We start from the raw sequence: 57218 nt of genomic DNA on the forward strand, positions 1-57218 counted from the left end.
GCGGTGTCCCCTCCCTTTCAAGAAAGGGAAGAGGCGGGGCATGCCCCGCCTCTTACACCACATCTCTGCGCGCTACCATTATCTCTTCGCTGAATCCAGTTTTTCGGCCCAAGTTTCTTTATTTTTGCTGTCACTAATCTAGTAACAGTACTCATATTTGCCGGTTTTTGCACATGGCATATAAACAGACCCCCTATAAAGCCATAGTTTTACGCCGGCTTGAGCCCAAAGCACGCTCGGAGCGTATTCAGCAGAGCATCTTGCCTCTTTCGACGAGCCTCTACACGATTCTGATATCGTTTACCCATACGCTGGTGGATGCGCCATGCGAGCGCTTCCATCGCTTCCATGTCGCAGAGCATCTCGTTGTTGACCGTCGCGACCTCGATTCCCATGGACGCCAAACCCGTATTGCGTTTTTCATCGTGAATGCGCCCGCCGCGAGACGAATGGCCCTGCTCACCGTTGTATTCCAGGTCAAACCGAGCTGCTTCCTGATAGGCATCGCAAACCGCATACGGCATCCCCGAGATCGCCTGCGCACGGTCGTTGAACTCGATCTTGTGGTCGGTCTTAAAGGGACCGCAGGCAAATCCGCCATAAGAAAACGGAAGCGAAAACATGGCAAGCATGATGCATTCCATGGGTGAGCGCAGGTTTTCCGACAGAAAGGGGCACAGCCGCCGCAGCTGCTTGGCCGCGCTCCCCTTGCATGCCGCAAGGTAATCTGCCAGGCGATCGGGCGTCAGCACTGGCTCGACCTCAAAGTAGCCCACATCTGACGGCTGGTCCTTATCCTTTGCAAGCCTGTTCACGGTAGGCGAGCTGTAAGGGGGCAGATACTGCCCGCGATCGCTCAGCGAAATCTTGGAGCACAGCTCCTGGGCCAGGGCAAATGCCTGGATACAGCCGACTTCGCGCGCAACGGCGGCACAGAGGGCCTCGGGAGACAAGCTGTACACCCCCGGCTCCACCTCCAAAATCGAGGCGTCCGGCAGGTCTGTAGAACAAACGGACCAGCTTGCACCAGGCATGCGGCGACGCTGCTTCGCCGACCCCACCAGCAGGCACAAGTCTTCTTGGACCTCGCCACTCACGGCCCCGATCCGCACCAAATCGGGAAGATAGATGTCCTCGGCCGAGGGAGACGATGTATGCAGCACACGGCGCTCTTCATCGGGATAGAGGTCTCTCCAGCTGATGTAACCCATTTGTCGGCGCTCGGCGCGCATCATGCGCAGCGCCGAGGCACCGGTCAGGACTACGGAGGCCGCCAGTTGCTCGCTTGTCGGCTCGATGCGCCGCGCTATCTTCACTGCCACAAAGCCACCCCCTACCAAACGCGTGCGATAGCGAGGCCATCGACTGCTGCGGCGCCGGCACGCTTGAGCTCCGCCGAGGCCGCCGCCATGGTCGCGCCCGTGGTAATGACATCATCGATGAGCAGCAGACGGCGGCCGCGCACATCCTCGACCGTCTCGTACATGCCCCAGGCATGCTCCCGGCGCTCATCGCGACCGAGCTCTCGCTGGTCACCATGACCGTATTTAACCAGGGCGTCCAGCAACGGGACACCCGAAAGATTGCAAAACGAGCGCGCGATTGCTTCCATATGGTCGAATCCACGCCGCCGAAACGCCGCCGCAGTCGCGGGCACAAATACCACCGCGTCGGCGCCGGACAGCGCACCGCCGTAGCGATCGGGGGCTGCCGCCTGGGCATGTAAGACGGTGTCGTAGAGTAGCTCTGCCAGATACGGTGCCAGACGGCGCTCGCCCGCATCCTTGTACGCCTTGATGATGCGCGGCAGCGGATGTGCGTAGACGGCACATGCCAGGCAGCGATCGAGCGCCTCGGCCATTGCCGAAGACGCGCCCTCGACCGAGCACTCGGTACACAGCAAATCCCCAAACGGGGCACCACATCGGATGCAGCTATGGCACGGGTCGATGAGCGCAAACGAGGCCAGACAATCCTGGCAGATCAGCGCACCGGAGCGCTCGCAGCCGGCGCATCGCGTGGGCGACACCGCCTCGAGCGCCTCGTATGCCACGTGCTCGGCAAGCGGTAGCAATTCGTCCGCAAACGGTAGGGCACCTGCACCCTGCAAGCGAGTCAATACATTCAAATGTCTCTTCATGACACAACCCTCCCTACGCGAAGGCGAAGGGAGGGTTGTCGGTGTAGAGCCATGATATCCAGAGGTGCTAGGGTCAGGCGGGTTAAATCCGTTTACGGGCGCTATTCGCCGGCGGGCGGTTGCGGCGCGGACGAGGTGTGGGTCGAGCCTTCACCACCGTCCTGGCGCGGCTTGCGGGGGCGACGGCGACGGCGACGCTTTTGACCCTGGTCGGTCGAGCCCTCGCCGCCGCGATCCTCGCGCGGCTCGCGCTCGTCGCGAGCGCCGCCGTGCGAAGCCTTGGCGGCAGCTCCTCCGCCGTCTCCAGGACGACGGCGCGTGACCTTGACTTCGCCATCCGAAACCTGATCGGCCACAGAAGGAACCGAGGGCTTCTGCTGCGTGCCCGAGGAATGGCGACGACGCGGACGTGACGCGCGCTCCTCCTCGCCACGCGGCTTGCCAGCCTTGTCGGCAGGCGCGTCGGAACCCGTGCCACCCTTGGGAGCGGCACCGGCCTCGCGAGCGGCTGCGGCGCGGAAGACATCCTCGCGCTCCTCGCTCGACAGGTGACGGCGGCGACGGCGCGTGGGATTCATGCCACCGCCGCGGTTTTGCTGCTGGGGCTGCTGAGCCTCGCGCTCGCGGGAAGCGTTCTTACCCGCGGCCTCGCCGGCATCGCCCGAACCCGCGCGCTTGCGACGACGACGGCCACCGGCTGCCTCCTCGGCCTCGGGTGCCTCGGCCTTGCCGCGGCCCTTTCCACGGCTACGGCCCTCGCCCTGGCCCTGAGCAGCGCGAGCATCGGATTCGGCATCGCGACGACGGCGCTTGGGCATCGATGTGCCGGCCAGACGATCGGCACTCGACAGGCCATCGCCCACGTCGACGCCGTTCTCGCGATCGAGTTCCATGAGCGCCAGGCGCATCTCGGGCGACTCGATGCGCTCGAGCACGTCACGCGTCACGCAGTCGGGGCGGCAGTTGCAGCCCTGCTCGGCGGCCTTCTTTTTGCAGCCCTCCGAGCACGTCATATCGGCCAAGTTGACCTTAAAGACTTTGCCGTTCTCCAGGCGCAGCACCAGCTGCTCGCGCGGCGTGTCATATTCCTGGATACGTGCCTTGCCGAGCGGCGTATCGATGAGCGTCTTCTTTTTGGGCGCACGGCTCTTAAAATCCTTGTACGCCTCGAACTCATAGCGCAGACAGCACATCAGGCGGCCGCACACGCCGCTGATCTTGGACGAATTGAGCGGCAGGTCCTGCTCTTTTGCCATGCGGATCGAGACGGGCTCAAACTGTCCGCCAAAGCGCGTGCAGCAGAGCTCCTGTCCGCATTGGGCATAGCCGCCCACCAGGCGGGTCTCATCGCGCACGCCGATCTGACGCATGTCGACGCGAATGTGCAGCGTCGAGGACAGGTCCTTGACGAGCTGACGAAAATCGACGCGCTCCTCGGCCGCAAAGTAGAACACGGCCTTCTCGCCGCCAAACAGGTATTCGACGCCGACCGGCTTCATCTCGAGGTCGAGCTCTTTGACCAGACGGCGGAAATCGACCATCGCCTCGTCGCCCTGGATGGCCAGGTCGTCGGCAAGCTGCAGGTCGATGTCGCTCGCCACGCGCAGCACGGGTTTGAGCGGCTGGCCGATCTCATCTTGCGGCACCTCGAAGGGATCGGCCGTGACCAGACCGATCTCGGTTCCGCGCTCGGTGGAGCAAATGGCATAATCGGCCTCGAGGATATCCAGATCCTGCGGGTCGAACCACAGGTCGCGCGAGGCGTAGGTAAACTTAACGGGTACGACTAACGGCATTTCAGTGCCTTCCTGATATCGAACAGCATAACCTCGATGGCCAGCTGGGGAGTAACGTTTCTGGCGATGTTGCGCTCGGCGGTCGCGACCGCCTCGAGCGCCCGGGTGGCACCCGCAACATTCGTCGCGGCGGCAAGCCGCCCGATCGTGTCGCGCACGTCTTCGTTCACGACGTCGGCCGCCTCGTCCTGAAGTGTCAGCAGCACGTCGCGCATGAGCGTCCGCGCGCTCGCCAGCGCTTCCATGATACCCGAACGCTCGCGCGCGTTGAGTTCGCGCTTGTTGCGGTCCTCAAGCTGCTTCAATGCTCCACGCGACAGGTAGTCGGCGTTTTGCTCGAGCACCTTTTCCTGTGTGGACTTGACCTCGGCGAGCGGTGCCTTAACGGCGACGATGAGAGACTTGGCGCGGCTGAGCACATCAGCCTCGTCGGCAGCGATGAGCGAATCGATGGCGCGGACCATCTGGCGGCGAGCATCCTGGCGCTCGGCACTCTTAAGGAACTCGATGCCGCGCGTGGGGCTCCCCGCCACGGCGACCGCCATGCGGCAACGCGCGAGGTCCTGACCCGTCGCGCGGCTCACGGCCTGCGCGGCCACGGTGGGCGACACCAGCCGAAACGGCACGCACTGACAGCGGCTCACGATGGTGGGCAGCATCACGTCTGCCGAGGTGCCCAGCAAAATGAACATAACGCCCTCGGGCGGCTCCTCGAGTGTCTTGAGCAGTGCGTTAGCGGTGTTGGCGCGCAGCTGCTCGGCACGGTCGATGATGTAGACCTTGGCCTTGGCGCGGATGGGCGCCAGCGGCACGTCGTCGAGCAGCTCGCGGGTCTGAGCAATGAGGTAGCCCGTGGCGCTCTCGGGCGTGTAATAGTGCACGTCGGGATGCGTGTGCCGAGCAACGCGTACGCAGCTGTCGCATGCGCCGCAACCGTCCTGCTCGCACAGGAAGGCCTGGGCGAGCGCCCATGCGGCATCGAGCTTGCCGGCGCCGGGAGCGCCCAAAAACAGGTAGGCGTGCGATGCGCGGCCGCTGGCGACGGCGTTGGTCAAAAAATCGCGCACGCGCTGTTGGGTGTCGAGCTTGGTCAGCAGGCTTGCCTGAGCGGGGGCCATGTTACTCGGCCTCCTTGGCAAGCGCGGCGGCGACAGCATCTTGCGAAATGTCGAGACCGTACGCGCGAATCTGCTCGACCGTCTTCTCGAAGACTTCCTCAACAGTCGCAGTGGCGTCGATGAGCTTTACGCGGTTTGGCTCCTCGGCAGCAATGGCGCAAAATCCCTGGTAAACACGCTCCTGGAATGTCATGCCTTTTGCCTCCATGCGATCTGCCGCGCCACGGGCTGCCATGCGTAGCGCCGCCTGCTCGGGCGTGATGTGGTAGACGAGCGTGAGCGCCGGGTGTGTTCCCGCGACGGCCAGGTTATTGGCATCGCACACTATCTGGCGATCGAGGCCGTCGGCAAATGCCTGGTAGCAGGTCGTGGAATCGTAGAAGCGGTCGCACAGGACCACCTTGCCGGCCGCGAGGGCGGGAGCTATGACCTCGTGCACCAACTGAGCGCGCGCCGCCTCGTAGAGCAGCAACTCGCAGGTGTCGCCCATCGCCGTATTGGCGGGGTCGAGCAGCAGAGCGCGGATCTTTTCGCTGATGGCGGTGCCGCCCGGCTCGCGCAGGCTCACAACCTGGTAGCCAGCGAGTTCGAGCGCGCGGGCAAGCAGACGCGCCTGCGTGGACTTGCCGGCACCATCGACGCCCTCGAGCGTGATAAAGCTATGTTGAGCGGGCTCAAAAGCCATGAGCGCAGCCCCTTCCTATAAGGCGCGTAAATGCAGATATATCAACCAAGCCATGATACCCCAGGGGCAGGCGCGCCCCAAATCGGGCCTAGTCATTGGAGACGTTCTAAAGTTGCGGTGAAATAGGGACTGATTGAAGCTCTGAGACCGCCAAACAGTCCCTATTTCACCGCAACTTATGATGGGGAATTTTGGACGCTGGGTATAATCGTCGTATTGATTTGAAATGTGGCGAAAGGAGTGGCAATGTCTCGGTATTGCGCCTCGTGCGGCAAACTTCTTGCAGATGATGCCAAGTTCTGCACCTCATGCGGTGCACCCGTTGAGCAGACAACCGCAAGCAATGGCCAACCCGCGTTTGAGCAGACCGGCTTCCTCGATACGCCGCAAGCTAAGCCGGACGACCCCCTCGCCTATCGCCCCGACCCCGCCGCCAGCCCCGCAGCGGTCGAAACGACGCAGCGCATACCCGTCGCGGACACCCCGCCCCAACAGCAACCGGCATCTACGTACGCACCTGATTCACCACAGGCCCCCGCCGCCAAAAAGAGCGCTACCAGGGCGCTTGTCGCCGTTATCGTTGTGCTGTTGGCAATCATCATCGCCTTGGTCATCTTTTTTGTGATCAAGCCGTTCGACAACTCCGCTACGCAGACGACTGCCGAGGTAGCTAAGCTGCACCATGACGTCGACGACGATGATCTAAAGCCTCTCGGCAATCCCAACAGCCTGTACGACGATGATGACGATGACGACGAGGATGGCGGCGAAGCAAGCCTCTCCGAACAGAACCTCTACCGTCGCCTGAGTGAATACTACGACCTGCTGGAAGATCTCGATAGCCAGGTCCGTGCCTGCGCAGAGACGTTTAATGGCAGCTATCTGGAAGAGGATCGTACCACCCGTCAAAATCTCGCTGACGTCGCCGAGCGCACGGAGGACACCATCGAGCAGTATTACGACATTGTCGAGGACCTGGACGTCCCCACAAGCTCTAAGAACTACAGCTCGTGGAAGGACATCATTGCTCTGTACGACGACCTGGATCACCGCATCGATGCGATCTGCGATGCCTGGGAGATCAGCTTAAAGTACGCAAAGCCCGCGGACCATAAGAACGAGATCGTGGCGCCGCTGTCGCGCGACAACGTGGCGGGCACCAATGACAATAAGTACCGCCTAGACTTTGAGGAGCGCTATCCCGGCGCCAAACCCGTCGAAGTGAACTAACGCCTTGTCGTTTCCGAGCCGGCAGTTAGGGACGTTCCTAAACTGCCGGCAGAAAAAGGAATGTCCCTAACTGCCGGCAGAAAAAGGAATGTCCCTAACTGCCGGTCAAAAAACGAGCGAGGATCATGGGACCCTCGCTCGTTTTTTGGGCAATGTTTCGACTGCGCCGTTACTTGTCGGCGGCTGCTTTCTTGGCAGTCGACTTCTTCGCGGTCGTCTTCTTGGCGGCAGTGGCTTTCTTAGCCGTCGTCTTCTTCGCAGCCGAGGTCTTCTTCGCCGTGCTCGCCTTGGTCGCAGTCTTGCGGCCGCGGGCGGGCTTCTTCTCCTTGGTCGGGCAGTCCATGTTGACGCAGATACGCCACGGGCCGCGCGCCGTGTTGACCACCACGATGGGGGCGCCGCACTCGGGACAGGTCTCGCCCGTCGCCTCGAGCTTGCCACGCGCCGGCAGCGGATAACTCACGCCGCAGTCGTCATAGTTGGTGCAGCGGATAAAGCGCTTGCCGCTCTTCTCGCTCTTGTGCGCGATCAGATCGCCATGGCGTCCGGCCTCGGCACACACCTTGCACTCGCCCACCTTAAGGTCGGGCTCGTAGTTGGTGGGGCATGTGGGGTTCACGCAAATCTCGAAGGCCTTCTGGCGGAACGGCTGGCACTTAATGCGCGGCGCACCGCACTCGGGGCACACGGCGGCATCGCCCTCGAGAGGGCTTACCTTGACGCCACTCGGCACCGGATAGGTCACGTCGCAGTCGGGCCATCCCATGCAGCCGATAAAGCTGCCGCGGGTCTTGGCGCTCGTCTTCATAACCAGGTCCTTGCCGCACTTGGGACAGGCGCCCACGCGCGCATCGGCCGTGACGGCGTCGCTGATGGCGTCACCCAGCTCCTGCGTATGCTTGAGCAGCTCGTCGAGCACGCCGGCCAGCAGCGCACGCGAGTGCGTCACGACATGCTCTTCGGTGTCCTCGCCGCGCTCCACGCGGGTCATGTCGCCGTCGAGCTCACTGGTCATATCGGGGCTCGTGATGCGCGGGGCAAACTGCGACAGCGCATCGATAATGGCGATACCCAGCTGACTCGGCTCCACGGGATCGTTTTTGAGGTAACGCACGGCGTACAGGCGCTCGATGATGCTCGCGCGCGTGGACTTGGTACCCAGGCCGCGCTTTTCCATCTCCTGCACGAGCTTGCCCTGGCTGTAGCGCGCGGGCGGCTCGGTCTGCTTGGCCTCGAGCTTAATGTCGAACACGTCGACCGTGTCGCCCTGCTCCAGCGGTGGCATCTGCTCGTCGCGCTTGAGTCCATACGGGTATGCCTCGCGGAAACCCGGGGTCACGAGCACGTCGCCCGAAGCCACGAACGGCTCGCCATTCACATCGAGCTCGAGCTTGGTGTTCTCGATGGTCGCAGGACCCATAAGCGTCGCCAGGAAGCGGCGGGCGATGAGGTCGTAGAGCTTGCGCTGGCCGCCATCGAGCGTGGACGGATCGCCCTCGCCCGTGGGATAGATAGGCGGGTGGTCGGTGGTCTCGACTTTGCCCCGCGTGGGCTTCATGGGGCCGGCGAGCACCTTTTTGCATACAGGTGCCAGCGCCGGATTGATCTTTGCCAGGTCGCTCACCACGGCGCCCAGGTCGAGCGTCGCGGGGTACACGGTGTTGTCGACACGCGGGTAGCTGATGAGGCCCGCCATGTAGAGGGACTCGGCGATGCGCATGGTACGCGCAGGCGAGATGCCCTCGGCTGCGGCGGCAGCCTGCAGCGAAGTGGTCGCAAACGGCGTGGGCGGCTGCTGCTTGCGCGAACGCTTGGTCACCGCGGCGACGGTTGCCGTCGCAACGCCGTCAACATGGCCGTACGCCGTCTCGGCAGCATCCTTGTCGGTAAAGCGTGCCGTCTTGTGCGCAATCTTAAAGCGGTCGCCCTCGGCAGCACCCTGCGCGGCGCCCATGCCACGGATCTGCCAATAGTCCTCGGGCACAAACGCCATGCGCTCGCGCTCGCGCTCGACCACCAGGGCAAGCGTCGGCGTCTGCACACGGCCGGCAGAGCGCACGTTACCAAAGCCGCCAAACTTGGCGAGCGTCAGGTAGCGCGTGAGCACCGCACCCCAAATGAGGTCGATGTGCTGGCGGCTCTCGCCGGCGTCGGCCAGATTCTGGTCGAGCGAGACGAGATTATCGAAGGCCTGCGTGATCTCGGCCTTGGTAAACGAAGAGTACTGGGCGCGGGCAACCGGCAAGTCCGGCGCCACCTCGCGCACCTTGTTGAGGGCGTCCGAACCGATTAGCTCGCCCTCGCGATCGAAGTCCGTGGCGATAATGACGCTGTCAGACTTTTTAGCGAGGTTCTTGAGCGAACGAATGAGTTCCTTCTCGGCCGGTAGCTTAATGACGGGCGCCCAGGTGAGGTAAGGCAGGCTCTCGAGTTTCCAGCCCTTGATTGAGATGCCATCGGCAAGAAACGGCTTGCGCTTGGTGTCGTAGGGCGGACGCGCCAGGCCATCGGGTATGTCGGCCGGCAGCATCTCGCCGTCCTCGGTGACCGAATACCAGCCCAGCTTTTTATCGAACAGCACGCTGTCGCAAAAATCGGGCGCTAGGATGTGACCGGCAAGGCCGATGGTCACGCACTCCTCGCCCTTCCACTCAAAACGGTAGATGGCGATGTTGTACACCTTGTCCTTTTTGGGCTTGCCCGTGGACAGACGCTCGGCGATCTGACGCGCGGCGTCGTTTTTCTCGGCGATGATGAGCTTCAAAAGAGGCTCCTATCTCGTATCTCTGCGGCTACGCCCGCCCGTATGGCGGCCGACTTACGCCCTTGCTTGCTCAATCTGCCCGATGAGCCAATCGCACCAGGCATCCATGCCCTCGCCCTTGCGCGCGCTCACGGCAAACCGCGGCGCCTGTGGATTGAGGTCATCGAGTGTCTTAGTATACCTATCCATGTCAAAATCGAAAGCCGGAGCCACGTCAACCTTGTTGAGCAGCTGCGCGCCGGCGTGTTGGAAGATGCCCGGGTACTTGATGGGCTTGTCGTCGCCCTCGGGCACCGAGAGGATCATGATGGACAGGTTCTCGCCCAGGTCAAAGTCGACTGGGCAGACCAGGTTACCCACGTTTTCGATAAAGATGACGTCGATGTTTTCCAGACCCACAGCCTGGTCGAAGGCGTCAACGGCCTCCATGATCATGTTGCCCTCGAGGTGGCACAGGCCGCCCGTGTTGATTTGGATGGCGGGCATGCCGGCTTCCTTCATGGTGATGGCGTCGACGTCCGAGGCGATATCGCCCTCGATGACGGCGCAGCGCAAGCCGGCCTTGTCGCGCAGGCGCTCGTTGGTGCCCAGAATCGTAGTGGTCTTGCCCGAGCCAGGGCTCGACAGCACATTGATCACATAGGTGCCTGTCTCTTTAAATCGCTGCCGCAGCTGATCTGCCAGGCGCTCATTGCGCGACAGAATTGGCGATGCGATATCAATCGTTTTCTCAGCCATACTTAGCGCTCCTTAATTTGGCCCCTTTATACCCCATCACCAGATGGCTAGCGGGCTAATCGTCGGGGGTTTCGATTTCGATACTTGCGATGTCGAGCTCGCGGCCGTGCAGTAGGCGCACATTGGCGCCACCGCACTGGGGACAACGGCAATGGAAGCGGTCGTGCTCAAAGACCTCGCCGCAGTCCAGACACTCGCTTTGTGGATGGACTTCCTCTACGGCAAGCTCGCAGCCGCGCGTGAGCGGGTCCTCGTCGCGAAATGTCTCCCATGCAAAGTCGAGTGCCTCGCGCACGACCTCGGTCATATCCCCGATACGCAGCGTTACCAAAACGGCGCGCGAGGCCCCCGCCCCACGCGCCGCGCTAATCACTGTATCGAGTATGCCGTTGACAATGCCAACCTCGTGCATACCGATTTACTCCTCGTCGTCCTCGTCGTCCGAGAACAGGTCCAGACGACTCACGAACAAGCCCTCCTTGCCCTCGCGCGCGGTAATGACCACACGGGCGATGGCAAGCGAAATCTCGTAGAGCGAGAGCAGGGCACCATACATGAGGCCCAGCGTAACGGGCGAGCCGTCGGGCGTAATCACAGCCGATCCCACAAGCAGGCCAACGTATACATAACGCCAGGCACCGCGGAAAGCAGCGTAGGACACGATGTGGAAGACGGACAGGTAGAAGATGATGAGCGGCAGCTCAAACGCCACGCCAAAGCCGATCATAAAGAGCAGCTCCATGTTGACGTAGTTCTCCAGATCGGGCAGCGCCGTAGCGACGGCCGAGGTCTCGCCGATGAGCCACTCAAAGCCCGCGGGAATGATGATGAAGTAGCAGAAAATGGCGCCCAGGAAGAACAGCACCGTCGAGGCGAGCACCGTGGGCACGACCCACTTGCGCTCGTTGGGGCGAAGCGCCGGCAGGAAAAACGCTAGAATCTGCCAGATGATCATGGGCGTGCACATGACCATGGCCATCTTGATGGCCAGCGAGAAGCGCAAGCCAAAGCCGCCGAGCGTGGTAGTGATGTAGAACTTACCGTCCGGCACAAAAGAGCGGATGGGGTCTTCCAGGATATCGAGCACCACGGGCGTGGCAAAATACAGCACGATAGCGGCGGCAAACACCGACACGACCACGATGGTCAGACGGCGACGGAGCTCTCCCAGGTGATCGAAGAGCGGCATACGCGCAGGTCCGATAGGCATTACTCATCGCCTCCCTTCGGGGCGTCGGCGGCAGCGGCGTCGTCCTCGGCCTCGAGCTCGCGAGCGAGCTGGTCGACGACAGCCTTGCGCTTACGGGGACGACGGGCGTAGAGGTCAGCCGTCGTGGGCTCTGCCGGCTCGGGCTCGGGCTCCGGCTCTGCAGCAGGCTCGGGCTCGGCGACGGCAGCGGCAGGCTCGGCCTTGGCGGACTCGGCGCTCTCGGCCTCATCAGCAGCGCCTTCGCCCTCGGTGGCACCCTCGCTCGCAGCCTTCTCGGCGGCAAGGCGGGCACGACGCTCGGCAAAGGTCTCCTTCTTGGCGGGCGCTGCCGTCTCGGCGGCATCCTCATCCGCATCGGAATCGTCGTCGGTTGCAGCAGCCTTCTTGGGCTTGACCGGGGCCGACGCGGCCTCGCTTACCGGATCGATAATCTCGGACTGAACAACGGCCGTCATCTTTTCCTGCGTCTCGCGGAACTGACGGATGGCACGGCCGATTGTGCGGCCCATCTGCGGGAGCTTATCCGGGCCAAACAGCAAAAAGCCGAAGACCACGATGATCGCGAGCTCACCCTCTCCAATACCAAACACACATACCTCCAAGGCTCGATGTGAGTCGAGCCCGCACCGCGCCATTCGGCCGGAACTCGTCTATTCATTCGGTCAAGTATAGCGCCCGGACGCCAAAACGTCCGAGCGCATCACAAACATATGCCAAACGGCACGCCCCTTTTGGGGCAGGGCTTATGCCGCCGTGATCGAGATCTCCTGGTCGACGCCCAGCAGCTGAACCACGCGCATCACCGGGGGCTGCACATTGGTGCAGCTAAAGCGCTTGCCGTGGTCGACCGCGTGGTGCGCGGCGCCCACGAGCACGCCAATGCCCGTCGAATCAATGTAGCTCACCTGGGCAAAGTCGAGCTCAACGGCCTCGGTGGGCTGCTCGAGCGCCAAGTCGATGGCGTTGCGCAGACTATCGGCATTGGAGATATCAATCTCGCCGGTTACCTTAATGGTATAGAGCTCTGGCGTGGGGTTGGTGGAAATACCCAAATCCATGTATACGCTCCTTTACGTATCGAAAGTGCGGATAGTACGGGAAGCCGCGCGTTAGGCGCGCTCGGCACGCGCAAGCTCGGCAGCGACCAGCTTCACAGCCAGCACCAGCACATCGAGCGCGGCCTCCAGGTCCTCGACTGTGGGATAGCTCGGCGCGATGCGGATGTTGGTGTCGCGCGGGTCCTTGCCATAGGGCCAGGTAGCACCGGCCGGCGTGAGCTTGACGCCCAGGTCGGCGCAAAGCGCGGCGACCTTCTGGGCCGAGCCCTCGGGACCATCGAAGCTTACAAAGTAGCCGCCGCGGGGGTGCGTCCAGGTGGCACAGTCTGTGTCGCCCAAGCCCTCGGTGAGCTTGCGCTCGACGGCCTCAAAGCGCGGACGCAGGAACTCGGCATGCTTTTTCATGTGCTCCTTGACCGCCTCGATGGTGGGAAGGAAGCGTACGTGGCGCAGCTGGTTGAGCTTGTCGGCGCTGATAAGGCCGGCCTTCAGGCGCTTGGAGAACTCCGCGATAACCGCGGGGCTCGCACCGATAAAGCCGATGCCGGCGCCCGGGAAGGTGATCTTGGACGTCGATGCAAAGGCCACCACGCGGTCCTCGGTGCCCGCCGCGCGAGCGAGGTCAAAGATGTTGGCGAGCTCGTCGGTCTCGTCGTACAGGTCGTGCACGCAGTAGGCGTTGTCCCAGAAGATGCGGAAATCGGGCGCGGCCGCGGGCATCTCGACCAGGCGACGCACGGTGTCCTCGCTAAAGGTGATGCCCGTGGGGTTGGAATACTTGGGCACGCACCAGATGCCCTTGATGGAGTCGTCGGCGGCAACCAAGCGCTCGATCTCGTCCATGTCGGGGCCGTTGTCGGTCATCGCGACGGGGACATTCTCGATACCCAAGTCGGCAGTGATGCCAAAGTGGCGGTCGTAGCCGGGAACAGGGCACAAGAACTTGACCTTCTTGCCGTCATGCGCGGCCTCGTAAGCCTCCCAGGGCTCGCTGCCGCACGAGCCGCAGCGCCAGAACATGCCAGCGATATCGTGCTCGATCAGCAGGCTCGACGAACCCAGTACGAGCGTCTGCTCGGCGGGGCAACCCAGGAACTCCCCCGCCAGCTTGCGTGCCGAGGGAATACCCTCAAAGCAACCGTAGTTGGAACAATCGACGTTGCCGTCGTGCAGATCGGCATCGGCATTGAGGATATCGAGCATGGGGCGCGAGATGTCCACCTGGGAGGGCGACGGCTTGCCGCGGGCCATGTCGAGCGCCAGGCCCTTGGCCTTGACCTCGGCGACCTCGGTTTTGAGTGCCTCGATGGCGGCATCGAGTTCGGTGGTTTCCATCTTCTGGTAGATCGTCTGCATGGGTGCGACCTTTCGCGAAGCGGGACGTTGCAGTTCGTCTAAGTATAGACCGCCACCGCCGCAACGGTATGAAGCCGTGATAGATTAAGTCCATCGCAATAAATTACGAATCGCCGCGCATGCCGGCGTGAGGCGCCCAAGGAGGCACTATGGAGTACGGATCGTTCCAGGCCGAGGAATTCGGCGACCTGCAGCGCCTGGTCGACGGACTGTTTTATGACCGCCGCGCCATCGACCGCCTGGATCTCATCGTGCAGGCCGAGATCTTGGACCTCGCGCCCGACCTCATGGAAATCGTCAACCTTTTGCCGCCCGGCTACTACGACCGCCAATCGCTTTGCGACCAGCTCAACTCCGCCTTGGCCGCCCACGGCTGGGGCGCCGTCTACGGCACCGTGGAATAAACCTAGTCATTTAAGAACGTCCCCATTGACTAAAACGCCGCTTGTGATGGTGTCCACAGGCGGCGTTTTCAAACTTGTATATGCTTTTACTTGTCTTTGGGCGCGGGGTGTTTGCAGACCACACTCATGTAGATCATACCGAGCACGGCAGCGGTGACCGAACCGGCAAGGATGGCGGCCTTGGCGGCCAGGACCTCAAACTGGGCCGTCGGGAAGGCAAGGCCGCTGATGAGGATCGACATGGTGAAGCCGATGCCGCCCAGAATGCCCACACCGGCAATCATGTGCCAGTTAACGTTATGCGGCAGCTCGCAGACCCTAAACTTAACCAGGGCAAACGTCATGCCAAAGATACCAATCGGCTTGCCCAGCAGCATGCCAAAGTACACGCCGAGCGTCACCGGATCGGTGAGCAGCGTGCTCATGTCCACGCCCACTAGGCGAACCTGTGCGTTCACGAACGCAAAGATCGGCAGAATCACAAAGTTGACCGGCGTGGAGATCAGACGCTCCATGCGGATGAGCGGCGGGGTCACGCGGTGCATGACGCGCTCGACCCTGGTGGTCGAGACGGTAAAGTCATGCTGGCCCAGGATGTGTGCCTCGTCGTCGTAGCGGTCATCAAGCAGCGGCAGGCACTCGCCCAACCAATCGGTGAGGCTATCGAGCTTGACGCCGCACTTGGCCGGGATGGTAAAGGCCAAGATGACGCCGGCGAGCGTGGCATGTACGCCGCTCTTGAACATGCAGAACCACAGCAGCAGACCCAGTACCGAATACGGGGCAAGGCGGTAATGCTGCGTCTTGTTGAGCCACACGAGCGCGCAGGTCACAAGCGCAGCGGCGCCCAACCAAAACGGATTGGGGCTCTGACCGTAGAAGATGGCGATGGCGGCGATGGAGATAAGGTCGTCGGCGATGGCGAGCGTCGAGAAGAACACGCGCACGCCGTTGGGCACGCGGTTGCCCAAAAGCGACAGCACGCCCAGCGCAAAGGCAATATCGGTTGCCATGGGGATGGCCCAACCGTTGCGGGCGCCGGCATGGTTAAAGATCAGGTAGATGCAGGCGGGAACGACGACGCCGCCCACGGCCGCCAGCATGGGAAGCATGGCCTGACGCGGATTCTTGAGCTCGCCGACCGTCATCTCGTACTTAAGCTCAATGCCCACCAACAAAAAGAAAATCGCCATGAGGAAGTCGTTGACGAAAAGTTCAACGGTAAGACCGGCCGTAAGGTTGCCCAGACCCACATACAGCGGGGTCTCCAAAAAGTGATGGATGGCCTCGTAGGCATCGGTATTGGCGCAAATGACGGCGGCGATGGCGGCGATGACCATAACCGCGGCGGAAATCGTGCCGTTCTCGGCGATGCGCTCCCAAATGTCGTGGCGTTCAAAGCGCTTGCGCTCACGGACGTTGAACAGCTGCTCGGTTGCTGCCATGGGCGGCTCCTTTCACGGGAAGGCTCCCGTCTTAAAAAAGCACGGCCCGCCCAAGTGGCGGCGCCGCGCTCTAACGTATTACGCTTGCATCTAGCCTACCCTGCACGACAAGCACGCAGGCGTGGCCGAAAAGCGGAACCACAGGTTGAACATTATTTGCTCAACGGCACGGGCACGCCTGTCCAAGAGACGACGCGGCGCATGCACAAAAAACGACCGGAGCGCGGGGCGTCCGCGATCCGGTCGTGGCGTTTGGTCAACTAAACCTAGCAGGCGGCCATGATGGGGGCAGCGACCTGCTTCTTACGGGAGAGGACGCCCGGCATCCAGACGCCGTCGTGCTCGTCGGCAATGCCCAGGCCCTTCTGAGCAGCCTCGGTCTCGCCCTCGAGCAGGACCTGCGAGCCCTCCTCCATGATGTCGGTGATGCACAGGACAATGCCGTCGGCACCCTTCTCGGCGGCGTAGGCGCGCATGGCCTCGCGGATCTCGTCGATCATGCCAAGCGCACGGCTCTTGTCGACGGTCTCGTACTGGCCGATGAGCAGCTTCTTGCCGGCGGGCTCGAACATCTTGATGTCGTTGCCGACCATCTCGGCAGCGGTGAAGGAGCCGGACGGGCGGGTAAGGAAGACCTCCATGCCAAACTTGACCGGGTCGACGCCCACCTGCTCGCCGAGCTTGGCGGCGACGGCGCGGTCGACATCGGTGGTGGTGGGGCTCTTGAGCATGAGCGTGTCGGTCATCATGGCCGAAAGCAGCAGCTTGGCCTGGACGTCGGAAAGCTCAACGCCGAGCACGCCGGCGAGCTTGGTGACGATGGTGCAGCTGGAGCCCCAGGGCAGGCAGATGTAGTGCAGCGGGCCGGCGGTCTCGAAGTCGCCGATGCGGTGATGGTCGACAACGCCAAAGACCGTGGCGTCCTTAAGGCCGGCGACGGACTGGGCGGACTCGTTGTGGTCGGTGAGGACGACGAGCTGACCGGCCTCGACGGACTCGATCACGCGAGGCTCGGCAATGCCGGCGTCGGCGAGCAGCTTGGCGGACTCTGCCGGAAGCTGACCAAGGGCGCAGGCCTCGTAGGTGTTGCCGGCATACTCAACCTGGTTGAGCAGCTGGGACAGGACGACGGCGCTCATGATGGCGTCGTTATCGGGGTTCTGGTGACCAAAGACAAGAACGTTTGCCATGGATATCCTCCACTTGATATGTGTACTTGGACGTAGCTATGGTAGCACGCCGATGCCGAGCCTTCGCAGACGGAAGGGCCACGGCATGTTTTGGGGCAGGCACGGGGGCCAAGGCTGTCCCTTTTGCACCATGTTGGTGCAAAGCCTGTCCCCCTTGCACCGACTATTTACCGGCGGCGCGCAGGGCTACGTAGGCGGCACCGATGATGCCGGCGTCGTTTCCGAGCGAAGCGACCTTAATGGGCGTCTCGCGCGAGGCGGAGAGCGCGTAGCGCTGGAAGTGCTCGCGAACTGCATCGAGGTAGACATCGGCCGAAGCGGACGCGCCGCCACCGATCAGGAACATCTCGGGGTCGACCACGTTGGCGATAAGCGCCAGGGCGCGGCCGAGGTAGTCGGCCATGGTGTCGGCCGCGGCAAGCGCGAGCTTGTCGCCCTCGCGGCAGGCCTGGAACACGTCCTTGGAATCGGAGGGGCCGGTGAGCTCGATGGGCTCGACGCCCGCCTTCTTGCACTCGGCAAGGTAGTTGCTCACCACGCCGGTGGCGCTGGAATACTGCTCCAGATGGCCATGGCCGCCACAGCCGCAGGTGCGCTCCTCGGCCGGGTTCAGGCACATGTGGCCAATCTCGCCGCCGGCGCCCACAACGCCCGATACCACGTCGCCGTTAACGATAACGCCGCCGCCCACGCCGGTACCGATGGTGACCATCACCACGTTCTGCACACCCTTGGCAGAGCCGAGCCAGGCCTCGCCCATGGCAGCGGCGTTGGCATCGTTTTCATACTTAACGACCGCATCGGGGCAGTGCTTCTGAATGGCGACCCTCAGCTCGGGCAGGTTAATGGCAATGTTGGCCTTGACCTTGGCATCGCCCGACGCCGGGATGGGGCACGGAACGGCCAGGCCAATGCCCGCCACAAAGGCACGCGGAATCTGTGCCTTGGCGACCACCTGGTCGATAGCCTCGGTCACCGCGGCAAAGCCTGCGGCGTCAACGATAGGAGGCGTGGGCACGCTGGCCTTGGCAAGCAGGTTGCCGTCCTCGTCGAACAGGCCCTCCTTAACCGAAGTGCCGCCGACGTCGATGCCGATGTAGTACTGCTTAGGTTCCATGGGAGCCCACCTTTCTCGTTTAAACATTGCCTGTATGGTACCGCTCTCAAGGCAAAAACCTACCAAAAAGGGACAGGTTTGTTTTGGCAGGTTTTATCTGGGGTAACGCAATTGGCTGCCCAACAGGCCGCGCAAGACCATCCCCAAAAATAAAGGCGCCGGGAGGCGGAGGCTCCCGGCGCCCGTCAAAGGGACTATGTTGTCTGTTGGACCGCACGGTCCGTCGCGGCGATAACGCCGACTAGGCCTGAAGTGCCTGCAGCTGCTTGTGAACCTCGATGAGCTCCGTCGCCATGACGCGCATGGTCTCGGTGCCGGCCATCTGGTCCTCGGCATGCAGCAAAATCAACGGGGCCTCGCCGTTACGTTCGCCGTTGGCCTCCTTCTTCAGAAGCCCCATGTGAACATCGTGGCCACCGTTATAGGCCTCGTCGCCCTGCTTGATAAGCTCCTCGGCGGCGTCAAAATCGCCCTCCTTGGCCTTTTGCACGGCATTGATGTACATGCTCTTGGCGGTACCGACGTAGCTGATGATCTCAAAGCAGGTCATCTGCAGTTCGTTCATATCCTCCATGCAGAGCACCTAGCCCATCACGCTGACGCAGTGGTCGATGATGCCGGCAGCGTTCATGCGGCCGTAGTCGACCATGTTGATGACCTCGACCGGAAAACGACCGGCGGCCTCCTTCTCAAAATCGCCCTTGGTGTAGCCGATCTGCGGACCAAGCAGCAACATGTCGCACTCGTCCAGGTGATCGTGGGCCTCGTTCATGGGACGAGCCTCGACCTCAATATCCAGACCACGGTTTGCAACCTCGGCCTGCATCTTCTGGACCAGCAGGCTCGTGGACATACCGGCATTGCAGCAGAGCATGATCTTCTTCATGGTTTCCTCCTTATAACTGCGCGGCGCGCAGACGACAACTGGTTTTATTCCTTGCGGCTATTGTGCCCACCCCCCTGCATCTTTACACAAGGGAGAGAGCTGCGGGCACCGGCGCCGCGTACCGGCGCCCGCAAAGGTGAAAGGGACGAACGTTAGGCGTTCTACTCGGCGAGAGCCTCCTGCTTGGCGATTGCCTTCTCGGAAATCTTCATAAAGGGCAGGTAGACGGCCATGCCAATGACAATCTCGATAGCCTGCCACACGCCAGCGCGCCAGTCAAAGCCCGTAGCGAGCAGGGCATTGATGACGGGAGGCATGGTCCAGGGCACCTGGGCGATGCAGGGGCTGATGATGCCTGCGCAGGTAAGGCCATAGGTGATGCCGATGAACAGGTCGGGAAGGAGGACAAACGGAATCATGAGCGGCAGGTTGTACACGATGGGGTAACCGTAGATAACCGGCTCGTTGATGTTGAACAGACCAGGCAGGATAGCCATCTTGGAAACGGTCTCGGAAGCCTTGTTTTTGGAGAACAGGAGCGTGTCGAGCAGGAGCATGAGGGTGCAGCCCGAGCCGCCGATGAGGGCGAAGCTGTTAACGATCTGCATGTTCATGTAGTGATCGGGCTGGATGGTGCCACCGGCGGCAAAGGTAGCCATGTTGTCGACGATGAGCATGGTCAGGATCGGCTCGACGGTAGCGCCAGAGATGGTGGACTGGTGAATACCGACGCAGAACAGCAGGTTAGCAAGGGTGTAGATGAGGATAACAGCCCACGGACCAGCGTTCATGATGCTCTTGAGCGGGTTGGAGATGCACGTGGAGATGATGGTGCACAGATCGGTGCCGGCGCACACGGCGAGCAGGGCTGCGGCAAGAGCGAAGACCGCGAGGTTAAGCAGCATCGGAATCATGACGTTGAAGGAGTTGGAGACCGCGGGAGGCACGCCCTCGCCCAGCTTAACCTTGAGCTTCTCGACGCCAGAAATCTTGATGAAGAGCGAGACGGAAAGCAGGGCGATGATAATAGCCGAGAACAGACCGTTGGTGCCGGTGTTGGCAGTCGAAAGGGCGCCCGTGACCTCGGCGGAGGTGATCTTGTCGGTGAGCAGTGGGCTCGTGGCGGCAAGCGTGGCGGTGATCTGCTGCGGCATCATGATGACGAAGGCAGAGATAGCGACGACCATGCAAGCAAGCGGATTATCGAAGCGCTTGTTCTTAGCGAGGCTGTAGCCAATCAATCCGGCCAAGATAATGGCAGAGACGTTGAGGGTGCCCAGCGTAATCGCCGAACCCCACGTCTGAAGGTTGGCAAGGCCCGCCGCATCGAGCGGGAACAGAGGGAACACGACGTTGTTAATAAGAACCGCGATACCCGCAAGGATATAGAGCGGCGTGATGGTCGCGAAGGCGTCACGCAGGGAACGCAGGTGAACCTGGTTTCCCACCTTCGCAGAGACCTCGGCAAACTTGTCGAGGAAGCTCTTTCCGTTGTCACTGGCCATGATTGCTCCTAACTTTCAAATCCGGCCTTTCCTATGCGCACGGTGGTCTGTCGCCCTCTGCCACCAGATGTGCCATGTGTTGCGCGCGGCGGCGCGCGGTCTGGACGTTCGTCCGGTCGCTAATCAACCACGTGGGTCGTGGCGACCTGTTTGAGCCAGGCCGCCGACTTCTTAAGACGGCGCTTATAGCCATCCATCAGATCGACCTCGACAAAGCCATAGCGATTCTTAAAGGCATTGGCCCAAGACCAGTTATCGATGACGGCCCAATAATGGTATCCGCGGCACTTGGCGCCCTCGTCGATGGCCTTGGCCACCCACTCCAGGTGCTGACGTACAAAGTCGACGCGGTAGTCATCCTGGATGGTTCCTTCGGCGTCACGGTTCTTGTATTCGTCCATGATGCCGATGCCGTTCTCGGAAACGAACCACTCAAGATCGGGGTAGTTCTTAGCGCAGTCCATGCCAAAGTCGTAGAGGCCCTGCGGGTAGATCTCCCAGCCGCGGCTCTCGTTCATAACGGCGTCGGGCCATACGTACTCGTCGGCAAAGTGCGGCAGGCCGTACTGGTCGACCTTGCTCGCCGGCGCCTGAACACGCGTGGGGTGGTAGTAGTTGCAGCCTAGCCAGTCGACAACACCCTGCTTGAGGATCTCTTGGTCGCCGGCGCGGAACGGGAGCTTAACGCCGCCCTCGGCCAGGCTGTCGAGCACGTCGGCAGGAAGCTCGCCCTTGGTGATGAGGTCGAGCCACCAGCGGTTGTTGATGCCGCTGGTCATGCGCACGGCCTCGAGGTCCGCCTCGCTGGGGTTCTCCTTGGTGTAGACCGGGGTAAAGCAGTTGATCATGCCGATCTTGGCATCGGCGCGAATAGCGCCCTCGTCATAGGCGCGACGATAGTTGGCCACGGCCAGCGCGTGCGCCAGCGAGATGTGATACTGCACGGTGCGGGCGCGGTTGAAGTCGTGGAGCTGCGGGAACCACACGCCCTCCTGATAGCGCTGCTCGGGCTCGACGATGGGCTCGTTAAAGGTGAACCAGTACTTAATCTCCTGGCCAAACTCGTGGAAGGCGACGTCGGCGTAATGTGCGTAAGCCTCGACAACCTCACGGCTCTCCCAGCCGCCACGGTTAAAGAGGTAGGTGGGCATGTCAAAGTGGTACAAGTTGACAAACGGCTCCAAGCCGGCTTCGCGAGAGGCGCGGAACAACTCGTGATACCACGCGGCACCTTCCTCGTTGAGGTTGCCGTCGGCATCGAGCAGACGGCTCCACTGGATGGAAGTGCGATAGGTATCCAGACCCAAGTCCTTCAAAATGCGAAGGTCTTCCTGGTACTTGGCCATAAAGTCATTGCCGGCGTAAGAGCCAACGCGGTTGTAGAACGAACCCAGATCCTGGATGGACCAGGTGTCCCACAGGTTCTCGAGCTTGCCGCCCTGGTTCCACTGACCCTCAGTCTGCGGGCCGGACATAGCAGCGCCAAAGAAGAAGTCGTTGGGCAGCTGATACTGTGCCATCAAAGTCCTCGCTTTCGTGTTCTAGAGCTTCCGGTTGGAGACGGGTTTGCTTTGGCAGGTTATCCGGCGCGGGCGCGCACCGGCCATACCGATATCCAACCCGCCAAAACAAAACCGTCCCCAAACGGTCGATCCTGTTGTGCGGAAGGATTCCGTTCGTTGCTTAAACTATAGCGCTCTAATTTTAAAAGTAAAGCGTCTTTTTCTTTTTTCTTTCTCGAACTTCTTAGATAAAAGTAATATGGATGCCCTGTTGAGGGTTATACTTACTTTTTGTATTCATATATGTCGGAAAGGAGGTTCCATGATTCCCAAATACGAGGCGATAGCTGCAGATATTCGTCGAAGTATCGAGGATGGCGCTCTTAAACCGGGCGACAAGCTTCCCACCGTCGTTGAGTTCTGTGAGCTCTATAGCGTTTCCAAAATCACCGTCAAACGAGCTATCGAGCAAATCACCGAGGAAGGTCTTATTACCAGCCGGCGCGGATCGGGCACCTACGTTAAGGACACGGCGGGACTTCCCGGCCAGGCGTTTTTCCAGGGCAAAAACGACCGTGCCCAGGGCTTTTCGTATGAGCACCGCGGGGAAAAGGTGACCTCGGTGGTCTACGATTTCTCGATTGTTAATCCACCAGCGGACATCGCAGCCCAGCTGGGAATTGCCGAGGATGACTTTGCCTATCACGTCGTGCGCGTGCGTCAGGCCGATGGGAAGCCCATCGTTATCGAGTACACCTACATGCCCCTCGAGCTGATTCCGGGGCTGAAAAAGAAGGACCTGTACGGATCGGTCTACCATTTCATCCGCGAGCAATGCGGGCTGAAAATTTCGAGCTTCCACCGTACCATTCGCGCCGTGGCAGCAACCGAGGAAGAAGCCGAGCGCCTGGACACCAAGCCTGGCTCTCCCCTGCTCGAGCTCACCCAGATTGGCTTTTTGGACAGCGGCGCCGCCTTTGAGTATTCGGTCTCGCGCAACGTTGGCGACCGCTTTGAGTTGCACAACGTAACGTTGGCATAGGTTTTTGCAGTCATGCGGGCGCTCGTTTTGAACAGTTTTACGCAGCGCCCGCGCAACACAATGAGGTATGAATATGTCCGATTTGATTAAACTGACGCCGATCTTCCACGAGAAGATCTGGGGCGGTCGCCAGCTCGAAACCGTATTTGGCTACGACATTCCCGATGGCCCCATCGGTGAGTGCTGGGCCATCTCGGCCCACCCCAACGGCGACTGCCAGATTGCGGAGGGCCCGTATGCCGGCCACACGCTGTCGTGGCTGTGGGCCGAGCATCGCGAGCTCTTTGGCAACTGCGAGGGCAAGGAGTTCCCGCTGCTCATTAAGATTCTGGACGCCAAGGACGACCTTTCGATCCAGATTCATCCCAACGACGAGTACGCTGCCGAGCACGAGAACGGTAGCCTGGGCAAAACCGAGTGTTGGTATGTGCTGGACTGCGAGCCCGACGCCACGATCATCGTCGGCCAGCGTGCCAAGGACCGCGCCGAGGCCGCACAAATGATCGAGGAAGGACGTTGGGACGACATGCTCAACGTGTTGCCGATTCACAAGGGCGACTTTTTCCAGATTGATTCCGGTACCGTGCACGCCATCAAGACCGGCACGCTCATTTTGGAGACGCAGCAGTCGAGCGACGTGACGTATCGTCTGTACGACTACGACCGTCCCGGCACTGACGGCAACCTGCGCCCGCTGCACATTGAGCAGAGCCTCGACTGCATCGACTTTGATGCTCAGGCTCCGACCGACGGCACGGTGACCGCGCCCGAGGTGGACGGCGTGACCGAGCTCGAGTCCAACCCCTGCTACACCGTCGATCGCGTGCGCGTCAACGGCAGCAAGACCCTCGACCAGCGCTGGCCCTTCATGTGCCTGTCGGTCATCGACGGCGAAGGCACCGTCTGCGGCGACCCCGTCCACAAGGGAAGCCACCTGTTGGCCCCGAGCACCGTCAGCTCCATCGACCTCGAAGGCAAGATGGAACTGATCATCAGCCACCTGTAGGTCACCGGTCCCCAAGCGCTCGCCGGGACGGGGCGCGGGGTTTGGTCGCCTGCTCGGACAGTCCTGCTCGCACGGAGAGCACATTAAGTGCTCTCCGGCTCGTGCGGAACTCGCGATCGACCAAACCCCGCATCCCATCCCGGCGAGCCTCTGGCTAGTAACGACAATCAAAACGCAACAAGGGGCTCCCCCGCTCATCAAACGGGAGAGCCCCTCACCATACATAACGAATCAAGGTGCCTATAGGTAGACCTTTTCGAGAAACGATAATGTGTCCTGAAGACGCGCTCTCTCTTTACGATCGGTCTGCCGATTTACATAAGAAGAAAAGTCCGCAAAGAAGTCTCCGGCATCAGCCCTCATTTGCTCTATTAGCTCCAAGCGAGCCGAAGGCGGCAACAAACCCGCAAGTCGAACAATATCCGAGCGATGCTTTCGTCGATCTTTATCGTTGCAATGGCGCCCTTCTTCATAGCTCCTATTGATATCAATGTGTGCACGCATCTTGAGGGGAATGATATGGAGCGCATCGAGCAACGTAATGCCCTCTACGTTCGTTGCGTTGTCGCGAATAAATTCGTAGTAGCCATCGTCGAGAATAATTGCCGAAAGACTTGATACGGCCTCGTCAAAGGAAAGAGGTGCCACTTCGCTCGTTTCATCTTCGAGCACAAAATCAGGATGTCGGGCAAATAGCTCAATTTGGCCGGGATAGTCTAGGACTTGCCTTGATCCTTCGGGCAAACAGAACCGATAGTAAGTGCACCTTCCATCGCCGACCTTTCCAGTCTCATATCCGGCAGCTTTGATAAATGCCCACAATGCAGTGGCGAATTCAACGCCTTTCCCATCAACAATTACGACGACATCCAAGTCTTCAGTAGCTCTAAACGAATCGCCCTCATTGTCAAATAGAACGCTGCAGGCCCCTCCACCAATAAGGACGTAACCGCCTTTACAGCCGCTCATGGCATCGGCAAATCGCTCTATTCCCCTCACTTTTGACATATCGTCCTCCTGAGCTGTTCGACCGCGTCGAGCAGACGATCTTCTTTGTAATCTGCTTTTGCGCAAGCAACGTATAAGGAAAACGGGTCGACACACTGCAAACCCGTCGCGTCAAAACTAATATCGGACGGCGCGTCCACGGGATACGACCAGACCTCAATCACAACTGCCGCCGGTTCGTACCACTGAGCCTCCAGCCATCTGTCGCCCATATGCTCTTTCAAGGCCTCTAGCTGATATTTTTCGAGAGCAATGGTTGGAGCAGAGTCTTCATGGGCAAGGTCGGACATATAGCTAAGGGCAGACACACCGGAAAGCAGCGCATCAACGGCACGTAGCTCTGTTCTCTCGATAACCTTCTTGAGCCGGATTCGCTCTAAAACTGGCGTGCGAAGATAGTCCTCAAACCCATCTAGCAACGTCTCGGTCGACAGCCCGGCGTCACACAATATACGCTTTTTGCCGTCCCGCATAATCAACCCAGGAGCTATAGCGGCGATTTCCGAAAGATAGCCGCTGACGCTAGCCGCGCTTTTGCCACACAGACGCGCTAGGTCGCCGGCGGAGCAGTCAACCCATCGTCCCGCAATGAGATTTAGGACGATTCGTTGAGATTGGGACGAAAGCGGAGCAGCGGGAGAAGCACCCAGCACTTCATCGGAAATAACGGCTCCGATAAACGGCAGGAACGCATTTCGCTCATCTCGGATATATGCGATTCCCTCCGAAGAAAGCGCGCGCATAAAACCTAAATCCATAGCATCCCAGCAAATTGCCACCGGACGAGCATCTAACGTACGCACTGCATTGACGAGATTTCGCGCCGAAATGACACTGGGCGGTTCTTTAGGTTCCGCAACAATAAAACGGCCCTGCTCAGACATGCCGAGCCGTGCCAAGCGAAGCGAATACCGCTCAAGATACATGCGAGGAATCTGCATCTCAACTGGCTCCGGGTCGATAGCGAGCTCTAAAGAGAAGAGTCTTTTTGGGAGGCAGTTTATCAGCATGTACAATCACCGTTTTCATTTCGGTTATATTTTAGCGTCTATCTGAAATTATACTGAATCGTATAAAATCATCAATCATCAAAGCCAAGCGCAACATTCAAAACGCAACAAGGGGCTCCCCCGTTCTTTAACGGGGGAGCCCCTTGCCATGTCTAAGTATTCAGCCCACCCGGTTCTCCAGATCAAAAAGCGAGAGGCAAAGCGACGTTCGTCTAGCAACGTTACCCAAGGACCTGGGCGGGCGTATGGGGCAACATCGATCGCGAGTTCCGCACGCAAAGGAGGCCACTTAATGTGGCCTCCGTCTTGCGCAGGACTGCCCGAGCAGGCGATGTTGCCCCATACGCCCGCCCAGGTCCGCCGGGATTACGACAGCTTGACGATCGGTGCAAAGCCCTTCATTAGCTTTTTGGTCTGGCCGGTCTTTTCGAATTGGACCTCGATCATGTCTCCAGCGACCGAGATCACGGTACCCGTGCCAAAGGTCTTGTGGCTCACGGTATCGCCCGCGGCAAAGTCCTGCGATGCGCTGGCGCGATCGACCTTGCGCTCCACCGTCGGCGACACCTTGGACGACGGTTTTTTGGCTCGCGACGCACCCGAGCCAAAGGTCGAGGCAACACGGCCGGCGTCGGGCGAAACCCCACGATGGCGCTCGGTTCCGTAGCTACTGCCGCCAAAGAAGTCGTCAAAGCTCGATCCGCCGCGCGAACCGGAACCGCCGGTCGAGCGCGTATGCGAACCGAACACCTTGCCGCCATACATATCCGAGCCCATGCCCGAGCCAAAAGTGCCGTGACGGTCGCCGCGCTTCTCCCAGCCCGTGCCCTCAAAACCGGCAGAACCGATACCGCTAAACTCGATGTCCTCAAACGGAATCTCGTTGAGGAAGCGCGAGCGCGGGTTGGCAGAGGTCGAGCCGTAGGTGCGACGCGTCGCAGCATAGGTCAGGAACAGGCGCTTGCGGGCACGCGTGATAGCGACATAGGCCAGGCGACGCTCCTCCTCGAGCTTACCTGGATCATCGCTGCCGGCAAAATCGTGCACGTGCGGGAAGATGCCCTCCTCCATGCCGGCCACGAATACCGCCGGGAACTCCAGGCCCTTGGCGGAGTGGATGGTCATCATGGTGATGGCATGCGTCTCGCCGGCCAGGGAATCCAAGTCGGAGCGCAGGGCAAGCCACTCCATGAGTGCCGGCAGCGCCTTACAGGTAAGCGGACCGTAGGTGCGCTCGATCTCGTCGGCATGCACGGCACCGGCGGGCAGCTCCGTCGGCGCGGCATAGGCGTTGCCAGCGATGGCGGCGGCCAGGGCATCCTGCGGAGAAAGCGCCGGGGCGGCTAGGCTATCGAGCGGATTGGAGCCCGCGGCGTCACGAGCGCCGATGAGCGCCTCAAACGAGGATGCCGGGGCAAATGGCCCCGGTTCGGGCGCGGGCGCGCTCACCACGACGGGCTCGGCGCCGGCAGGCACGTCGGCAACGCCGGCTGCGCGCAGCTCTTCCAAGCTCTCGAGCGTACCCTCGATATCCTCGTGCGTCTCCTCAAATTCGGCGGCGACGCCCAGGAATTCCTGAATGTTCTCGGCGCGGCTCTCGGACTCCATGGTGCCCTCGGCGCGAAACGCCTGCAGCAAGCCCGTCTTATCGACGATCATCTCGACAACGTCCTTGAGCTCGCCGTCCATGCGGCGGCCCTCGCGCACCAGCGACACAAAGCTCGACAGGCCGTTGCGCACCTTGGCACTAAACATGCCCGTCTCGGCGCACGCGATCTCGCAAGCCTGGAAGAACGAGCAACGGTTGTCGCGCGCCAGCTGCTCGATCTTTTGGATCGAGGTGGAGCCGATGCCGCGGCGCGGCGTGTTGATGACGCGCTTGACGCTCATCTCGTCGGCCGGGTTCACGATCATCTTAAGGTAGGCCATGACGTCGCGGATCTCGGCACGGTCGAAGAATCGCGTGCCGCCCACGATCTTGTAGGGCACGCCCGCGCGCAGAAACATATCTTCGAGAATACGCGACTGGGCGTTGGTGCGGTAGAACACGGCGATGTCGTCGTAACTCGTGCCCTTGGCATGCAGCTTTTCGATCTCGCCGGCAATCCAGCGACCCTCGTCGCGCTCATCGCTTGCCTGGAAGGCCTGGATCTTCTCGCCGTCGCCCTCGGCCGTAAACAGGCGCTTGTCCTTGCGCTGCGAGTTGTGACGTACCACGGCGTTGGCGGCGTTCAGGATATGACCCGTAGAGCGGTAGTTCTGCTCCAGCTTGACGGTCTTGCAGTCTTTAAAGTCCTTCTCAAAGTCCAGGATATTGGTGATGTCGGCGCCACGCCAGCTATAAATGGACTGATCGTCGTCGCCCACGACCATGAGGTTTTGGTACTTGGCGGCCAGCAGGTTGGCGATCTCGTACTGGACGTGGTTGGTGTCCTGATACTCGTCGACGCTAATGTAGCGGAAGCGCTCCTGATACTTGTCGAGCACCTCGGGGCGGGTGCGCAGCAGCTCGAGCGTGCGCACGAGCAGGTCGTCGAAGTCCATCGCGTTGGCGGCGCGCAGGCGGCGCTCCAGCTCCAGGTAGACTTGCGCGGCCTTTTTGTCATTGGGGCTGTCGGCGGATTTGAGCATGTCCTCGGGGCCGATCATGGCGTTTTTGGCCGAGCTAATCTTGCTGCGGATCATGTTGATGGGGAACTGCTTTTGCTCGATGCCGAGCGCCTGCATAATGTCGCGCACCATGCGCTTTGAGTCATCGTCATCGTAGATGGTGAACTGACCGGTGTAGCCCAACAGGTCGGCGTCCTCGCGCAGCATGCGCACGCACATGGCATGGAAGGTGCACACCCACATGCCACGGGTGCCGCTGGGAATGAGTGCCGCCAGACGCTCGCGCATCTCTGCCGCGGCCTTGTTGGTAAACGTGATGGCAAGAACCTGCCAAGGTTTAACACCCAGGTCGCCGAGCATATGTGCGATGCGGAAGGTCAAGACGCGGGTCTTGCCCGAGCCGGCGCCGGCGAGCACCAGCAACGGGCCCTCGGTGGACAGGACAGCCTCGCGCTGGGCGGGATTAAGGCTGTCAATGTCGACGAGCGGCTTGGCGGGCTTGGGCGCCGGCGCGGGAGCGTCGTAAATGTCGAGCGGGACGAGCTCGGGCTCCGGCGCAGCAGGAGCGGTGTATGCATCGAGCGGCACGGGTTCCGGCGCGGGCGGCACGGATACCGCGGCGTTCTTTTCCCAGGGCAAGGGCTGGGTCATGGGCGACTCCTCATCTGACGGACGGCGCGCCTGCGGGCGGCGCCATAGTTTGAGCCGTACCAGTATACCGAGCCGCGCGGACACCGACGCAAATCACACCACGACTCCGTGCGTCACCGTCAGGCCGCCCCAGCGAATTTGGCGCAATGGGGTCAGGTTGGTCTGCACCAATCAATTGACAATCACGAAACCGCCGATGTCATGGCAGCAGCAGCGAGCGGTGGCCAGGGCGAACAAATTGGCATGAAAAGGGGCGGCATAGACCTTCTGGTCATGCCGCCCCCTTTGAATGACAAGTTGTCGCCCCGGCCGCCGCGCAGCGTCGACCAAGTTACAGGCCGAGCATAGGCTCCAGGACAAAGAAGTACGCGAGCACCACGATGCCCAGGATGATGCGGTAGACGCCGAAGCACTTAAAGTCGTGACGGCGCACGAAGCCCATAAGCCACTTGATGGCAATGAGCGACACCACAAAGGCGACGACGCAGCCCACGCCCAGGATGGCGATTTCGTTGGTGCCGAACGTGCCGCCCTTAATAAAGTACTTGACCAGCTTGAGCGCGCTCGCGCCAAACATAACGGGAATAGCCAGGAAGAACGTGAACTTAGACGCCACCGAGCGCGTGCAGCCCAGCAGCAGGCCGCCGATGATCGTGGAGCCGGAGCGCGATGTGCCCGGAATCAGCGAAAGCACCTGGAAGCAACCGATACCCAGCGCGGTCTTCCAGCTCAGATCCTCGAGCGTAGTGATGGAGCCAAAGTCCAGGTTATCGTCATCGTCTGAAGCGGCAGCCGCAGCGGGAGTGGCAAAATGCGCACCAGCGGGGCGTCCGCCCGCCACCACGGCACGCGAACCAAACGAACCGGCAAGAGCGGCCTGGTCGCGCTTGTTCGCGCGCCAGTTCTCGATCACGATAAACAGCACGCCGTACACAATGAGCGCCAGCGCCACGACGGGAGCATTGTAGAAATGCTCCTCCATCCAGTCGTTAAGCGGCAGACCGATCGCCGCGGCGGGAATGCAGCCGAGCACAATCTTGCCCCACAGCACCCAGGTGTCGCGACGACCCTCCTTGCCTTTGCTGGGAGAAAACGGGTTGAGGTCGTAAAAGAACAGGACGCAGACGGCCAAAATGGCGCCAAGCTGAATCACGACCAGGAACATATTCCAGAACGTCTCGCTCACGTTCATCTTGACGAACTCGTCCACCAAGATCATGTGACCGGTCGACGAAACAGGCAGCCATTCGGTGATGCCCTCGACCAGGCCCATGAAGGCAGATTTTAGAAGCTCAATGATATCCAAAGGGACCCCCTCGTTAGACACCCGCCGATATTGTTCTGCGGACGGTTGCGGGCGATGTCCCATTATCAACCGTTCGGCCGCGACCGCGCCCACCCTTACCAAAAAACTCGCCCGTTCACAGAATTGCGAGCGGTCAAACCCAAATCCTTGGGTATAACTGCAACAAGATAAAGTGTCCGGCGGCCACGCATCCGCGCCCGCCCGATGCACGAGCCCCACGCCCGTGCGATAGACCAAGGAGGAAACCATGAACGAGGGCTACACCAAGGTATTTGTTTCACTCGACGGTACTGAGCAGCAGGATTTTGTGCTCGCACGCGCCATCAAGGTCGCCGCGAACAACGGCGCCAAGCTGATTATCGGCCACGTTATCGATTCCACGGCACTCGAGAGCGCCGGTTCCTATCCGGTCGATCTGGTCAACGGCCTAGAGGAGGCATTTAAGAACTCCATCGCCAAGCAGCTCGAAGAGGCCAAGGCCAATCCCGACATTCCCGAGGTCGAGGTCATGATTCGCGCCGGCCGCATTCGCGAGACGCTCAAAGACGAGATGCTCGACGTGGTCAAGCCCGACCTGGTGCTCTGCGGCGCTCGTGGCCTGTCCTCGATCAAGTATGCACTCCTGGGTTCAATTTCGACGTTCCTGCTGCGCAACACCGACTGCGACATCTTGGTCGTGAAGTAGCAAACGTACGCCTAACGCATCGCGGAGCGCAAGCCCACGTGCCCAAGTCTTCCAAGAGCGGGACCACCATTACGGTGGCCCCGCTTTGCTTTAGGCTGAGAATTGCTCCAGAACCCTCATTCTCTCAACGGAATCCGTCTGAATTTTCAGAGCGACCCGACCCAAATCTCCGGTTGCAGAGGCAAGTTCTGCAAGCTGGGCAGACACCTCTTCAGCCACTTCCGCCGCGATGTTCTTGATCATCTTGAGTGGCAGATGCAAATCTTGAGACATGAATTCGAAATCTTCAGGAGTCACCCCATCGATCACCCGGTGATCCCCAATATCAATCCCAAGATTATGGTCGTATCCCATTATCGTCGTGCAAACAATATCGTATGCAGGGGCCAACCTCTTTTCCCGCCAACTCGGACTATAAAGAAACGAATGGTTCTTGAGATGCGAGTCGCAATTCCCCAACGCATAATCGACCATTACCTGACGAGCGAACATTTGAGTATCAGCAATTACGTTAGACGATTGCTCTCTTATCAATCGGCCGCAAAGAGCCATATAGCAGCTATCGGGACGTGTCTCGTATTTCATATACGAAGGCCAGCCAACCGCTTGGCAAAAATCCTCCTGATGCAGCCTCAGAGGCACATCGAATCCGCTCATCGACGGCGGCTCATTGCTCCAGATTCTGTCATAACGCTCGGAAAAGAACGCACCAGGAATCGTATCCGAAGCTTCTGAACGGGCAATTTCAAGCCCAGCAGCAGACGCTGCCGTCATGCAAATTAATTCGTTGAACGGCAAATCCGGATGTTTAGTTGAAGCAATCTTGACTATGTGAGTCGAGGGGGCAGAGCCGAGCGGCAGCATCCAATCCCCCGACCCGGCCTTTTTTGCATCTTTACCGCGCGGTAAAAACCAACCGGTTTTAGACTGAGCGCCCGCCAACGACAGCCTCGAATCCTGCATATCATTTGCAATCTCAAACACTTCCGCCTTAGAAAGTGCCTCAAAATCCTCGTCTTGCAGAGGACGATAGCCCGGATCGTAGCTCGATTTCTCATCGCCGAGAAACCTCAAGGCACCAACGCACTCATCGCCCAAACGCTCGAGCATCGATAAATAGTCTGACTGGGGGATTTGAAAACGCATCGACAGCTCATGCCGAACCGGGCCCTCGGGAAGCATGCCCGAAAAGAAGGCCGAAAACTCATTGCTGGCATATGGCTCATGTCGCAAGGGAAGAGAAGCTGAGAGTGCGGCAGCATCGTCGCGTTCAAGATATCCCTCATCATATGCAAACGTCTCGTTTACGGGGTCGGCCCTCTCAAATTCTCCGACCAGCTCAAACGTTCCCCGATACTCACGATAAACCTTTAATGCCATGAGCCGTCGCCCCTCTCCCTCAGGATCAAATCGACCCCCAAGCTGTTAGCGATTTGAAGGGTTTGGCGAAGATTGGCACCCGCCTTTCCACGCTCAAGCTCGCTCACAAAGCGCAAACTGCACTGGTTGAAATCAGCCACATCGCGTTGGGTATAACCGAGCTTCTTCCGGCGCTCACGCAAATATGCACCGAGTTCAGCTGGGTCAAAAATCGTTCGCTCATTCCAGTCTTGCATGCTAATCCCCTATGATTATCCCAAACGGGATAATCATAGCACATCATGATGGAATTATCCCGTTTGGGATAATTGTCTTAACGTGAATGACGCTCCGGGACGTTACACCGCGACGACTACTCAAAGTATTGAAACTTGTTGGTCGAGAAGGCAAACGTGACGACAAAGCCTTTGCCGGGCTCGGATGCCGCGGTGACGTCGATGCCCATCTTGGAGCAGAGGCGCGCCACCAGGTAGAGGCCGATGCCCGTTGCGCGCTTGGTGGTGCGGCCGTTGTCGCCGGTAAAGCCCTTCTCGAACACGCGCGGCAGGTCGGCCGCGCTCACGCCGCAGCCGTTGTCCGCGACAGTGAGCTCGATGCGTTCGCTCGCCAGGCCCTCGTCCAGCAACGCGCCCGAAAACACGATCTTCGCGCCGTCCTCGCGCGCATATTTAATACTGTTCTGAATAAGCTGGCCCAGAATAAACTCGAGCCACTTCTCGTCGGTAAAGACCTCGAAGTCGAGGTTCTCGCACACCGGGGCCACGTGCGCCGCGATGAGCTCACGCGCGTTGGCCTTAATCGCGCCCGTCACCAAGGTCTTGAGATCCCAACGGCGAATCAGGTAGTCGCGCTCCACGACTTCCGAGCGCGCGTAGTACAGCGCCTGGTCGATATAGCGCTCCACGCGAGCCAGCTCACGGCCCAGGTCATCCACGCGCGACAGGTCGTCTTCGCTGCCATCCAGGTTTTCCAAAATCAGATGAGCCGCCGCCAGGGGCAGTTTGGCCTCGTGGACCCAGCTCTCGATATAGTCGCGATAGTCATCGGTCTGACGCCGGCCTTCGGCAACCTCGTCGCAAGCGGCTTTGCCCACCCGGCGCAAGACCTCGTACTCGAGCTCGCCCTCGGCATAGGTCGGGCATTGCACCATCTCCTGCACCCATGCGGGGCTCTCGAGCTCCTCTGCCGCGCGCTCCAGCTGACGCAGAAAACGGCGGCGACGCGCGTACTCGACCACGATGCCGAGCATACCAAAGATAAAGGAAACGCCGACCGCCACGACCACAATAGAAACGGGTGCACCGGCGACCGTCAGCACAAAGCAGCTCAGCAGCACGCCGCACGTCCACACGGCGACGGGAAGCAGCGCATCTTTAAAGAACTTGCCAAACGACATAGCCGGCCCCTAGACCGAATAGCCTTGGCCGCGATGCGTAGTCAAATACCCCTTGATGCCGATTTTTTCGAGCGTGGTGCGCAGGCGGTTGATGTTGACAGTGAGCGTATTGTCGTCCACGAAGGCGTCGGAGTCCCACAGGTCCTGCATGATAGCCGAGCGCGAAACGATCTTGCCCGCGCGGCTCAGAAGCAGCGAGAGGATACGCAGCTCGTTTTTGGTGAGCTCGGTGCTGGTGCCCGTTTGCGTGTTGGTGACCATGGAGCGTGCGAGGTCGAGCTCCAGTCCCTTGTGGACGAGCGTGCTGCGCTCGCCCGCCGCCGCGGTGCGACGCAGCAGTGCGTTGATGCGCGCCACAAGCACGCGCGCGCTATAGGGCTTGGGAACAAAGTCGTCCGCGCCGAGCGTCATGGCCATGACCTCGTCGATCTCGGTCGTGCGCGACGTGAGAACGATGATGGGGACCTCGGATTCGCGACGGACCTCATGGCAGATGTGCTGGCCGTCTTTGACAGGGAGTGTGAGATCGAGCAGCACCAGGTCGGGCGCGGCGGCGAGAATATCGCGCGAGACATGCTCAAACGATTCGCAGGCCTCGATTTCAAACCCGGCGCGGGCAAGGATGTCGACAAGCTCACGACGAATGGGCTCGTCGTCCTCAACGACATAAATCAGCGCCATGGATTTCGCTCCCCTCTTGGTTGTCTTGCCACCATTATGGCTGCGAAACTGCAGGTGCGCACCGCGCGCGGTACCAAGGTGACAGAACTGTTCGCGAGCGGGGGCGTTTTGTCCGCCTCGCACTCGCAGCGGCGGCGGGGACCAAAATGATTCTTTAATCCCCGTCCCAGAAAAATCATTTAGCGGCGGGCACGGAGCTTTTCGTAGCCTTCGGCGAAGAAGGCGACCGTGGCGGCGTCGGCCTCGGCGGCGTTCGTCTCGGTCGCGGGGACCACGCCGTGCTCGTCGCTCACTAGGAACAGCGCACCCTTGAGCTGCGCGGGAATGTCTACGCGCGTGACCGGGATTCCCTTGGTCTGGGCCAGCTGCTCGATGAGCGTCGCCGTGCCACACAGACACTCGTCCGCTGGCACCACAAAGGCGAGCTCGCCGTTGTTGACGGCGGCGAGCAGCTCGGGCGCCACGCCGGTTTCGTCGGCCTCGGAGCGGGCCTCTGCGGAACGGGCACGCAGCGCCTTGGCCGACGTATCGGCGAGCGGCTCGTACTCCCCCACCGTCATGGCGGCGTTGCCGTTGATGTCGATCACCAGCATGAGCACGCCGTCGCGTGCGGTGTAATCGCCCTCGGCAAGCGACCACTCAACGTGCTGTTTGGCCCAGCTGAGCATGTTATGGGTGAGTGGCTCGCCCTGCACCAAGCGCTCGGACAGTGCGCGAATGTGGCGGTTGAGCATGGGTACCTTTTTGTTGGACATGCGCCAACGGCAGACAAGCGCGGGCTTGTCGAGCGTAAACTTCTCGACCGCCTCCTGATTGGCGCAAAAGTCCTCGTACGCACGCTGATCCTCGGCATTGCCAAACAGCTCGGCATCATCAATCTGGGGCATGGTCATACCTTTCGTGTTAGTCATTCCGTCCTCTTATACCAAAAAGACGGCCCTCCAAACGGAGCGACCGTCTTTTGCGGAGATTATTTTGTCCCGGGGCGAAACTTAGTGCCTAAAATGCCTGGCCCCTGTGAAGACCATCGCAATACCATGCTCGTTGCAGGCCTGGACGCTCTCGTCGTCGCGCTTGGAGCCGCCAGGCTGGATGATGCAGGTCACGCCGTGCGCGGCAAGCACGTCGACGTTGTCGCGGAACGGGAAGAACGCGTCGCTTGCACAGGCAAAGCCGCCCTTCTCCACGCCCTCGCGCTCGCAGAAGTCCTCGGCGCGCTCGCAGGCAAGCAGTGCAGAGTCAACGCGGTTGGGCTGACCCGGGCCCATGCCAATGCCGGCCTTACCCTTGGAGACCAGGATGGCGTTGGACTTGACGCCCTTGCAGACCTTCCAGGCAAACTCGAGCTCGGCCATCTCGGCGTCGGTGGGCTTGCGGTCGGTGGGGAACGTAAAGGTCGCAGGATCCTCGGTCACGTGGTCGACCTCCTGCACCAGCATGCCGCCGTCGACGGAGCGCAGCTCCACCTGGGCGCCGTGGTCCACGCCGCCGGTGGCCAGCACGCGCAGGTTGGGGCGCTTGGCCATGCGCTCGAGCGCCTCGGCAGTGTAGCTCGGGGCGATGATAACCTCGACGAACTGCTTGTTCTGATCGGCAAAGTGCTCAACCAGCTCATAGGGAACCTCGCGGTTGCAGGCGATGATGCCGCCGAAGGCGCTCTTGGGATCGCAGGCGAAGGCGCGGTCGTAGGCGGCCGTGATGTCCTCGGCCACGGCGGAGCCGCAGGGGTTCTGATGCTTGAGGATCACGCAGGCCGGCTCGTCGAACTCGCGGACCAGGTTCCAAGCGGCGTCGGCATCCAGATAGTTGTTGTAGCTGAGCGGCTTGCCCTGGATCTGCTCGGAGCCCACGAGCGGGAACTGCGAGCTCGCGGTATTCTCGCAGCCCTCGGCAAAGCGATAGACCGTGGCCTTTTGCTGCGGGTTCTCGCCATAGCGCAGGTCGTCGACCTTCTCCAGCGAGATCTCGAGCTTGGCAGAGGTGTCCGCCACGTCGCTTGCCTGGGCGGCAAGCCAACGGGAGATAGCCGTGTCGTAGGCGGCGGTGGTCTGGTAGACCTTCACCTGCAGGCGACGACGGGTGGAAAGCGTGGTGCAGCCACCGGTCTCGCGCATCTCGGCCAGGACGGCATCATAGTCGGCCGGGTCGGAGATGACGGTAACGCTCGCGGCGTTCTTGGCGGCAGAGCGCAGCATGGAGGGGCCACCGATGTCGATGTGCTCGATGGCGTCCGCGAAGGTGACCTCGGGGTTGGCGACGGTCTTCTCGAACTCGTACAGGTTGACGACGACCAGGTCGATCAGCTTAATGCCGTGCTGAGCAGCCTCCTGCATGTGCTGCTCGGAATCGCGGCGGGCCAGCAGCGCGCCGTGAACCTTGGGGTGCAGGGTCTTAACGCGGCCGTCCATCATCTCGGGATAGCCCGTGAACTCCTCGATGGGGGTTACGGGGACGCCCGCGTCCTCGATGGCACGAGCCGTGCCGCCCGTAGAGATGATCTCGACGCCAAAGTCATCGACCAGCGTCCGTGCGAAATCGACGACGCCCGTCTTATCGGTAACCGAGATCAACGCGCGTGCGATCTTCACATCAGATCCCATGCAGTCCTCCTGTCTGGTACGCCGCCGTGCTCTGTGAGCCGGTGATACGTCGATCTGCAGCGCTCGCGCAGCGGCATTGAAAATACTGATTCAATGTAGCGCATCGAGCGCATCGATGCACCCCGCAACGGGCGCATATGCAGAAAAAGTTTGCGAGCGGAGGGGATGGGCACGGCACCGGGCACGGTGAGTTCATGGAACACAGGGGCACCATAATTAGATGCCAATAGCGTGGTAGAATTGTGCTCGATATGCATCCGCAAAAGAAAGAGGCACCATGGTCTCGCGGGTTCTCTGCCGACCGTTTGATACCGAAGACTTCGACGCCATCGCGTTGATTCTGCAGCAGCTTTGGCATAACAATTCGGATAACGATGAGTACAACCGCCTCGAGGCCGCGTGCGACCTCGCCTATTGCCTTTCGTCTTCGACGTTTTCGCAGGTTGCCGTAATCGACGGTCAGGCGCGCGGCATTGCGCTCGCGCGTGCGGGACAGAGCTCCGGCGCCACCGTTAAGGAACATTGGCTGGATACCGAACGCGCACTGCTATCGCAAATGCGCGAGCTGGAGCCCGATGCCTGCGCCGAGTATCTCTCGTTTGTGCGCGCAACCATCCGAACCAACAACCGCCTGCTCGAAAGCAGCCCGTTACCACACGACAACGAGGTCACGCTGCTTGCCGTAGATCGCGACGTCCATGGCCTGGGCGTTGGCTCGGTGTTGCTCGACGCCGCAGTCTCGTACCTGTCCTCGCGCGGGGCGACGAGGGCGCACCTGTACACCGACTCCAACTGCTCGTGGAAGTTCTACGAACTGCACGGCTTTAAGCGCACGGCCACGCACCGCGCCAACCGCGAAGAGCGCCGTCACGAAATGCCGCGCGAAAGCTTCCTCTACGAACTCGACCTAACAGCCTAGGCCCAGCAGCCATACCTAGTCATTTAGGAACGTCCCCAGTGACTAGTCGTTGGGGACAGTCTTCGTAGGTAGCGCATAAAAAGGGATGGGCTTTCCCCGACGGCTGTCGAGAAAAGCCCATCCCATAGCTTACGACCGTTAGAACGTTCCGCCGCCGCCTCCGCCGACGCCGCCGCCTCCGCCGCCCGAGAAGCCGCCGCCTCCGCCGCCGCCCGAGCTGTCCGAGCTCGACGCGAGCTCACGGATGCTCTCGTGATACACGCCGTCGAACGAATCGAGCGGCGACTCGGTACCGTAATGATGGTAGTACCACCAGTAGCAGGGGTAATTGTCGTAGAAACCGTCGGCCTCGCGCACCTCGGGAGGAACAGCCTCGGCAAGCTGACGCAGGACTTCCTTCGAAACACCCAGCGCCGCACCCATCACCAGAAGTTTATTCCACAGGACCAGATCGCCGGGGACGGCTTCCTTTAGACGCGTGAAATCCTCAAGCCAATGCTTGAGCGCCTTGCAGCGAGCCGCCACCTCGGCGCCCTCCGGCGTAAAGCGGCGGAACGTAAGGCCCACGCCAATACCCACCAGCACAATCGGCACCGAGATAACCGCGGCGATAATGTTCGCCTGTGCGCCGTCGGTAAAGAAGATGGATCCCGCGGGAATACAGGCGATCAGAATACCAAGAACCAGGCAAAACACCATTGCGACAATGCCGTCCGAGGCAATGTACTCGCTATCGGCCAGCTTGCCCTTAACGGTGTTCTGATAGTCCTCGAGCTTGTCGCCCACGGGTGTAGCGTGCTGCTTGACGTAGTGCTGCAGCTCGTCGAACGTGCGCGAGCGATCGCCGTTCTCGTCGGGCTTAGCACCGGCAAAGAAGACCTTGAGCACCATGTGGTCAATGCCCTTGGCCGACTTCCAGCCCGCATCACTCACCGTCACGCGATACGTCTGCTCTTCTTTTTCACGCCCCAACAGACCCTTCTTAGCCTTAGTCACGGTCGCCTGCTCCAGCTTAATCACACGGTCGTCAGTGAGCTTCATGAGCGTGGCGATATATGCCTGATCGGGCACCTCGTTCCAGCTCATGAGGGCCGAAAGCACAGCGGGATGGTCGGCCGAAGGCACATCGCGGAAATATTCGTCCTGGAAAAGCGGCTTGGGCTTGCGGCGGCGCAGCTTGAGCACAACGATTGTGCCGGTAAAGGCCACCGCCGCGACAACACTTAGTACGGCAAGTACATTGGCAATCATGCGAGCGTGAGCGCGGCGGGCGTTAGCCTCGTCGGCCCATGCCTTCTCCTCGCTCAGGATTGTCGGCATGCGCTCCTCGCTCGAAGCGGAAAGCCAAGGCACCCAATCGCTGGGGAAGGTGATGCGCGCCTCGGCGAATTCGCCCTGATGCACGCAGGGAATGGTATAGGTGACCATGGGTTCATCCGCATCGAGCGATACGTCGCCCGTCAGCGGGCCGTGGCCCCATGCGCGGAAGTTATCGCCCTTGACGGCCGCCGTCCCGGCGGCGGCATTTGCGAAGCACACTTCCATCTCGACATCATCGGAATCCGCAGACCAGCCGTCGCCCACAAACTTCCAGTAGAGCTCGGCGGTATCGGACCAGTTCATAACCGCACCGGTCATGGTGTAACTCACGTAATAGATCGCGCTGTCGCCGCTCTCGTGGGGGCTGAACACCTTGATTCTTACGCCGCTGTCGGACTGCTCAACCGTATAAACGCCGTTGTCGCCTTTGTTTGCGCTGTCGACCTTGTTAAACGCGGTGTCGTCTTCCTCGACGCTCAGCACATTGACGCCCGCCGCGCCGCCCTGCTGGTTAGAGCCTGTATTGATCTCCCAAAACACGCCGTTGATGTCGTCATCGAAATCAAACTGGCGTCCCTCGACAACGGTCAGCGAGCCGTCGGCCTCGACCGTGGCACCGATATAGGTTTGGGTCATGGAGTAGCCGTCGGCACGCGCAACGGCGGGCAACAGCAGCAGTGCGCACGCGACGAGCGCGCAAATGGAAACAAATCGCGCAAACGGGCGGCGCTGCCGGCTGACTTTGGCGGCGAGGGTGTTCATAGGCACATCCTTTGTCTGTAAAACCAACAGCGCCATTGTCCCACGTTTGCGGGTACGCATGACGAATATCTAGGCGACCGGAGCGCCAAACGGGATGAAAGTCACGCCCGCACCCCGGCACTTGGAAAATGATCCATTGGGGACGGAGGAAAACGGATCATTGGGTTGAATCGACAGACAGCAACAAATTTGTCGTTTGGGACGCTCTTTGGCCGAGTCCTGCGCCAGCAATAGATACCACTTCACAGCTCCGTCACAGGTGTAGCGGCTTTGTGTGGGCGCGGCATACGCTGATTGAGCCGCCAGTCGAGGGGCATAAAACAATTGAGCGAAAACGGTTTGCCCCTTTGCCGTTCGCTCGAGGATCATGTCCCCCTTTTCCGCGGAAACCCCGGCAGTTGCGAAGAGCTGCCGGGGTTTCTGTCGTTTGTGAGGCCGAGTCGGCGTACGGCGATCGAGACGTTGGGCCGCAGACCCACCGTGCGCAATGCGCAGCGCCGCCAACTTGCGAGCCACGGAAACGCCTTCCCTACCGTGCCCCGCGCTATACTCGTCCGCATGGATATCAAAACACGCAACATAGTAACGCCCGCCGCGGATGCACCAACGTCGCAACCCGCCTCCGTTCCCGCACCTGTCGTGGGCCGTTTTGCCCCGTCGCCCTCGGGCCGCATGCACCTGGGCAACGTGTTCAGTTGCCTGTGCTCGTGGCTTTCGGCCCGCAGCCAGGGCGGCAACATCGTGCTGCGCATCGAGGACCTGGACGATCGCTGCAAGCGCCCCGAGCTTGCCGCTCAGCTGATTGACGATCTGGCCTGGCTAGGGCTTCAGTGGGACGAAGGCCCCTACTACCAGCACGATCGCCTCGACCTGTACGAGAGCGCCTTGCACCAGCTGCAAGACGCCGGCCTCACCTATCCCTGCTTTTGCACGCGCGCCGAGCTCCACGCCGCCAGCGCGCCGCACGCCAGCGACGGCACGCCCATCTACCGCGGCGCCTGCCGAGGCCTTTCGGCCGAAGAGGTCGCCCGCCGCAGTGCCCTGCGCGCCCCGGCCACGCGCCTACGCGTGCCCGACATCGACGACCTCGCAGGCGACGTGATCGAATTCGTGGACCGCACGTACGGGGCCCAATGCGAGGCACTCGCCACCGAGTGCGGCGATTTTTTGGTGCGCCGCAGCGACGGCGTTTTTGCCTATCAGCTAGCCGTGGTGGTCGACGACGCTGCCATGGGCGTCACCGAGGTCGTGCGCGGATGCGACCTGCTGGGCTCCACGCCGCGCCAAATCTACCTGCAGCATCTGCTGGGACTTCCCACGCCGCACTACGCACATATTCCGCTGCTCATGTCACCGGATGGCCGCCGCCTTTCCAAGCGCGACCGCGATCTGGACCTGGGCGAGCTCCGCGCCCGCTTTGGCACGCCCGAGGCGCTGCTGGGCTGGCTCGCCGGGCAAACAGGCATCGCGCCGGACGCCACGCCACGCTCTGCCGAGCAGCTGGTCGAGCACTTTAGCTGGGATGTCATCCGCGCGCACAGGGAGAACATCACCGTAACGGCCGAGTAGCCAAACGCCCCGCCCCTACGCAATGTCCCAGGGTTGGAGTTCGTCACCCAGGTGGATGATGCAGTCGTAGAGTACGGTGTGGCGCTCGGCCGGATTGGCATCGCGATGAAAATGCCCGTAGTACCAGCGCTTGTAGTCCAAGCGATCTTCCAACTCGTCAAAAAAAGCCGTGAGCCGATCGACATCGGGTCGGGTCCAGCCGGGCGCCGGATAGAGCGTGGGCGAAAGCAAGCGCGTGGAGCAGGTATGGGTGATCACGTAGTCGACCTTCCAGTCCACACTATCGAGCTTTGCCCGCGCCTCCTCAAAGTTGCGCTCGTCCGGCAGCTCCTGCGGCCACCAGCTGGAATACGGAATGCGGTATTCCTTATCCACGCTCGTGGCACCGCCCATGGTAAAGATTGTTGAATCGTCAAGCTCAAAAACCTCGCCACGCGTCAGGCGCCGTATGGGCGAGGTGTCCGACAGGCGCTGCGTCAGACCACCATGCCACAGCTCCATAGGGCGCTCCGCCCAATGGTCGAAGCGTTCGTGGTTGCCGTCGACGAACAACACGGTATAGGGACGCGATTCCAGCCAGGCGATATCGGCGCACTCCTCGGCAGAGAAATCCCAGGGAAAGCCAAAGTCGCCCGCAACAATCAGATAGTCGTCACTCGTCAGACTATCCCCAAGATCCCAGTCGCGCAGCTTTTGCATGTCGACGCCACCGTGAATGTCGCCCGTCACATAGACCGTCATCGGATCACCACTTCCCTCTTATAGGTTTCGAGATCGTGCTCGATCTGCTCGTTGCCCGTGGCGTTGACCCACCACGGCCACTTGACGCAGCTCACCGGCTCGTCTACCTGCACAAACCACGACTTGAGCTCCTCCAGGCTCACCGGGGCGTAGCTGTTAGCGTCCGCGCCCACGTCATAGCGCAGCAGCCCCTGTCTGAGGTTGAACTTGTTGTACGCGTCGCCACAGCTGTGGATATGCCCGTGCAGATGCCAGCTACCGTGCGACATGCCCTGCCAGTCGACCATGGGATAGTGGCTCAGCACGATTTTTTGGCGGTCAATCTTGAGCACGCAAATGGGCGGCTCGACGATAAAAGCATCCGCTACGGCAGGCTGCGTCCAGTCTTTGTCGTGGTTGCCGGGCAGTAGGTGGACGCGCTTACATGAAATGCTTTTGCGCAGCTCATAGGCGTCTTGGACCGTCATCTTAAAGCTGAAGTCGCCCAAGATGTAGAGCTCGTCATCCGCAGCAACCTTGCTGTTAATGTTGGCGACCATGGCGTCGTTCATCTGCGCAACAGCCGACCAAGGCCTATCGCTAAGCCGTAGCATGTTCTCGTGTCCAAAATGAGTATCGCTGGTAAACCAGATCACGGGGACCTCCTGTTGCTGCGGGGCATCCATCCCTTAGGGCTTACCCTTCATTTTTCCATCCAAACGGGTCAAGCACCCAAAAAATCAGATCGAGCACGCCGCCGGTTATCATGGCGCCGGCAAGGGCCATGCAAACGTGCAGAGAGCTGACACTTCGGAGCACGTCGAACGGCCCCAGAACAGCCAGCAGCGCGACCGCTGCGCCGGCAAGGCACAACGCGAGGCACGGCCCCGCGTCCTTGACGCATTTCTTTGCGAGATGCTTGGTGTTGTCACTCATCAAAATCGAACTCCTTAGAGGGTCGTTGTTCAGGTACATGCCGCCGCGGCAGAGCAGGGCGACAGGGTAAGTGTCACATGTCGTGCGGACACAGCTGAAAGCCCCCGCGCAAAAAACAGCGCGCCGCAGGATTCGTATCACCTGCGGCGCACCGAAAATAATCCGCTTTCCTCCGTCCCCAACGGATCAGCTGAGTTGGCGCCGCTTGACGGAAAGGAAGGAGCCGGCGGCGTCACGAGCTGCGGCAATGTCGCTAGGCATAGGAAACAGACGTGCTCCAAACGCTCTAAGCCCCAAGCCTACCCATTAAGAAATCGACTGCGGAAACGATTTTGATGCCGTCAATGTCGGTCGGATGGCTTCCCCGGCGAACAATGATGATCTTCTCGTAACCGCCGGTGATCTTCTCGAGCGACCTGAGCTCAAATGGACGCAATTCACGCTTGCGCGTCGCCTCCTCGTCAATCGACTCCGTGACCTGAATAAACTTACGATCCGAGCCGTCGCCGATCGCAACAAAGTCGATTTCAGCATCTCGAAGATGACCCGTGAAGACCTGGTATCCGTCATAGACAAGGCGATTGTAAATGGCATTTTCGAGAACACGCCCACTGTCGCTGCCGCGATACCCATCCAAGAAGGCTCGAAGTCCCAGATCCTCAATGTAGAACTTGCCGCCGGTCTTCAAAATATCCCGACCCTTAATATCAAATCGGCGCGCGTGCGAAAAGATATAGGTCTCCTCAAGGGCGGACACACAAGTGTCCACGACGCCGTGTGAGGATTTCGCCCCGTTCTCTGCCAGCGTTCCAACGATCTTATTAATTGATGTCGGGTTTGAAATGTTATCAGCCAAGTAGGAAGTGACGCGATCGAGCACACTCCTGCTCGTCACCGACCGTCTGCCCCGACGGGCTTCGCGAGCCAAAATATCGCGCCCGACGATTGTCTGGTATGTGCTCCAGATATAGTCCCTCATTTCCTGCTCCGGCAGCTTTGAAGCAGCGAGGAACGGCAGGCCTCCAAACGTCAGATAGCGGTCAAGAAGATCGTCGAGTGCAACAATATCCTCCCGGCCAAAAACAGCAAGCCTATTCGTGACGTCAGTCGGACCAAGAAAGTCGACATATTCCGAAAAAGCGAGCGGATGCATCCGAATCTCGACATACCTGCCCGAGATTAAGGTCGCAATCTCTGACGAGAGGAGAAAAGCATTCGAACCCGTAACATATATATCGCAGTCCCGGTCGACACGAAGTGCGTTAATCGCCTTCTCCCATCCGGCAACCTCCTGAAGCTCGTCGAAGAAGAGATAGCACCTCTTGCCCGCAGGCATTAGGCCGTCGACGTGGCGGTAAAGCTCTCGCCAATCACGCACGCCCTCCAGCTCAAATGACTCCATCTTAAAGGTCAAAAGGCACTCGGATGGAACGCCGTTATCCTCCAAATGTTTCCGCATCATGTCCAGAAGTGTCGACTTGCCACAACGACGCATACCCGTTACGACCTTGATGACATCCGTGTCACGGAAGGCGATTAACTTCTCGAGATATCGATTTCTGGGAACCATCCGTTTATCCATCGCTCGCCCCAATCTGCAAGTTTTTCTCACAGAATGACAAGAACTTGCGAATTTTGCAAGTTTTTCTCACGTAGCGACAAGAACCTGCATATCCGTCCGTGGCCATTTGCAGTCGGATTCCGGCGAGGCCATGACAAGCAGCTTGCCACATGGCCGACACGGAGCCATGGCATGCGCGGAATCTTGGGGGCAGGACTTCTCCCAGCAACCTATAAGACAAAAACACATACACATAGATAGAGAGAAGCCCGGCAAGACACGGCGCCAAGGCCGCAGCCACAAACTTGAGTAGCCGATAGTCTAAAAATCACATGCGCTCAAAACACGAACGATCGATCTGTTATCCTGGCGCCAACATAGTCTTTCGAAAGGTTTGCCGGGATGACTACGCAGCGACAGATTGATATTGAATTCGACTCGCTTACACGCGAGAACGATTCACCCAAGCTCATCGCCAACTCGAAGGCGGCAGGCGGAACACTACTATCCGTTATCAAGGAGCAGCTCTCAGCCTGCGGCTCTTTTGACTTTTGCGTAGCGTTTGTTGCAGACGGCGGCCTTCAAATCCTGGTCGAGACGTTCCAGGAGCTCAAGCAGCGTGGCATTAAGGGCAGGCTGCTCACGTCCACCTATCTCAACTTCAACTCACCCGATGTCTTTCGCAAGCTCCTGGAATACGACAACATGGAAGTTCGCGTATTCCAGGGTAATTTGCATGCCAAGGGATACATTTTTGATAAGGGCGAAACCAGCACGGTCATCGTCGGCAGCTCCAACATGACGCAGACCGCTCTCACCTGCAATAAAGAATGGAATGTGCTGTACCAGACTGTCGAGAACAGCCGCCTACTCAACGAACTGAGGGGCGAGTTCAATTCGTTGTGGAACGATACCTCAACCGTTTTGCTTTCCCAAGACTGGATTGAGAACTATGCCGCATATCGATCGGCACGTCCGCCAAAGCCCAAATCGAAACCGACATTCAAATCTGCGGAAATGCCGGCGCAGAATGACCTCGAAGAAATCAAGCCCAATAAAATGCAGCAGCGCGCCCTTGAGGCGCTCGGTGTAATCCACCGCAAGGGCGAGACCCGCGCCCTGTTGGTCTCGGCAACCGGCACCGGCAAGACCTTCCTTTCGGCGTTCGACGTGCTCGCAACTAAACCCCGGCGCGTCCTCTTTCTTGCGCACCGCCGGCGCATTATCGACGCCTCCCGTGCAAGCTACGAACGCCTCTTAGGTAGTAACTATACGTTCGACACCTATCAAACTGGCAAGAATATAAGCAATGCTACCTGCGTGTTTGCCATGTGTTCTTCGGTCGCCAAACATCTGAGCGATTTCCGTCCCGATGAGTTCGACTACATCGTCATCGACGAGGCCCACCGCACGGGATCCCAGGGTTACCAATCCATCATGTCGCACTTCACGCCTCGGTTTTATCTGGGCATGACCGCTACGCCTAATCGCACCGACGGCTACGACGTCTTTGCCCTTTTCAATCACGTCATCGCGTTCCAGATCACACTGCAGGACGCTTTGGCCGAGGAGATGCTAGCCCCCTTTCATTATTTTGGCATTCACGATCTGGAGATCGACGACGAAACGGTCGAAGATACCGCCTTGTTCGGACGCCTAACATCCGACGAGCGCGTGCGTCATATCACCGAGAAGATCGAAGAATATAGCGTCACCAAAAGCAACCGCAGGGGCTTAATTTTCTGCAATCGAAACGCCGAGGCCAAAGAACTGTCACACAAATTCAACGCTTTCGGATATCGAACGACTGCGATTAGCGGTCAAGATCCCGATGAAGTCCGCGATGCCGCTATCAGCCGGCTTGAAGCCGGCGAGCTCGAGTACATCTTCTCGGTCGATATCATGAACGAAGGCGTCGACATCCCCTCGCTCAATCAGATCATCATGCTTCGACGCACCGACTCCGCAATCATCTTTATTCAACAGCTCGGACGAGGTTTGCGCCTGAATGATGGCAAGGAATACGCTCTGGTACTCGACTTTATTGGCAATTACCAGAGCAACTTCCTGGTGCCCATCGCACTTTCGGGTGACAAGACATACAACAAAGATCGCCTGCGTCGTCTCGTCCAAGAGGGCGATTCGGCGATACCCGGATGCTCGACCGTGAGCTTCGATCGTATTTCTGAGGCACGCATTTACAAGGCCATCGACGGCGGCGATTTCACCTCCGTCAGGTTTTTGAAAAACGAATATCTCGACTTGCGCCAAAAACTCGGCAAGATTCCCTCGCTGCTCGAATTTGATCGTAACGGCTCCATCGATCCACTGCTTATCTTCAAGAATAGCGGCCTGGGGTCCTACCACGCATTTCTTTCCAAATACGAGCCGGACTACACGGTTCAATTTACCTCTGATCAGACCAAGATTCTCAAATTTATTTCTCAAAAACTTGCCGCGGGCAAGCGATTCGAAGACCTCTATTTGCTTCAAACGCTCGTCGAAGCCGGACACGAGGGCTACTGGCATATGCGCGAGGCTGCGCTTAGGAACTACCGCGCACAGCTTAAGGACAGCGCCGTTAGGTCGGCAATCGCAGTCCTTAAGGGCGACTTTGCCACTCCTAAGGATTTCGTTTCCCTGCTTATTGACGATGGATGCGGACCTCGTCTGACCGAAGCGTTTGCGACCGCCCTGCGCAACGCAGAGTTCAAGCGTCAGATTCTCGAGGTGCTGGATTTTGGTATTGAGCGCAACCGACTCGACTATGCCGAGACGTACGAAAACACAAATTTCGTTCTCAACGCCAAGTACACGTACGAGGAGGTTTGCCGTCTGATGAACTGGCAAAAGAACATCAACGGCCAAAACCTTGGCGGATACTTCTACGATGAGAAGACCAATACATTCCCCGTGTTTATTAACTATGACAAGGCTCCCGACATTAGTGAGTCAATTCAGTATGAAGACCGCTTTGTTTCGCCGAGCAAGCTCATCGCAATCTCGAAGGGCAACCGCACGCTCAACTCCCCCGAGATTTTGCGACTGCAGGCATGGCCGGGAAACGGCCTGAAGACGTATTTGTTTATGCGAAAGAACAAGGACGATAAGGGCGGTAAGGAGTTCTATTTCTTAGGCGAAATGCATCCGACCGGCGAGTTCGAAGCTATTAAAACTAAGAGCGGCGACAACGCCGTCGAAATCGAATATGAGCTCAATGCACCCGTGAGGCAAGACATTTACGAGTTTATGCTCAGCGATTTGAGCGAAGCCGAGTAACAAATAGGAGCGGGCCGCCATGTGACGCCCGCCCCTTTCTTACTTAAGCCCGAGTTTCTTTTCGAGCTCCCTAACGACTTTAACGTCTGCCGGAAGCCAATCGACATCCCACAGGTTATTGGTATCAAGCCATTTCATATCCTCGTGAGCGTGCTCTTTGAACTCCCCCGAAAGGATGTTAGCTAGATAGCACTGCATCGACAGGTGAAACGTCGCGTAATCATGCTCGACCGTGCAAAGATAGTCGAGGTTACCGATCGTGACCTCGAGCTCTTCTTGAATCTCGCGCACGATTGCCTGCTCGCCGGTCTCGCCCGGCTCGAGCTTGCCACCCGGAAATTCCCAGCCGTCTTTAAACTCACCATAGCCGCGCTGGCAGCTCAGGATTTTTCCGTCCTTCTGAATAATCGCTGCTGCAACATTGATTGATTTCATAACTAGTTATCACCTCTCCAGTTGAGCCCAACCAGTATAGGCGATCGGCCGCCCGCCATGTCCCAGTCGCCTGAAAACCGCCTGCTCGACCAACCCTTGACGCCGACTTGCTACCGGCTCACCATCCCTCGCTATCGAGGTCTAATACTTTTCCGCGAAGTGAACGTCTGTTTTAGGACCCCTGAAGCATCCACATTTTTCGTCGGCAAGATCGCAGGATTCCAGTATCGAAACCGCAGGAAACGATGTCCTTAAAGTGTCGATGCTTCGGGGGTCCGTTTTAGCTCGTTCACTTCTCGGAAAAGTATTAGACCTCGCTGCTAGCTACCCAGAAGGACACCTCTTCCTTCCCCACTGCCACCCAAAAACTCATCCAACATTAATCTTGGCTCAAGAATCGCTTAATCTATAACCTGCACTATAGAGTTCGACCAAGGGCGGGGCGGCGCAACGCAGACCGCCGAACGCAACGCTCGCGCCCGGGCAGATCGCCCGGCGTCGCGCCCATCGAACGAAAGGACAGGTCATGGACGACCTCGAAAAAGTTGAAACCATCCGCACCAAGTGCAACGTGAGCTACACCGATGCCAAGGCCGCGCTCGACGCCGCCGACGGCAACGTTTTGGACGCCATCATTTGGCTCGAGTCGCAGGGCAAGACGCAGACCACGTCGGCGCACGCCGCCACCGAGTCCGCGCCAGTCGATGAGCCCTCAGCCGAGATGGTCGCCGCGCAGGCCGCCTACGAGAAGTCGAGCGAAAAGACCGACTTCTCCAAGAAGATGGACGGCGTGTGGGAGTACCTCAAAAAGCTCTTCCGCCTGAGCCTGGACACCAAGTTTATCGCCACGCGCCGCGATGCGATCATCCTCAACATTCCCATCCTGATCCCCATCGTCGCGCTGTTTGCCTGGGGCGCCACGATATGGCTGATGTTGATTGGCCTGTTCTTTGGCATGCGCTACCGCATCGACAGCGACGGAGACGTGCCCGGCAGCATCAACAACCTTATGGATCACGCCGCCGACGCCGCGGACGACATCAAGCAAAATCTCAACGACGACAAGTAATCGCAGACGGGGGCACGTATGGCACGAATCCTGATCGTAGAGGACGAGGAGAAAATCGCCCGCTTTGTGACGCTCGAGCTGGAGCACGAGGGCTACCAGGTGGAGCACGCCGCCGACGGCCGCACCGCCGTAGACCTGGCGCTGGAGCGCGACTACGATCTGATTCTGCTCGACGTGCTGCTGCCGCAGCTCAACGGCATGGAGGTGCTGCGGCGCGTGCGCAAGCACAAGGATGTGCCGGTGATCATGGTCACCGCGCGCGATGCCGTGATGGATAAGGTTGCCGGGCTCGATGCCGGCGCCGACGATTACCTGACCAAGCCATTCGCGATCGAGGAGCTGTTCGCACGGATCCGCGTGGCGCTGAAGCGCTCGGAGGCCGCGCGGGCGGCTTCGGGCGTTGGCAGCGCCGGTGCCGGGGCTGGCGTAGCGATCGGCACGGCCGCCGGTATCGCCGCAATGTCCCCGGCAACCGACACGGCCCAGACCGCTGCCACGCCCTCCCCCGCCGCGCTTACCGTTGACTCGGTTGCGCTCGATCCCGACCGCCGCGAAGTCACGGTCGGCGGCTCGCCCATCGCACTCACGGCCCGCGAGTTCGACGTCCTCGCCCTGCTTATGACGCATGCCGAGACCGTGCTCACACGCGAGCGCATCGCGCACGAGGCGCTGGGCTACGAATACGTGGGCGACACCAACAACGTCGACGTGCACATCGCGCATCTGCGCGCCAAGATCGAAGACGCCGGTGGCGCCCGCATCATCCAGACCGTGCGCGGGGTGGGCTATGTCTGCCGCGCGTAACGCCGAGGCCAAGCGCGTCACCTCCATCGCCCGTGCCATCAACTGGAGCTATATGTGGCGCCGCCTGATGGGCTACGTCTGGCTCGATCTGCTGCTGATGGTGATTGCGGCGGCGATCCTCGTCTATGGATACAACCAGACGCTGCCCGACGACGCGTTTACCGCAGGCTGGATTCCCGGCGCCACCGTTCGCGGCATGTCGCTGACGCCCGCGCGCGGCTGGGACCTGGCAACGCTCACCTATACCGTCGAGCTTGCGCGCACCAGCAAGACCTTCCCCCTCGCGCAGGACCTCGTCACGCTATGGCCTCTCTACCTTGTCGTTGTGGGTTGGCAGGTCATCAGCGTGCTCAACATGCTCGGCGGCGCGAGGCGCGTGCGCCGCACCATGGCGCCGCTCAACGACCTGGCCTTGCGCGTGGACGAGCTCGGCCGCATGCAGCTCTCCGGCGGCAAGATGGAAACGCTGGAGCAGGCCATCGAGCGCGCAAGCGTCGACTCGCCGAGCGTCACCACCGGCGACGCCGACCTGGCAAGCATCGAGGTCGCACTCAACCGCCTGCTGCGCCAGATGCAAGAGGCCAAGCTGCAGCAGATGCGCTTTGTCAACGATGCAAGCCACGAGCTGCGCACGCCCATCGCGGTGATTCAGGGCTACGTAAACATGCTCGACCGCTGGGGCAAAGACGACCCGGACGTGCTGACGGAATCCATCGCGTCCCTTAAAGCCGAAAGCGAGCACATGCAGGAGCTCGTGGAGCAGCTGCTGTTTTTGGCGCGCGGCGATGCCGGGCGCACGGTCCTGCGGCGCGCGAATACCAACCTGGCCGCATTGGTCGGCGAGGTATGCGAGGAATCGCAGATGATCGATACCGAGCACACGTATCGGCTGGCGTACGACACCACGCTTGCCAACGACCCGCGCTGCGACGCATCTGTCGACGTGGCGCTCGTGAAGCAGGCTCTGCGCGTGATCGTGCAAAACGCTGCCAAGTACTCGGGTGCGGGAACGACCGTCACGTTTGGCATAACGCCCGATGCGGGCACGGGTGCGATCGACATAAGTGTTGAGGACGAGGGCATCGGCATGAACCAGGAATCCGCAGCCCACGCGTTCGAGCGGTTCTACCGCGCCGACAACGCGCGCGATGCCGGCGCGCAGGGCTCGGGTCTGGGGCTTGCCATTGCCAAGTGGATCGTCGATAGCCATGGCGGTGTCATTGGCGTGACCTCGGTCGAGGGTGTCGGCAGCCGCTTTACGATTCGCCTGCCACGGTAGGAAGCCCCTCGGCATAAATAAAGGGATAGGGCCACGCGGCTCTATCCCTTTTTGTTAGCTATAGCAGCTTGTGCGCTACTCGCGGCACAGGTGCACGGCGAAGCCGGCGAACTCGCGCTTAAAGTACACGAGTTTGGTGCCGCCGTCGGGCAGCAGCACGCGCGACTCCTCGTTGACCTCGAGCCCGCGCTCGGCAAACCACTTCTCGGCCGCATCGATGTCGTTGACGGCAAAGCCGATGTGGCCCTTAGCGCCTCGACCGTTCTGCTTCATGACCTCGACCAGCGAATCATTGAAGTACGAAACCGGGGTCTCGATGACGGGCAGGCCCATCATCGTCGAGAACAGCTCCGCGATCTCCAAGGCGTCTGCCGGGTCGGTGGCGTTAATGCCCACATGGGCAACGCGCATGCCAAAGAGCTCGACCGGATTGGCGTTCTGCTCACTCATGCAGTCAGCGCCTACTGAGCCATGACGCCGAGGACGGCCTTCTCGGCAGCGACGCGGTTCATGCCGGTCATGAAGGGCACGCCGCTCACGTACGGGCAGGTGAGACCCTCGGGGGCAACGGTGGTGGCGATCAGCAGGTCAGCGCCCTCGTCGCAGTAATCCTTGGCCTCGGAGATGGCGCACTGCACGATCTCATACTTGCCGGCATAACCGTTGGCGTCGAGCAGGGTGGCGACCTTCTGGGCAACGAGCGTGGAAGTAGCAGCGCCAGCACCGCAAGCCAAAACGATCTTCTTCATAGGTAATGTCTCCCTTCATGGTTTACTTTAGGTAAGTGTACCGCAGCGAGCGATGTCACTCGGCCTCGATGAGCTTTTATGCCAGTTTGCTTGCGCGCTGCGTATAATACATCCAGTACGTGTTGTCATACCGCTCGCTTTATGAGCGACTAAGGACCCTAATATGCCCGATTCCCGCACACTCTGGACCGCCGTCGTTATCATCTGCATCGCCGTGTCGGTGTTCTTTAGCGTCAAAAAACGCACCACGTTTAAGCGCCTGCAGCAGCTCATGGCCGCCAAGCAGTGGGACGAGTTCGATCGTTTGCTCGACGGCAAACTCACCAGCATGCTGTACCCGCGCTACAACCGCGACTACCTGCGCCTGAACTCCTATCTGCTGCGCGAGGACCACGAGCGCGCCAGCGAGATGTTCGACCTGCTGCTGGGACTCAACCTGCCCAAGATGCAGCGCGTCGACCTGGTCATTAAGGCCTTTAACTACTACGTTGGCCAGGAGGACCGCAAAAAGTCCAAGGAGCTCCTGCACGAGATCAAGGGCTTTGAGGGCGGTCAGGCCGAGGCAGTCGCGCACGAGTGCCAGCTGATGTACGACACGATGATCCTCAAGCGCCACAACGACATTCCCGAGCTGGAGCGCATGCTCGAGGAGGCCGGCGACGATAAGGTTAAGAGTTGCCGCTTGGAGTACCTGTTGGCCCTGCAGTACAAGAACAAAGGCGACGAAGCCAAGTTCCAGGAGTTCCTGGAGAAGTCGGGCCAACACTCGATGGCCGTCAACGCGTAACGGACGGCTTGTGCTAGACTTCTAGTCTCACGGGGGCGTGGCGGAATTGGCATACGCAGGAGACTTAAAATCTCTCGCCGCAAGGATTGTGGGTTCGAGTCCCACCGCCCCTACCATGTGATTGCTTGCGAGCCCGTGTTCCCCAGGGATGCGGGCTCGCTTCTTTTAGATGCCGGTGGGACTCGAACCCGCGAGGGGGCGAGCGTTAAGCGGACGCGCAGCGTCCGTAGCGAGCCGGCGAGGGCGCCGACAGGCGGCCGAAGCCGGTGCGTATTTGCGCAGCAAATGCGCGGACGTCCCACCGCCCCTACCATATGGAGCTTTCGAGCCTGTGTCCCCAAGGGATGCGGGCTCGTTTCTTTTAGATGCCGGTGGGACTCTAAGCTGCGGTGGAATAGATCCTGTTTATACCGTTTACCGGCCCATTTAGGAACTATTTCACCGCAACTTATTTAGAGGGTACTGAGCTCTGGGGTCCAGCCGATGGTGGGGGCGGCGCCGTCGAGAGTCTCGTTGATGGTGGCGGCCATGCCGGCGAGTAAGCTGTTCTCGCTTACAGTGAGCGTCTTGTAGCCGCCGGCACGCATGAGCTCGCGAATTACCACGGCGCCAGCCAAGATCACGCCCGCGCGTTTGGGCTGCACACCCGGTAGCGCGGCGATGCTGTCCGCGTCCAGCGTGGACATGCGCTCGATAGCGGCCGAGACCCGCTCCAGCGAAAGCTCGCGCAGGTGCACGAAGCTCGAATCATACGGCTCCAGCTCGTGGACCAGAGCCACCAGCGTAGTCACCGTGCCGCCCACTGCGACCAAGCGTTCGGCGCGCTCAAAGTCGACAGGCAGACTCTCAAAGTAGCCCGCAAACTGCTCGTTTGCCCATGCGGCAGCGGCAGCAAGCTCGCCGTCCGCAGGCGGCAGCGCCGAGAAAAACCGCTCCGTCACACGGCGGCAGCCAATGTCCAGCGAGCGCGTCCCTTCTAGCGCAAAGACGCCACGCTCCGGCGCATAGACGCCCGTCGCGAGCTCCGTGGATCCGCCACCCGAATCGGCAACAATAATGCGCTCGCCGGCAAAGTCGTGCGCCACGCCAAAAAACGTCAGGCGTGCCTCGACCTCGCCCGGAATCACCTGCGGTTCGAGCCCCAGCTCACGCAGGCCGTCCAGCAGCAGGGCGGCATTGGACGCATCGCGCGCGGCGCTCGTGCACGTGGTGCAGATGCACACGGCCCCAAAGGCACGGGCCTCGTCCACAAACATCCGGCACGCAGCGAGCACGCGCTCGACAGCCGCCTCGCAAAAGCGACCTGTCGCGTCGACGCCCTCGCCCAGATCGGTAATCTCGGTATGCTTGGACGATTCCACGATCGCCCCGCCCTCGACCTGGGCCAACACCAGTCGCGACGACACCGTTCCCAGGTCGATCGCGGCTACCTTATAGCGTTTGCAATCTGCCATTGCAGGCTCCCCTCCGGGCGCTATTTGCCGTTGGACACGACCGTCTGGCCCTCGACACCGTTAAACCCAAACAGCATGTCGAGCGCCTGGATGTACCACGGGGCGTCCTTACCGACTTCTTCGATTTCCTTGGCAACTTCGCTGGCCTTCTTGGCGTTCGACGACTTCTTGCTCGAAGACGAATCCGAATCGTCGTCCAGGCCCTGCACTTCAATCCTCTTCTCGCCGGGCATCACCAGGCCCAAGTCCTCGGATGCCGCGTCCTTGATACCCTCCTCCGAGAGCAGCTTGTCGACGCTTTTTTGCAGCTCATCATTGTATTGCTGACGAATCTCGACCTGCTTGGCCAAGATATCGCTCGAACGCTTTGCCACATACAGGTCGCGCACGGGGAAATACAGGCTCACGAGCACCAGGGCAACGACAATGCCGATGAATAGCCCTCGCTGGGGACCGTGGGTAAAGTCGTAGATTGCCTTGATCACCGCGTTGTCGTTGGCGTAGTGCATAAAGTCCGAACCCGAAAGACGGCTTGAGGGACGGCGCGGCTTGTCGGACGCCTGGGTCGAAGGGCGCGACGCATGCGCGGAACGCGATGGGCGCACCGGACTATCCGAGGAACTATTTGGCTGAACATTGGGATGCGAAGTCGCCGGCGAGCTATACCTGGAGCGATCAGCACCAGCATAACCAGACCCGCCAAGCTGCGCGGTACGCGCACGACGAGGCGACGGCTCACGCGAACCGGCGGAATAGTACCTGTTATCGTAAATCTGATCCATGTGCGCCTTGTGCGGTTGAGGTTTGTTTGCGCTAAGTCCTTTAGTTATAGCACGAGCGCGCGCAACGCCTTCGGCGGCCCTTGCTCGACATAAAAAAGGCGCTGAGCCATATGGCCCAGCGCCCAATGGTGCTCAACAGTGCCCGGCGGAAGCGAGGCGAATCCGAGTCAGCCCCGCCCCCGCGAGCACCACTTGTTTAGCGAATGTTGTAGAACGCGGTCTTGCCGGCGTAGCGCGCGCTGCCCTCGAGCTCGTCCTCGATGCGGATGAGCTGGTTGTACTTAGCAATACGGTCGCTGCGGCACGGGGCGCCCGACTTAATCTGGCCGGCGTTGACGCCCACGACCAGGTCGGCAATCGTGGAGTCCTCGGTCTCGCCAGAACGGTGGCTCACGATGCAAGCGTAGCCGGCCTCCTTGGCGGTTTCGATGGCCTCGAGCGACTCGGTGAGCGTGCCGATCTGGTTGACCTTGACCAGAATCGCGTTGGCAGCGCCCAGTTCGATACCCTTCTTGAGGCGCTCGGTGTTGGTGACGAACAGGTCGTCGCCCACCAGCTGCACCTTGTTGCCAATGCGACGGGTGAGCTCGACCCAGCCGTCCCAGTCCTCCTCGGCCATGCCGTCCTCGATGGAGATGATGGGGTAGGTGTCGACGAGCTTCTCCCAGTAATCGACCATCTGGGCGCTCGTGTACTCCACGCCCTCGCCCTTGAGCTCGTACATACCGGTCTCGGCGTTGTAGAACTCGGTGGACGCCGGGTCCATGGCGTACATGAAGTCGACACCGGGCTTAAAGCCAGCCTTCTCGACGGCCTTGGTAATGTACTCGAACGGTTCGGCATTGGTTTTGAGGTTGGGCGCGAAGCCGCCCTCGTCGCCCACGCCGCCGCCCAGGCCGGCCTCGTGCAGCACGCCCTTGAGGGTGTGGTAGACCTCGGCGCACCAGCGCAGGCCTTCGGCAAAGCTCGGGGCGCCCACCGGCATGATCATGAACTCCTGGAAGTCAACGTTATTGTCGGCATGCACACCGCCGTTGAGGATGTTCATCATGGGCGTGGGCAGCAGATGAGCGTTGACGCCGCCCAGGTACTGGTACAGCGACAGGCCCGCCGACTCTGCCGCGGCGCGGGCGACGGCCAGCGACACGCCCAGGATGGCGTTGGCACCGAGCTTGGTCTTGTTGGGAGTACCGTCCGCAGCAATCAGCGCGGCATCGACGGCGCGCTGGTCGAAGGCGTCGAGGCCCACGACGGCGTTAGCGCACTCGTTGTTG

General features: G+C 60.2%; 53 protein-coding genes and 1 tRNA gene (1 of these 54 running past the window's edge). 13 read left to right on the top strand and 41 right to left on the bottom strand.

What is annotated here, in order from left to right; all coding sequences use genetic code 11:
- Positions 1–209 precede the first annotated feature (209 nt).
- From I2E45_RS04885 to tmk, 5 genes are all read right to left on the bottom strand, one after another.
- Positions 210–1322, bottom strand: coding sequence for a hypothetical protein (locus I2E45_RS04885; RefSeq protein WP_195444654.1), 1113 nt, complete (start codon positions 1320–1322; stop codon positions 210–212).
- 11 nt (positions 1323–1333) lie between these two features.
- Complete coding sequence (locus I2E45_RS04890; RefSeq protein ID WP_195444656.1) at positions 1334–2140, bottom strand: ComF family protein; 807 nt, start codon at positions 2138–2140, stop codon at positions 1334–1336.
- Between the two features lie 101 nt (positions 2141–2241).
- Positions 2242–3936, bottom strand: coding sequence for a regulatory iron-sulfur-containing complex subunit RicT (locus tag I2E45_RS04895; protein ID WP_195444657.1), 1695 nt, complete (start codon positions 3934–3936; stop codon positions 2242–2244).
- Positions 3927–5054: a DNA polymerase III subunit gene (locus tag I2E45_RS04900; RefSeq protein WP_195444659.1), complete on the bottom strand. Its 1128-nt coding sequence runs from the start codon at positions 5052–5054 to the stop codon at positions 3927–3929. Before I2E45_RS04900 ends, I2E45_RS04895 begins: the two co-directional genes overlap by 10 nt.
- A 1-nt stretch (position 5055) precedes the next feature.
- Entirely contained in the window at positions 5056–5739 is a 684-nt protein-coding gene (gene tmk / locus I2E45_RS04905) for a dTMP kinase (protein WP_195444661.1), read from the bottom strand.
- 246 nt (positions 5740–5985) lie between these two features.
- Here tmk and I2E45_RS04910 point away from each other — a divergent pair, with 246 nt between their 5' ends.
- Positions 5986–6969: a zinc-ribbon domain-containing protein gene (locus I2E45_RS04910; protein WP_195444663.1), complete on the top strand. Its 984-nt coding sequence runs from the start codon at positions 5986–5988 to the stop codon at positions 6967–6969.
- 169 nt (positions 6970–7138) lie between these two features.
- Here the strand turns inward: I2E45_RS04910 and I2E45_RS04915 are convergent, their stop codons facing one another.
- From I2E45_RS04915 to I2E45_RS04945, 7 genes are all read right to left on the bottom strand, one after another.
- Complete coding sequence (locus tag I2E45_RS04915; RefSeq protein ID WP_195444665.1) at positions 7139–9733, bottom strand: DNA topoisomerase I; 2595 nt, start codon at positions 9731–9733, stop codon at positions 7139–7141.
- Positions 9734–9787: 54 nt separating this feature from the next.
- Positions 9788–10471, bottom strand: coding sequence for a hydrogenase nickel incorporation protein HypB (gene hypB, locus I2E45_RS04920; RefSeq protein WP_035137692.1), 684 nt, complete (start codon positions 10469–10471; stop codon positions 9788–9790).
- A gap of 55 nt (positions 10472–10526) precedes the next feature.
- Positions 10527–10883 (bottom strand): hydrogenase maturation nickel metallochaperone HypA, encoded by a 357-nt coding sequence (gene hypA / locus I2E45_RS04925; RefSeq protein ID WP_195444668.1) that lies wholly within the window; start codon positions 10881–10883, stop codon positions 10527–10529.
- A 6-nt stretch (positions 10884–10889) separates the two neighbouring features.
- Complete coding sequence (gene tatC, locus I2E45_RS04930; protein ID WP_195444669.1) at positions 10890–11681, bottom strand: twin-arginine translocase subunit TatC; 792 nt, start codon at positions 11679–11681, stop codon at positions 10890–10892.
- Positions 11681–12271 (bottom strand): twin-arginine translocase TatA/TatE family subunit, encoded by a 591-nt coding sequence (locus I2E45_RS04935; RefSeq protein WP_195444672.1) that lies wholly within the window; start codon positions 12269–12271, stop codon positions 11681–11683. The genes tatC and I2E45_RS04935 overlap by 1 nt, the downstream gene beginning before the upstream one ends.
- A 153-nt stretch (positions 12272–12424) precedes the next feature.
- On the bottom strand, positions 12425–12739 hold the full coding sequence (locus I2E45_RS04940; protein WP_035137695.1) for an STAS domain-containing protein: 315 nt from the start codon (positions 12737–12739) through the stop codon (positions 12425–12427).
- Between the two features lie 51 nt (positions 12740–12790).
- On the bottom strand, positions 12791–14095 hold the full coding sequence (locus tag I2E45_RS04945; RefSeq protein WP_195444674.1) for an aminotransferase class I/II-fold pyridoxal phosphate-dependent enzyme: 1305 nt from the start codon (positions 14093–14095) through the stop codon (positions 12791–12793).
- A 149-nt stretch (positions 14096–14244) separates the two neighbouring features.
- Here I2E45_RS04945 and I2E45_RS04950 point away from each other — a divergent pair, with 149 nt between their 5' ends.
- Positions 14245–14499, top strand: coding sequence for a hypothetical protein (locus tag I2E45_RS04950; RefSeq protein WP_040359778.1), 255 nt, complete (start codon positions 14245–14247; stop codon positions 14497–14499).
- Positions 14500–14585: 86 nt separating this feature from the next.
- On the opposite strand, the gene nhaA is transcribed toward I2E45_RS04950, so the two are convergent.
- The 7 genes from nhaA to I2E45_RS04985 form a co-directional block, all read right to left on the bottom strand.
- Entirely contained in the window at positions 14586–15944 is a 1359-nt protein-coding gene (gene nhaA / locus I2E45_RS04955) for a Na+/H+ antiporter NhaA (protein ID WP_118081538.1), read from the bottom strand.
- A gap of 266 nt (positions 15945–16210) precedes the next feature.
- Positions 16211–17134 (bottom strand): manganese-dependent inorganic pyrophosphatase, encoded by a 924-nt coding sequence (locus I2E45_RS04960; protein ID WP_006235927.1) that lies wholly within the window; start codon positions 17132–17134, stop codon positions 16211–16213.
- A 163-nt stretch (positions 17135–17297) separates the two neighbouring features.
- The gene (locus I2E45_RS04965) at positions 17298–18251 is read right to left on the bottom strand and encodes an ROK family protein (protein WP_229058835.1); all 954 of its coding nucleotides are present in this window, start codon (positions 18249–18251) and stop codon (positions 17298–17300) included.
- 241 nt (positions 18252–18492) lie between these two features.
- The gene (locus I2E45_RS04970; protein WP_035137844.1) at positions 18493–18816 is read right to left on the bottom strand and encodes a PTS lactose/cellobiose transporter subunit IIA; all 324 of its coding nucleotides are present in this window, start codon (positions 18814–18816) and stop codon (positions 18493–18495) included.
- An 18-nt stretch (positions 18817–18834) separates the two neighbouring features.
- A complete protein-coding gene (locus I2E45_RS04975) occupies positions 18835–19137 on the bottom strand; it encodes a PTS sugar transporter subunit IIB (RefSeq protein WP_035137700.1) in 303 nt (100 codons plus the stop codon).
- Positions 19138–19298: 161 nt separating this feature from the next.
- Entirely contained in the window at positions 19299–20642 is a 1344-nt protein-coding gene (locus I2E45_RS04980; RefSeq protein WP_195444678.1) for a PTS sugar transporter subunit IIC, read from the bottom strand.
- Positions 20643–20761: 119 nt separating this feature from the next.
- Positions 20762–22162 (bottom strand): glycoside hydrolase family 1 protein, encoded by a 1401-nt coding sequence (locus tag I2E45_RS04985; RefSeq protein WP_117746098.1) that lies wholly within the window; start codon positions 22160–22162, stop codon positions 20762–20764.
- A 304-nt stretch (positions 22163–22466) separates the two neighbouring features.
- On the opposite strand from I2E45_RS04985, the gene I2E45_RS04990 reads away from it, so the two are divergent.
- The gene (locus I2E45_RS04990; protein ID WP_022094936.1) at positions 22467–23186 is read left to right on the top strand and encodes a GntR family transcriptional regulator; all 720 of its coding nucleotides are present in this window, start codon (positions 22467–22469) and stop codon (positions 23184–23186) included.
- A gap of 73 nt (positions 23187–23259) precedes the next feature.
- On the top strand, positions 23260–24192 hold the full coding sequence (gene manA / locus I2E45_RS04995) for a mannose-6-phosphate isomerase, class I (RefSeq protein WP_411161279.1): 933 nt from the start codon (positions 23260–23262) through the stop codon (positions 24190–24192).
- A gap of 240 nt (positions 24193–24432) precedes the next feature.
- Here manA and I2E45_RS05000 read toward each other — a convergent pair whose 3' ends face one another.
- The 4 genes from I2E45_RS05000 to I2E45_RS05015 all read right to left on the bottom strand — a co-directional run bounded on the left by I2E45_RS05000 (position 24433) and on the right by I2E45_RS05015 (position 30777).
- On the bottom strand, positions 24433–25200 hold the full coding sequence (locus tag I2E45_RS05000) for a hypothetical protein (protein ID WP_118226870.1): 768 nt from the start codon (positions 25198–25200) through the stop codon (positions 24433–24435).
- Positions 25188–26084: a hypothetical protein gene (locus tag I2E45_RS05005; RefSeq protein WP_229058836.1), complete on the bottom strand. Its 897-nt coding sequence runs from the start codon at positions 26082–26084 to the stop codon at positions 25188–25190. Before I2E45_RS05005 ends, I2E45_RS05000 begins: the two co-directional genes overlap by 13 nt.
- Positions 26085–26576: 492 nt before the next feature.
- The gene (locus I2E45_RS05010; RefSeq protein ID WP_195444682.1) at positions 26577–29471 is read right to left on the bottom strand and encodes an ATP-dependent helicase; all 2895 of its coding nucleotides are present in this window, start codon (positions 29469–29471) and stop codon (positions 26577–26579) included.
- A gap of 331 nt (positions 29472–29802) precedes the next feature.
- Positions 29803–30777, bottom strand: coding sequence for an undecaprenyl-diphosphate phosphatase (locus I2E45_RS05015; RefSeq protein ID WP_195246632.1), 975 nt, complete (start codon positions 30775–30777; stop codon positions 29803–29805).
- Positions 30778–31024: 247 nt separating this feature from the next.
- Here I2E45_RS05015 and I2E45_RS05020 point away from each other — a divergent pair, with 247 nt between their 5' ends.
- A complete protein-coding gene (locus tag I2E45_RS05020) occupies positions 31025–31462 on the top strand; it encodes a universal stress protein (protein WP_006235921.1) in 438 nt (145 codons plus the stop codon).
- A gap of 90 nt (positions 31463–31552) precedes the next feature.
- On the opposite strand, the gene I2E45_RS05025 is transcribed toward I2E45_RS05020, so the two are convergent.
- The 6 genes from I2E45_RS05025 to purH form a co-directional block, all read right to left on the bottom strand.
- Positions 31553–32842, bottom strand: a complete 1290-nt coding sequence (locus I2E45_RS05025; RefSeq protein ID WP_138374526.1) for a HipA domain-containing protein — start codon at positions 32840–32842, stop codon at positions 31553–31555.
- Entirely contained in the window at positions 32833–33078 is a 246-nt protein-coding gene (locus I2E45_RS05030) for a helix-turn-helix domain-containing protein (RefSeq protein WP_138374527.1), read from the bottom strand. Before I2E45_RS05030 ends, I2E45_RS05025 begins: the two co-directional genes overlap by 10 nt.
- A 116-nt stretch (positions 33079–33194) precedes the next feature.
- A complete protein-coding gene (locus I2E45_RS05035) occupies positions 33195–34238 on the bottom strand; it encodes a sensor histidine kinase (RefSeq protein ID WP_195444684.1) in 1044 nt (347 codons plus the stop codon).
- Positions 34239–34247: 9 nt separating this feature from the next.
- Positions 34248–34919, bottom strand: a complete 672-nt coding sequence (locus I2E45_RS05040; RefSeq protein WP_195444686.1) for a response regulator transcription factor — start codon at positions 34917–34919, stop codon at positions 34248–34250.
- Between the two features lie 179 nt (positions 34920–35098).
- Positions 35099–35830 carry a hypothetical protein gene (locus tag I2E45_RS05045; RefSeq protein ID WP_195444688.1) on the bottom strand — a complete coding sequence of 244 codons (732 nt, stop codon included), beginning with the start codon at positions 35828–35830 and terminating at the stop codon, positions 35099–35101.
- A gap of 81 nt (positions 35831–35911) precedes the next feature.
- Positions 35912–37519 (bottom strand): bifunctional phosphoribosylaminoimidazolecarboxamide formyltransferase/IMP cyclohydrolase, encoded by a 1608-nt coding sequence (purH, locus tag I2E45_RS05050; protein ID WP_117847877.1) that lies wholly within the window; start codon positions 37517–37519, stop codon positions 35912–35914.
- A 277-nt stretch (positions 37520–37796) separates the two neighbouring features.
- Between purH and I2E45_RS05055 the strand changes: the two genes are divergently transcribed.
- On the top strand, positions 37797–38438 hold the full coding sequence (locus I2E45_RS05055) for a GNAT family N-acetyltransferase (protein WP_195444690.1): 642 nt from the start codon (positions 37797–37799) through the stop codon (positions 38436–38438).
- A gap of 138 nt (positions 38439–38576) precedes the next feature.
- Here the strand turns inward: I2E45_RS05055 and I2E45_RS05060 are convergent, their stop codons facing one another.
- A complete protein-coding gene (locus I2E45_RS05060; protein ID WP_195444693.1) occupies positions 38577–40520 on the bottom strand; it encodes a DUF2207 domain-containing protein in 1944 nt (647 codons plus the stop codon).
- A 69-nt stretch (positions 40521–40589) separates the two neighbouring features.
- Entirely contained in the window at positions 40590–40889 is a 300-nt protein-coding gene (locus I2E45_RS05065) for a hypothetical protein (RefSeq protein WP_195444695.1), read from the bottom strand.
- Between the two features lie 189 nt (positions 40890–41078).
- Between I2E45_RS05065 and gluQRS the strand changes: the two genes are divergently transcribed.
- Entirely contained in the window at positions 41079–42089 is a 1011-nt protein-coding gene (gene gluQRS, locus I2E45_RS05070) for a tRNA glutamyl-Q(34) synthetase GluQRS (RefSeq protein ID WP_267472633.1), read from the top strand.
- A gap of 15 nt (positions 42090–42104) precedes the next feature.
- Here the strand turns inward: gluQRS and I2E45_RS05075 are convergent, their stop codons facing one another.
- The 4 genes from I2E45_RS05075 to I2E45_RS05090 all read right to left on the bottom strand — a co-directional run bounded on the left by I2E45_RS05075 (position 42105) and on the right by I2E45_RS05090 (position 45327).
- On the bottom strand, positions 42105–42830 hold the full coding sequence (locus I2E45_RS05075; RefSeq protein WP_195444697.1) for a metallophosphoesterase: 726 nt from the start codon (positions 42828–42830) through the stop codon (positions 42105–42107).
- Positions 42827–43465 carry a metallophosphoesterase gene (locus I2E45_RS05080; RefSeq protein WP_195444699.1) on the bottom strand — a complete coding sequence of 213 codons (639 nt, stop codon included), beginning with the start codon at positions 43463–43465 and terminating at the stop codon, positions 42827–42829. The genes I2E45_RS05075 and I2E45_RS05080 overlap by 4 nt, the downstream gene beginning before the upstream one ends.
- 40 nt (positions 43466–43505) lie before the next feature.
- Positions 43506–43745, bottom strand: coding sequence for a hypothetical protein (locus I2E45_RS05085; RefSeq protein WP_195444701.1), 240 nt, complete (start codon positions 43743–43745; stop codon positions 43506–43508).
- A 286-nt stretch (positions 43746–44031) separates the two neighbouring features.
- Complete coding sequence (locus I2E45_RS05090; RefSeq protein ID WP_229058837.1) at positions 44032–45327, bottom strand: ATP-binding protein; 1296 nt, start codon at positions 45325–45327, stop codon at positions 44032–44034.
- A gap of 381 nt (positions 45328–45708) precedes the next feature.
- On the opposite strand from I2E45_RS05090, the gene I2E45_RS05095 reads away from it, so the two are divergent.
- Positions 45709–48585, top strand: coding sequence for a DUF3427 domain-containing protein (locus tag I2E45_RS05095; protein WP_195444703.1), 2877 nt, complete (start codon positions 45709–45711; stop codon positions 48583–48585).
- 39 nt (positions 48586–48624) lie between these two features.
- On the opposite strand, the gene I2E45_RS05100 is transcribed toward I2E45_RS05095, so the two are convergent.
- A complete protein-coding gene (locus tag I2E45_RS05100; protein WP_195444705.1) occupies positions 48625–49020 on the bottom strand; it encodes a (deoxy)nucleoside triphosphate pyrophosphohydrolase in 396 nt (131 codons plus the stop codon).
- Positions 49021–49546: 526 nt separating this feature from the next.
- Here I2E45_RS05100 and I2E45_RS05105 point away from each other — a divergent pair.
- From I2E45_RS05105 to I2E45_RS05115, 3 genes are read left to right on the top strand one after another with little or no spacing between them, the layout of a single operon-like run.
- Positions 49547–50089: a UBA domain-containing protein gene (locus tag I2E45_RS05105; protein ID WP_195444707.1), complete on the top strand. Its 543-nt coding sequence runs from the start codon at positions 49547–49549 to the stop codon at positions 50087–50089.
- Between the two features lie 18 nt (positions 50090–50107).
- On the top strand, positions 50108–50893 hold the full coding sequence (locus I2E45_RS05110) for a response regulator transcription factor (RefSeq protein WP_195444709.1): 786 nt from the start codon (positions 50108–50110) through the stop codon (positions 50891–50893).
- Positions 50877–52172 carry a sensor histidine kinase gene (locus tag I2E45_RS05115; RefSeq protein WP_195444711.1) on the top strand — a complete coding sequence of 432 codons (1296 nt, stop codon included), beginning with the start codon at positions 50877–50879 and terminating at the stop codon, positions 52170–52172. The genes I2E45_RS05110 and I2E45_RS05115 overlap by 17 nt, the downstream gene beginning before the upstream one ends.
- A gap of 75 nt (positions 52173–52247) precedes the next feature.
- Here I2E45_RS05115 and I2E45_RS05120 read toward each other — a convergent pair whose 3' ends face one another.
- The gene (locus I2E45_RS05120; RefSeq protein ID WP_117799843.1) at positions 52248–52622 is read right to left on the bottom strand and encodes a VOC family protein; all 375 of its coding nucleotides are present in this window, start codon (positions 52620–52622) and stop codon (positions 52248–52250) included.
- Between the two features lie 11 nt (positions 52623–52633).
- Positions 52634–52921: a PTS sugar transporter subunit IIB gene (locus I2E45_RS05125; RefSeq protein ID WP_195444713.1), complete on the bottom strand. Its 288-nt coding sequence runs from the start codon at positions 52919–52921 to the stop codon at positions 52634–52636.
- Between the two features lie 163 nt (positions 52922–53084).
- Here I2E45_RS05125 and I2E45_RS05130 point away from each other — a divergent pair, with 163 nt between their 5' ends.
- Both I2E45_RS05130 and I2E45_RS05135 read left to right on the top strand, forming a co-directional pair.
- A complete protein-coding gene (locus I2E45_RS05130; RefSeq protein WP_195444715.1) occupies positions 53085–53708 on the top strand; it encodes a hypothetical protein in 624 nt (207 codons plus the stop codon).
- Positions 53709–53739: 31 nt separating this feature from the next.
- Positions 53740–53824, top strand: a tRNA-Leu gene (locus I2E45_RS05135).
- 336 nt (positions 53825–54160) lie between these two features.
- On the opposite strand, the gene I2E45_RS05140 is transcribed toward I2E45_RS05135, so the two are convergent.
- From I2E45_RS05140 to eno, 3 genes are all read right to left on the bottom strand, one after another.
- Complete coding sequence (locus I2E45_RS05140; protein WP_195444717.1) at positions 54161–55162, bottom strand: Ppx/GppA phosphatase family protein; 1002 nt, start codon at positions 55160–55162, stop codon at positions 54161–54163.
- A 20-nt stretch (positions 55163–55182) separates the two neighbouring features.
- Positions 55183–55944, bottom strand: coding sequence for a hypothetical protein (locus I2E45_RS10385; RefSeq protein ID WP_229058838.1), 762 nt, complete (start codon positions 55942–55944; stop codon positions 55183–55185).
- A gap of 196 nt (positions 55945–56140) precedes the next feature.
- Positions 56141–57218, bottom strand: partial view of a phosphopyruvate hydratase gene (gene eno / locus I2E45_RS05150; protein ID WP_118377254.1) — the 3' portion only. The gene runs 212 nt beyond the window's last position; the window shows 1078 of its 1290 coding nt (coding positions 213–1290); its start codon lies beyond the right edge, outside the window; the stop codon is at positions 56141–56143.

The sequence above is a fragment of the Collinsella aerofaciens genome (genome assembly GCF_015555045.1).
Classification (GTDB): domain Bacteria; phylum Actinomycetota; class Coriobacteriia; order Coriobacteriales; family Coriobacteriaceae; genus Collinsella; species Collinsella aerofaciens_W.

Coding starts and splice junctions, on each gene's coding strand:
- I2E45_RS04890 (WP_195444656.1), bottom strand. CDS start 2,140: ATGAAGAGACATTTGAATGTATTGACTCGCTTGCAGGGTGCAGGTGCC.
- I2E45_RS04895 (WP_195444657.1), bottom strand. CDS start 3,936: ATGCCGTTAGTCGTACCCGTTAAGTTTACCTACGCCTCGCGCGACCTG.
- I2E45_RS04900 (WP_195444659.1), bottom strand. CDS start 5,054: ATGGCCCCCGCTCAGGCAAGCCTGCTGACCAAGCTCGACACCCAACAG.
- tmk (WP_195444661.1), bottom strand. CDS start 5,739: ATGGCTTTTGAGCCCGCTCAACATAGCTTTATCACGCTCGAGGGCGTC.
- I2E45_RS04910 (WP_195444663.1), top strand. CDS start 5,986: ATGTCTCGGTATTGCGCCTCGTGCGGCAAACTTCTTGCAGATGATGCC.
- hypB (WP_035137692.1), bottom strand. CDS start 10,471: ATGGCTGAGAAAACGATTGATATCGCATCGCCAATTCTGTCGCGCAAT.
- hypA (WP_195444668.1), bottom strand. CDS start 10,883: ATGCACGAGGTTGGCATTGTCAACGGCATACTCGATACAGTGATTAGC.
- tatC (WP_195444669.1), bottom strand. CDS start 11,681: ATGCCTATCGGACCTGCGCGTATGCCGCTCTTCGATCACCTGGGAGAG.
- I2E45_RS04940 (WP_035137695.1), bottom strand. CDS start 12,739: ATGGATTTGGGTATTTCCACCAACCCCACGCCAGAGCTCTATACCATT.
- I2E45_RS04945 (WP_195444674.1), bottom strand. CDS start 14,095: ATGCAGACGATCTACCAGAAGATGGAAACCACCGAACTCGATGCCGCC.
- I2E45_RS04950 (WP_040359778.1), top strand. CDS start 14,245: ATGGAGTACGGATCGTTCCAGGCCGAGGAATTCGGCGACCTGCAGCGC.
- nhaA (WP_118081538.1), bottom strand. CDS start 15,944: ATGGCAGCAACCGAGCAGCTGTTCAACGTCCGTGAGCGCAAGCGCTTT.
- I2E45_RS04960 (WP_006235927.1), bottom strand. CDS start 17,134: ATGGCAAACGTTCTTGTCTTTGGTCACCAGAACCCCGATAACGACGCC.
- I2E45_RS04965 (WP_229058835.1), bottom strand. CDS start 18,251: ATGGAACCTAAGCAGTACTACATCGGCATCGACGTCGGCGGCACTTCG.
- I2E45_RS04970 (WP_035137844.1), bottom strand. CDS start 18,816: ATGAACGAACTGCAGATGACCTGCTTTGAGATCATCAGCTACGTCGGT.
- I2E45_RS04975 (WP_035137700.1), bottom strand. CDS start 19,137: ATGAAGAAGATCATGCTCTGCTGCAATGCCGGTATGTCCACGAGCCTG.
- I2E45_RS04980 (WP_195444678.1), bottom strand. CDS start 20,642: ATGGCCAGTGACAACGGAAAGAGCTTCCTCGACAAGTTTGCCGAGGTC.
- I2E45_RS04985 (WP_117746098.1), bottom strand. CDS start 22,162: ATGGCACAGTATCAGCTGCCCAACGACTTCTTCTTTGGCGCTGCTATG.
- I2E45_RS04990 (WP_022094936.1), top strand. CDS start 22,467: ATGATTCCCAAATACGAGGCGATAGCTGCAGATATTCGTCGAAGTATC.
- manA (WP_411161279.1), top strand. CDS start 23,260: ATGTCCGATTTGATTAAACTGACGCCGATCTTCCACGAGAAGATCTGG.
- I2E45_RS05000 (WP_118226870.1), bottom strand. CDS start 25,200: ATGTCAAAAGTGAGGGGAATAGAGCGATTTGCCGATGCCATGAGCGGC.
- I2E45_RS05005 (WP_229058836.1), bottom strand. CDS start 26,084: ATGTCTGAGCAGGGCCGTTTTATTGTTGCGGAACCTAAAGAACCGCCC.
- I2E45_RS05010 (WP_195444682.1), bottom strand. CDS start 29,471: ATGACCCAGCCCTTGCCCTGGGAAAAGAACGCCGCGGTATCCGTGCCG.
- I2E45_RS05020 (WP_006235921.1), top strand. CDS start 31,025: ATGAACGAGGGCTACACCAAGGTATTTGTTTCACTCGACGGTACTGAG.
- I2E45_RS05025 (WP_138374526.1), bottom strand. CDS start 32,842: ATGGCATTAAAGGTTTATCGTGAGTATCGGGGAACGTTTGAGCTGGTC.
- I2E45_RS05030 (WP_138374527.1), bottom strand. CDS start 33,078: ATGCAAGACTGGAATGAGCGAACGATTTTTGACCCAGCTGAACTCGGT.
- I2E45_RS05035 (WP_195444684.1), bottom strand. CDS start 34,238: ATGTCGTTTGGCAAGTTCTTTAAAGATGCGCTGCTTCCCGTCGCCGTG.
- I2E45_RS05040 (WP_195444686.1), bottom strand. CDS start 34,919: ATGGCGCTGATTTATGTCGTTGAGGACGACGAGCCCATTCGTCGTGAG.
- I2E45_RS05045 (WP_195444688.1), bottom strand. CDS start 35,830: ATGACTAACACGAAAGGTATGACCATGCCCCAGATTGATGATGCCGAG.
- purH (WP_117847877.1), bottom strand. CDS start 37,519: ATGGGATCTGATGTGAAGATCGCACGCGCGTTGATCTCGGTTACCGAT.
- I2E45_RS05055 (WP_195444690.1), top strand. CDS start 37,797: ATGGTCTCGCGGGTTCTCTGCCGACCGTTTGATACCGAAGACTTCGAC.
- I2E45_RS05060 (WP_195444693.1), bottom strand. CDS start 40,520: ATGAACACCCTCGCCGCCAAAGTCAGCCGGCAGCGCCGCCCGTTTGCG.
- I2E45_RS05065 (WP_195444695.1), bottom strand. CDS start 40,889: ATGATCCTCGAGCGAACGGCAAAGGGGCAAACCGTTTTCGCTCAATTG.
- gluQRS (WP_267472633.1), top strand. CDS start 41,079: ATGGATATCAAAACACGCAACATAGTAACGCCCGCCGCGGATGCACCA.
- I2E45_RS05075 (WP_195444697.1), bottom strand. CDS start 42,830: ATGACGGTCTATGTGACGGGCGACATTCACGGTGGCGTCGACATGCAA.
- I2E45_RS05085 (WP_195444701.1), bottom strand. CDS start 43,745: ATGAGTGACAACACCAAGCATCTCGCAAAGAAATGCGTCAAGGACGCG.
- I2E45_RS05090 (WP_229058837.1), bottom strand. CDS start 45,327: ATGGATAAACGGATGGTTCCCAGAAATCGATATCTCGAGAAGTTAATC.
- I2E45_RS05095 (WP_195444703.1), top strand. CDS start 45,709: ATGACTACGCAGCGACAGATTGATATTGAATTCGACTCGCTTACACGC.
- I2E45_RS05100 (WP_195444705.1), bottom strand. CDS start 49,020: ATGAAATCAATCAATGTTGCAGCAGCGATTATTCAGAAGGACGGAAAA.
- I2E45_RS05105 (WP_195444707.1), top strand. CDS start 49,547: ATGGACGACCTCGAAAAAGTTGAAACCATCCGCACCAAGTGCAACGTG.
- I2E45_RS05110 (WP_195444709.1), top strand. CDS start 50,108: ATGGCACGAATCCTGATCGTAGAGGACGAGGAGAAAATCGCCCGCTTT.
- I2E45_RS05115 (WP_195444711.1), top strand. CDS start 50,877: ATGTCTGCCGCGCGTAACGCCGAGGCCAAGCGCGTCACCTCCATCGCC.
- I2E45_RS05120 (WP_117799843.1), bottom strand. CDS start 52,622: ATGAGTGAGCAGAACGCCAATCCGGTCGAGCTCTTTGGCATGCGCGTT.
- I2E45_RS05125 (WP_195444713.1), bottom strand. CDS start 52,921: ATGAAGAAGATCGTTTTGGCTTGCGGTGCTGGCGCTGCTACTTCCACG.
- I2E45_RS05130 (WP_195444715.1), top strand. CDS start 53,085: ATGCCCGATTCCCGCACACTCTGGACCGCCGTCGTTATCATCTGCATC.
- I2E45_RS05140 (WP_195444717.1), bottom strand. CDS start 55,162: ATGGCAGATTGCAAACGCTATAAGGTAGCCGCGATCGACCTGGGAACG.
- I2E45_RS10385 (WP_229058838.1), bottom strand. CDS start 55,944: ATGGATCAGATTTACGATAACAGGTACTATTCCGCCGGTTCGCGTGAG.